This is a genomic window from Nonomuraea cypriaca (assembly GCF_015645445.1).
In the GTDB taxonomy this organism is placed as follows: domain Bacteria; phylum Actinomycetota; class Actinomycetes; order Streptosporangiales; family Streptosporangiaceae; genus Nonomuraea; species Nonomuraea cypriaca.
In genome coordinates this window covers 1-45,260 of sequence record NZ_JADOGI010000067.1, presented here as the reverse complement: position 1 = coordinate 45,260, position 45,260 = coordinate 1, and the positions used below count along the sequence as shown (strand labels likewise).

Below are 45,260 nucleotides of genomic sequence, written 5' to 3'. Positions count from 1 at the left end.
CGGCGTTCCACATCAGGGCGAGGCCGCCACCGAGCAGGCCGAGCACCGCGACGCCGCCGATCGCGAACCACAGCGGAGCGCGCGAGCGCGCGCCCTCGTCGTACGGGCTCCAGCCCATCCTGCTCTGTGCTCGTGCTCGGACCCGGGTTCCTGGCCACGCATAGGGGGAGCGTAGCGAGAGTAGCGAGATCGTTATGGCGGTATGAGCGTTCCCAGAAGCATCCGGCCTCCCGTTTGGGGGCTTAAGACAGCCAAAGCCGGTTTCTACAGCGGGCTGCCGGTCACCGACCGGTTGTCCAGGGCCTTGAACACGGTCGCCGAGGTGATGTCCTTGATGGCCTGGGTAATCCGCTTCGACCCCTTGCTGTCGGGCTTCGTGCCGTCCTTGTTCTGGAACCACACCATGATCGCGTAGTGGCCGTGCGTCGAGATCCTGGCGCCTCCGCTGCCCGAGCCGAGAAGTTTGGTGACACTGTCCTTACCCGCCAGCGGCTTCACGTAGTTGTCCGTGTCGCCGGCCTTGGCCACCTTGCTCGCGCTCTTGCTCGACGTGAGGTTGGCCACCCCGACCGTGCCGATCACCTTGCCGTCCTTGTCGCGGAAGCTGGCACGGACGAGTTGGTTGCACTTGCCGGACTTGAGCGCCTTCTCCAGCGCGTCGCCCAGGGCGCCGTCGTTGCACTTCTTGGCCTTGTTGGTGACCGTCATCTCGTACGCCCGGCCCGACACCGAGAACTTCTTCTTCGAGCCGAAGATCTCCTTGACCGTGATCGGATCGGGGTCGGTGGCGCGTTCGGCGGCGAAGCCGTACTCGCCGGGTGGGGCCGACGGCAGCGGTACGGACGTCGGGCGGGTCGCGGCGGTCGGGGCGGTGTCGGGGCCGTCGGCGTTCCACATCAGGGCGAGGCCGCCACCGAGCAGGCCGAGCACCGCGACGCCGCCGATCGCGAACCACAGCGGAGCGCGCGAGCGCGCGCCCTCGTCGTACGGGCTCCAGCCCATCCTGCTCTGCGGCGGCTTCTCGGGGCCGCCGGCGGTGGGGCCGCCGGCGGTGGGGCCACCGGTGGCGGGGCCGCCGGCGACGGCGTCGGCGGGGTCGGCGCGGTTCTTGCGGGAGCGGCGGGAAGCGCGGCCGGTCTTCTCGGGCTCGCCGCCCGCCTCCTGGGGGGCGCGTCCCATCCCGTAGGGAGCGCTGCCGCCCGTGCCGTTATCACGTTCCTCGGGGAAACCCATGGAGCGACATTACCGTTGATGTTTCCCTATTGGGTTCCGAAGTCCTGTGTCCACCATGGTCCCTTCGGACCGGAGGCGACGCCCACGCCGATGGCCTTCAGCCGGCAGTTCAGGATGTTCCTGCGCTGGTCGCGGCTGTCCAGCCACCCGCGTACGGCCTCTTCTGGGGTGGTGTAGCCGGCGCCGATGTTCTCCGCCTCGCCCCACTGGTATCCGGCGCGCTCCATCCGGTCCCACGGCGACGCGCCGTTGGGGGAGTTGTGCGTGAGTTGCCCGGTTCTGGCCATCTCCAGCGAGTGCGTACGAGCCGAGCGCGTCAGCCCCCCGTTGACCCTGAGGGGCCCGCAGCCGTGCCTGGACCTGGCGGAGTTCGTCAGGGAGACCACCTTGGAGGCCAGGCCGGGGATCACGCGTACGCCTTCCTGGTCGTCGAGGTGCACCCGGGTGGGGTCGTCCTGCGCGTCGAAGCCGGGGATCTGGCCGTCCGGGATCTTCTTGGCGGGCTTGGGGGTGGTGCCGGCGCGCGGCAGGGTCCTGGTGGTGATCTCGCGAGGGATCCGTTCGGCCTGTGGTTGCGGCTTCTTCGCCGCTTTGGGTGCGGGGTTGGCGGTGGCCGCCGCGGGCGGGGCGGTCTCGTTGAGATAGATGCGCCCCTCCGGCTCGCTGTCGTCGCTCAGCCGGCCGATCAGCACGCCCGTGAACAGGACCGCCATGAGGCAGGCCAACACACCCAGGTGACTCCGGCGCCGAACGCCCCGCTGGGTTGGCCGGGTGTGAGAGTTCTGCCACATACCGCAGCCAACGATAGGGATGTCTGGTCTTGGGAAAGAAGGGGTTCCAGGGAAACGAAACCGAACCGTTCTGCGGTCGGGTAGACTCGCACAGGGTTACCGGTCTTTTGACCTGCGCGCCTGAGGGCGGGTAACCTAATCGTTCGTTGTGTGCATAGGTCCAGCGAGACCAATGCGCGGCGCGTCCGGCGTCATCTCCCGTGCTGAGGAGACGGAAGGTCCGGGCCGTCGTGTGCCCGCACCGACCGACAAACGTAGCTGTCGCATCCGACAGCGCCGAAGACGCGAGCATAAAGAAGGCTACGACCGTGCGCACGTACTCACCGAAGCCCGCCGACGTTCAGCGTCAGTGGTACGTCATCGACGCGACCGATGTCGTGCTGGGCCGGCTGGCCAGCCACGTCGCGACCCTGCTCCGCGGCAAGCACAAGCCGATCTTCGCCAACCACGTCGACACCGGTGACTTCGTCATCGTCATCAACGCGGACAAGATCGCGCTGACTGGCAACAAGCGCGAGCAGAAGAAGGCTTACCGCCACTCGGGCTACCCGGGCGGTCTGCGTTCCATCAGCTACGGCGAGCTCATGGACAAGCGGCCCGACAAGGCGGTCGAGAAGGCCGTCAAGGGCATGCTGCCGAAGAACTCCCTCGGCCGGAAGATGGCCAGGAAGCTGAAGGTCTACGCGGGTTCTGAGCACCCGCACCAGGCCCAGCAGCCGGTGCCGTTCCAGATCACCCAGATCGCCCAGTAGTCCTGCGGGGGGTGCCCCCGCATGCCCCCAAAAGCAAAAGCCCAGGCATGTTGGGGTATTTGAGCCCCTGTTCGCGCCCCTGTCGGGGCGCCGAAAGAGTTAGAGGAGAACCGTGGCTGAGCCCACAGGTGTCGAGACGGTCGTCGAGACGGCCGAGCTGGAGGAGACGACCTCCAGCGAGGACTTCCCGTCCGAGTACACCACCGAGTCCGCCGCCAGCGCCGACGCGCCCGTGCGCAAGCCCGTCACCACGGGCAACTCGTACGGCACCGGCCGCCGTAAGGAGGCGATCGCCCGCGTGCGCATCGTCCCCGGGACCGGCAAGTGGACGATCAACGGTCGTTCGCTGGACGCGTACTTCCCGAACAAGGTCCACCAGCAGATCGTCAACGAGCCGTTCGTGGTGCTCGGTGCGGAGGAGGCGTTCGACGTCCTCGCCCGCATCGACGGCGGCGGCGTGACCGGCCAGGCAGGCGCTCTGCGCATGGGCCTGTCCCGCGCCCTGGCGGTCCTGGACGTCGAGGTCAACCGCCCACCGCTGAAGAAGGCCGGCTTCCTCACCCGTGACGCCCGCGCCACGGAGCGGAAGAAGTACGGCCTCAAGAAGGCCCGCAAGGCTCCGCAGTACAGCAAGCGCTAAATTGGCGCGCCTTTTCGGCACCGACGGGGTACGCGGGGTCGCCGGTCGCGACCTCACGGCTGAGCTGGCCATGGACCTTTCGGTCGCGGCGGCTCACGTCCTCGGCGATGCAGGCGCGTTCGCCGCTACCGGACGCCGTCCGGTAGCGGTCGTAGGCCGGGACCCGCGTGCCTCGGGAGAGTTTCTCGAGGCCGCAGTGGTCGCCGGCCTCGCGGCGTCCGGAGTGGATGTGCTGCGCCTCGGCGTGCTGCCCACCCCGGCCGTCGCCCACCTCACGGCCGCGCTCGGCGCCGATCTCGGCGTCATGCTGTCCGCGTCGCACAACGCGGCGCCGGACAACGGCATCAAGTTCCTGGCCAAGGGTGGCTTCAAGCTGTCCGACGCGGCCGAGGACGAGATCGAGCGGCGGCTGGGCGAGCAGTGGAGCTTCCCCGTCGGTTCTGGCGTGGGTCGCGTGCGCGACGCGTACGGTGAGGCCGATCGATACATCTCCCATGTGCTGACCACGATGAGCGCCGCCCTCGACGGTCTCAGCATCGTGGTCGACTGCGCGCACGGGGCCGCCCACATGGTCGCCCCGGAGGCGCTGGTGCGCGCGGGAGCCAGGGTCGAGGCCATCGGCGCCAGGCCCGACGGCCTCAACATCAACTCCGGCCACGGCTCCACTCACCTGGACAAGCTCCAGCAGGTGGTCGTGTCCCGGGGCGCCGACCTGGGCGTGGCCTACGACGGCGACGCCGACCGCTGCCTGGCGGTCGACCACACGGGCGCGATCATCGACGGCGACCACATCATGGCCGTCCTCGCCGCCGCCATGCACGGCGAGGGCCTGCTGTGCAAGGACACCGTGGTCGCGACCGTGATGTCCAACCTGGGCTTCAAGCTGGCGATGCGCGAGGCGGGCATCACCGTGGTGGAGACCTCGGTCGGCGACCGCTACGTGCTCGAACGCATGAAGTCCGACGGCTACAACCTCGGCGGTGAGCAGTCCGGCCACGTCATCATGCTCGACCACGCCACCACCGGCGACGGCCTGCTCACCTCGCTCCACCTGCTGGGCGTGGTGGCCAAGTCGGGCGTGCCGCTGAAGGAGCTGGCCGCGGTGATGACGCCGCTGCCGCAGGTCCTGATCAACGTCAAGGGCGTGGACAAGGCCAAGGCCGCCGCGCCCGAGCTCGCCGCCGCCGTGGCCGAGGCCGAGGCGGAACTGGGGGAGACGGGACGGGTCCTGATCAGGCCGAGCGGCACCGAGCCGATGATCCGGGTCATGGTGGAGGCGGCTTCTGAGGAGCACGCCAACCTGGTGGCCGGGCGCCTCGCGGACGTGGTCCGCACGGCCTGCGTCTCTTGATCGGGTACGGCACCGCGCGTGCCGTACCCGTTGGATGGCCCTCGCGGGGGGTGCGCTGTCTCACCCCCCGCGAGGGTTTTCCTGTTATTCGTCGCCGGTCAGCGAGAAGGCTCGTAGCCGCTGGCCCGCGAGGAAGACGCCGAGGACCGTGACGATGAGCAGGGCCGGTATGGCGAAGCCGAGCGTGACGTCCGACTGGAAGAAGGGGGAGTCGCTGATCTGGTCGGCTATCGACTGGCCCCAGTGCTGGATGGAGAACTTGCGGGCGCCCGGGATGAGGTTGCCCACCAGGCTCTCCCAGACCAGGGCGTAGATGATGCCGATCGTGACCGCGTGCCGGGTGACGACGCCGAGCAGCAGGAAGACGGCGGCGTACGCGATGCCGGCGACCAGCGTGCCCAGGGCGAAGCCGGCCGCGATGCCTGACTCGTCGCCGATGAGGAGCCAGCCCGACACGTACGTCGGTACGGCCGCGAACAGGGCCAGCAGCGACGTCGCCACCAGGAACTTCGTCTGGATGATGACCGGGCGGGAGATCGGCTTGGACATCAGGTGGAGGATGGTGCCGTCGTCGATCTCCGGCGCGATGACGCCGGTGCCCGCGATCAGGCCCAGCAGCGGCAGCATGGTGCCGATGGCGAAGTTCTGCAGCAGCAGCACGGCCGAGCGCTGATCACCGCCGCCGGCGAAACGGAACAACACCGCCAGGCCGATCAGGGCGAGCGGCAGCAAAAGAAGCAGGATGATCCGTCGCCGTCCCAGGAGGGCACGGTAAGTGATCCCAGCGACCACAGTGTTCATTGCCTCACTCCGTTCGGCGGGCTCGGTCGCCTCACGCCGCCGCCTTCCTCCGCTGTGGTCGCTTCGCTCCCGCCGCTCCAGGCGACGGCACTCCCTCGCGGATTCATCAGGTGCTCCTGGTGATCAGGTAGGAGAAGACGCTTTCGAGGTCTTCGTCGGCGGGGGAGACCTGGTGCAGGTGTACGCCCTCTGTTCGCGCGACCCGGGGGAGCAGGCGGGCGAAGCGGCGGAACTCGGTGGCCTGGACCTCCAGCCCGTCGGGGCGGAGTGTGATGCCGCCGGTCGACTGGTCGCGGACGAGGGCGGCGGCGAGTTTCCTGTCGTCGCTGGAACGGATCATGAACAGGTGGGGCCGATCGGTCATCAGGCGGCGGATCTCGCGGAAGTTGCCCGACGCCGCGTGCCGCCCCGACACCAGGACCTCGATGTGCTGGGCGACCCGCTCGACCTCCTCCAGGATGTGCGAGCTGAACAGGATCGTCTTGCCCGCCGTCCCCATGGCCTTGATCAGGTCCATGAGGTGGAGGCGCTGGCGGGGGTCCATGCCGTTGAACGGCTCGTCGAGCAGCAGCACCGGCGGGTCGTGGACGAGCGCGGCGGCCACCTTGACCCGCTGCCGCATGCCCTTCGAGTACGTCTCCACCCGGCGGTCCTTCGGCTCCTCCATCTCCACCGTGGCCAGGGCCTTGCGGGCGGCCTCGACGGGATCGGGCAGGTTGTGGAGCCTGGCGGCGGAGAGCACGAACTGCCAGCCCGTCAGGAACCCATACACACCCTCCCGTTCCGGAACTAGGCCGATATTTCGGTAAATATGGTGGTTCTTCCAGGCGTGTGTGCCGTCCATCGTGACCGTGCCGCCCGACGGGGCCAGGAAGCCGGCCATCATGTGCAGGAGCGTCGACTTGCCCGCCCCGTTGGGGCCGAGCAGCCCGGTGACGCCTGGGCCGATCGTCATCGTCACGTCGTTGACCGCCACCACGTTGCCGTACCAGCGGGACACCTGCGAGAGCTCGATCTTCATCGCGCGGCCGCCTTCCTGTAGCGCAGCGCCAGAGCGGCCACGCCGACGCCGATCAGCACCACCAGGACCGCCAACGAGCCGGGGCCGCTGGGGTAGCCGCCGTCGATGGAGTGCGGCGGGGTGTCGAACAACCAGGACTGTACGGAGTCGACCAGCCAGAACGGGTTCACCAGCCACGCCCACGCGGCCCCTGACTCGTTGCCCGTGGCGCGCATCGACTCGTAGATCAGCGGGACCGACGCGGACGCCAGCAGGTAGACGACGATCACCGACGCCACGCCGAGCCCGCGCCGCGGTGTGAACGACGCCAGCGCCAGGCCGAACGACGACAGCAGCACCGCCAGCACGAGCGCCATGACGATCGAGCCGAGGTATTCGCCGGTGGCCGGCGCGCCGGGCATGTCGACCACCAGCTCGCCGGTGAAGGTCAGCGTGAGCGGCACCGCGACCAGCAGGAACAGCGCCACGGTCATCGCGGCGACCTTGGCGCCGACGTACTCGGCGATGGAGATGGGACGCGAGAGGTAGAGCGGCAGCACGCGGTAGCGCAGGTCGGGCGCGACCACCGTGGGCGCCTGCGCGGCCAGGAAGATCGCCACCACGGCCTGCATGACGACCGCGAAGCCGCTGTAGGCGATGCCGCGCTGCTGGAGCAGGGCCATCATGGCGATGTTCACGACGGCCGGCAAGATCATGATGGCGGCCAGGGAGAACGGCATGATCTTGCTGCGTACCGTACGTCCGAGGCCGAAGATGCCGCGCAGGCTGTGCACGGCGAGCGCCCTGGCGGCGTAACCGCGGCCCAGCCGGGGGCCGTCGTAGTGCCGGTAGCCGATGTCGTAGATCTCAGACACCCGCGACCTCCTCCCTGAAGACGTCCTCGATGCGGTGACGTCCCTGTTCGAGGCGGATCAGGCAGAGGTCCAGGTCGACCGTGGCGTCCCGGATCGCGTCGAAGGTCTCGGGGCCCAGCACCTTGACCACCAGCATGCGGCCCTGCTGCGAGACGGTCTGGCCGTCGGCGGTCAGGCGGTCGGCCAGCGGCTCAAGGCCCTCGTCGACCTCGACCGTGACGGTCTGCGTCGCCTGGGTGTACTCGCCGATCGCGGACGAGCGCAGCAGCCGCCCGCCGTCGATGACGATGACGTGGTCGCAGATGCGCTCCAGCTCCCCGAGCAGATGGGAGGTGACCAGCACGCTGATGCCGAACTCGGTGCCGATGCGCCTGATCAGCGTCAGCATCTCGTCGCGGCCGCGCGGGTCGAGGCCGTTGGTGGGCTCGTCCAGGAAGATCAGCTTGGGATCGTGTACGAGTGCCTGAGCCAGCTTGACGCGCTGTTTCATGCCGGTGGAGTAACCCCCGACGGCACGGTAGCGCTCTTCGGCCAGGCCGACATGACGCAGGACGTCGGCGGCGCGCTCGCGGGCGGCGGTGCGCGGCAATCCGGACATCTGGGCGAGGTGGACCACCAGCTCGGTGGCGGAGACGTCGGGGGGCAGGCATTCGTGCTCCGGCATGTAGCCGACCAGCCTGCGGATCTCGGCGCCCTGCGCGGTCACGTCCAGATCGAGCACGCGGGCGGCGCCGCCGGAGGGCGGCAGCAGGCCGAGCAGCATCTTGATCAGTGTCGACTTGCCCGCGCCGTTCGCCCCTACCAGGCCGGTGACTCCGGGACCCACGGTGACGGTGAGCGCGTCGACCGCGGTGACGGTGGGGAAGCGTTTGGTCAGCCCCTCGGTGGCGAGGATGTGCATGTGCCGGACCCTACCTGGGCGGTACGCGCCGTGGCCTCGTTCAGACGGATGAACGACGTCCTACTTGAGGCCAGAATTTGCGCTGGACCAACAGCGTCGCGGTGCCCGCGACGATCATTCCGAAGATGTTGACGGCGAGCTGCGAGATCGACGGCGCGACCTCGTCCCAGTGGGCCAGCGCCAGCGCGACGGCCGCGTAGCCGGCCGCGGGCACCGTGGTGACCGAGATGAAGACACCGATCAGCGCCGACGACTTGCCCGCCGTGATCGACAGGACTCCGGCCGCGCCGGCCAGCAGCGCCACGATGAAGGACCACCGGTCGGGCTTGACGATGAACTGGACCTCCTCGTTCGTGTCGAGGCTGGTCAGCTCGATCCAGCCGAGCCAGTAGGAGACGAGCGCGCAGGCGAACGTGATGGCGATGGCCACCGTGAACCCGACGACCAGCGTTCTGAGCGCCGTGGCGATCAGGGCCCACCTGCGGCGCAGCAGCCCGAAGCAGATGGCCGCGACCGCGCCGAACTCCGGCCCGAGCACCATCGCGCCGACGATCAGGATGATCGAGTTCTGCACCACGCCGATGCCGGCGAGTTGCGTCGCGATGGCGAGGAAGGCGAGGTACGCCCACGTGATCCGGGAGTCGGCGTGCACCCGCTGCGCCAGCTCCTCCCAGATCACCGCGTCGTCGGGCTCGCCCGGCGCCTCCTCGATCGCGTCGTCCGCCGCCTTGGAGAGTGCGAGGTCCACCTGCTCGGCGGCGATGGAACCCTCGCTCTCCAGCCACTGCAGCCGGCCGATCACCTCGTTGGCCGCCTCCCTGGCCGCGTCGCAGAGGATCACGTCGCCCCTCGGCTCGCGGGCCACGCCGGGCAGGACGACGATGTTGGTGACGCCTGGGCAGTCCTCCAACACCGCCGTCGCCTCGTCCGTCCGGGCCGCCGGGCTGATCAGTCGCAGATGTAGCACGTGGCCATTGTTGTCCATCGGACGTTGACGTGGTTTTGACACGAATACGCGAGGCTGCCTCACATGATCCGCTTCTGGTGCCATGACCATGGTGAGGACTGCTGGTTCGCCGACATCGACGACCAGGAGTGTTCGGGCAGGTTCGCCCGTTACCTGTTCGAGGAGGCGTTCAGGTCCGGCGAAGCCGTACCCGCCTGACCGAGTGGTCGGCCCCCTTCTGGAGTACGAGGTCGGCCCGGCCCCTGGTGGGGGCGATGTTCTCGACCAGGTTGCGCTCGTTGATGTCACGCCAGACGTTGCGGGCGAAGCTCGTGGCCTCGTCGTCGGACAGCTCGGCGATGTGCCGGAAGTACGACTTCGGATCCTCGAAGGCGGTGCGGCGGAGCTTGTGGAAGCGCTCGACGTACCAGGTGCGGATGTCCTCGACCTTGGCGTCCACGTAGATGGAGAAGTCGAAGTAGTCGTTGACGGCGAGGGAGCTGGGCGGGGCGGGCTGGAGGACGTTGAGCCCTTCGATGATCAAGATATCCGGATTTTTCACGGTTTGTTTCGCGCCGGGCACTATGTCGTATTCGAGGTGGCTGTAGACGGGAGCCAGCGTCTCCGGTGACCCCGCCTTCACCTCCGCCACGAACCTGACCAGCGCCCGCCGGTCATAGCTCTCCGGGAAGCCCTTGCGATGCATGATGCCCTTGGCCTCCAGCACCGCGTTGGGGTGGAGGAAGCTGTCGGTGGTGATCAGCTCCACGTGCGGGTGCTCCGGCCAGCGGGCGAGCAGCGTGTGCAGCAGCCGCGCCGTCGTCGACTTGCCCACCGCGACGCTGCCCGCGATGCCCAGGATGTACGGCACCCGCCCCCCGGGATGACCGAGGAACGCGCTCAGCACGCTGCTGCGTTGCTTGGACCCGGTGAAGTGCAGGTTGAGCAGCCGGGTCAGGGGGAGGTAGATGTCGGTGACTTCGGTGAGGTCGATGGGGTCTTCCAGGCCGCGCAGCTCTTCCAGCTCGTCTGCGGTGAGAGTCAAGGGCGTGTTCTTGCGAAGTTCGCTCCACTGCTCCCTGCTCAGTTCCACGTAGCCGTTGTTCACGCTTGGCAGCGTAGCGATGTGCGCTCAGGGCGATCATGGCCGGGGCGCAGGGAGTTCGCCCGCCGGGTTTACACAGGGTGTGGACAAAGACGTGGGATTACCGAGAGTCAGTTCGGGGAGAAGGGATGGGCAAATCCGGCATGTCCGGACAGGGGGGCGGCTACTGTTGCGTGGCGGGAGGTCATGTGGACCGTCGTCGCTTCATCTCCACCGTGGCCGCCGGGATCGCCGCCCCCTTCGCCGGGGTCGCGTGCGCGGGGGTGCAAGGGGGCGCCAAGCCGGTACGCGGCGGGTACGGCCCGCTGCGGCCCGTACGCGACCTCCGTGACGGCGAGGTACGCCTGCACCTGCCCGACGGGTTCGCGTACCGGTCGTTCAGCGCCGCCGGGGACGAGTTCAGCGACGGATCGAGGGTGCCCGGCCGGCATGACGGCATGGCGGCGTTCACGGGGCAGGACGGGTCGGCCGTACTCGTACGCAATCACGAGGTCAACGGCCCGGTCGGCGCATTCGGCGACAGGGCGGACGCCTACGACCCGATGGCCGGCGGCGGCACCTCGACGCTGCGCGTCACCCGCCACGGCGAGGTGCTCAGGAGCGCCCCCTCACTGAACGGCACCATGATGAACTGCTCGGGCGGTCCCATGGCCTGGGGCGCCTGGGTGAGCTGCGAGGAGACGGTCAACGGCCCCGACGTGGGCGACGACTCCTCCGGCGGCGACAACACCAGGCTCACCATGAAGCACGGCTATCTCTTCGAGGTGCCGGTCGACGGGACCGCCACTCGCAGGCCGATCAGGTCGGCGGGCCGGTTCCCGCACGAGTCGGCGGCTTTCGACCCCGCGACGGGCGCGATCTACCTCACCGAGGACAACTTCGGCTTCCCATCCGGGTTCTACCGGTATCTGCCGCCCAAGCACCCCGTACAGGCCGGTCGGCTGCTCGACGGCGGCCGGCTGCAGATGCTCGCCGTCAAGGGCGCGAAGCGCAAGGACCTCTCGGCCGGACAACGGCCGGGCACCACGTACGCCACCAGATGGGTGGACATCGACGACCCCGACCCCGCCTTCACCGGGCGGCCCGCCAACGACGAGGCCGTCCAGGCCGTCGGCAGGCAGGGACGGGCCGAGGGGGCGGCGATCTTCTCCAGGCTCGAAGGCGCGGTCCACCACCAGGGAACCGTCTACTTCGTCTCCACCCAGGGCGGCGACACCTCGCCCGATGACCCGCCGCCTTCGGGGTTCGGCGACGGGCGGGGGCAGGTGTGGGCGTACGAGACGGGCGGCGGGCGGCTCAGGCTCGTCTACGAGTCGCCGCGCTCGTCGGTCCTCGACCTGCCAGACAACGTGACCGTCAGCGCGCGCGGCACGCTGGTGCTGTGCGAGGACGGCGACGACGGCAACTACCTGCGCGGGCTCACCGGCTCCGGGCGGATCTTCGACTTCTGCCGCCTGGAGCCCATTCCCGGCGACCCGGGCGCGGAGTTCGCCGGCTCCACGTTCGGCCCGGGCGGCCACACGCTGTACGTCAACATCCAGGCGAAACACGGCACCTCCATCGCGATCTGGGGGCCGTGGGAGCGCGGCCTGTTCTGACGACGAGCAGGCCGCCCGCCGCGAAGTACGCTGGTGCGATGATCCTGGGTATCGGCGTGGACATCGTGGACATCGCCCGCTTCGAGGCCGCGCTGGAGCGCACCCCGCGGTTGCGGGAGCGGCTGTTCACCGATGGGGAGCGGCCGCTGCCGGCGCACTCGCTGGCCGCCAGGTTCGCCGCCAAGGAGGCCGTGGCCAAGGCGCTCGGCGCGCCGAAGGGCCTGGGGCATCTGGAGGCCGAGGTGCGCTGCGACGAGTTGGGCAAGCCCGAGCTGCGGGTGAGCGGGAAGGTGGCCGAGGCGGCGTACGGGCTGGGGATCAAGCGCTGGCACGTCTCTCTGAGCCATGACGCGGGCGTCGCCGTGGCCTATGTGATCGCGGAGGGATAGCTTCGGATCATGCGCACTGCCTACACCGCCGACCAGATCAGGGGCGCCGAGCACGAGCTGATGGCACGGCTGCCCGAGGGCACGCTCATGCAGCGCGCCGCGTCCGGCCTCGCCGCCGTCTGCGCCGGCCTGCTGGGCGCGGTCTACGGCGGACGCGTCGTCCTCCTCGTCGGCAGCGGCGACAACGGCGGCGACGCGCTCTACGCCGGCCGGCTCCTGGCGCGGCGCGGGGCGCGGGTAGGTGCCGTGCTGGCCGGGTCCAGGACACACGAGGCGGGCCTGGCGGCGTTCGTGCGGGCCGGTGGGCGGGTGGTCGACCGGGCGGCGCTGGAGGAGGCCGACCTGATCGTGGACGGGCTCGTCGGCATCGGGGCTTCTGGGGCGTTGCGGGAGCCGTACAGGGAGCTGGTCGAGGAGGCGAACGCGATCGGCGCGCCGATCGTCGCGGTGGACGTGCCGAGCGGGGTCGACGCGAGCACCGGGCAGGTCGGCGGGGCGGCGGTGCACGCCACCGTCACCGTGACGATGGGCGCCTACAAGACGGGGTTGCTCGTCGACCCCGGCGCCGCCCACACGGGCGTCCTGGAGCTGGTGGACATCGGGCTCGGCTCCTACCTGCCCGACCCCGACGTCGCGGTGCTGACCCGCGGCGACCTCGATCTCATGCTGCCGCGCCCAGGGCAGGAGACGGACAAATACCGCAGAGGCGTGCTGGGCGTCGCGGCAGGGAGCGACCTCTACACCGGCGCGGCCGTGCTCGCCGTGGGCGGCGCGCTCCGGGCCGGGGCAGGCATGGTCCGCTACGCAGGCACCGAGCCGCCGGTGACGCAGGTGCGCGCGCACTGGCCCGAAGCGGTGATCACGCTGCTCGACCGGCCCTCGATCGAGAACGTCGGGCGGGTCCAGGCGTGGGTGCTCGGTCCCGGGCTCGGCACCGGCGACTGGGCACATGAGCTGGCGGCCGGCGTGCTCGCCTCCGACGTGCCCGTGCTGATCGACGCCGACGGTCTGACGCTGGTGGCCAAGGATAAGGAGCTGCTGCGGCGGTCCGCGCCCGTGCTGATCACGCCGCACGCCGGGGAGCTGGCGCGGCTGATCGGGGCCGACCGCGGCGACATCGAGGCGGCCAGGCTGAAGTACGTCCGCGCGGCGGCGGCCGAGCTGGGCGTGACCGTGCTGCTCAAGGGCTCGACCACGGTCGTGGCCGAGGACTCCAGGCCCACGCGGGTCAACGTGACGGGCACGCCCTGGCTGGCCAGCGGCGGCACCGGTGACGTACTGTCCGGCATGGCGGGCGCCCTGCTCGCGCAGGGGCTGAGCTGCTACGACGCCGCGTCCTGCGGCGCCTATCTGCACGGGCTGGCCGGGCGGCGGGCGGCTGGTGGCGCGCCCCTGGCGGCGGCCGACGTGGCGGCGGCCGTACCCGACGCCATCCGCTCCATTACGGGCGGGAGCACGACGGCCACCAGGGACGAAACTATTCGCCATGAGGACCGCCGGCGATGAAAATGGCGCTCGACCACGTGCGTGAGCTGCCACACTAGAAGGATGTACTCCCCGATGGCCACCCCCGCGCAGGCACGCGTGGACCTCGCCGCGATCAGGCACAATGTGGCTCTGCTCAAGGAGCGGGCCGACGGCGCGGAGTTGATGGGCGCCGTCAAGGCCGACGCCTACGGGCACGGTCTGGTGCCCGTGTCCGAGGCCGTGCTCGAGGGGGGTGCGAGCAGACTCGGCACCGCGTTCGTCATGGAGGCGCTGGCGCTGCGTGCGGCCGGTGTGACCGCGCCGATCCTGTCCTGGCTCGTCACCCCGGGCGAGCCGCTGGCGGAGGCCATCGAGCACGACATCGAGCTGTCGGCCTCCGACGTGCGACTGCTCGACGAGATCGCCGCCGCGGCGCGCCGTACGGGCCGGACCGTGCGGCTGCACCTGGAGGCCGACACCGGCATGAGCAGGGGCGGATGTCCGTCCGCCACCTGGCCGGAGCTGCTGTCCAGGGCGCTGGAGCTGCGGGCCGAGGGCGTCGTCGAGATCGTCGGGCTCTGGTCCCACCTGGCCTGCGCCGACATCCCCGGCCATCCGTCGATCGAGCGGCAGCTGGAGGCGTTCGACGCGGCGCTGAAGCTGGCCGAGCAGGCCGGCGCGGCCGGCTCCCACGTGATCAGGCACATCGCCAACTCCGCTGCCACCATGACGCTCCCCGCAGCCCGCTACGACCTGGTCAGGCCCGGCCTCGCGATGTACGGCCTGAGCCCCATCCCCGAGCTGGGCGACTTCGGGCTCAGGCCGGCGATGACCCTCGTGGCCAGGGCCGGGCTCGTCAAGCGGGTCCCCGAGGGCTCAGGGGTCTCCTATGGGCATCTCTACGTCACCGAGCGCGAGACCACCCTCGCGCTGGTCCCGCTCGGTTACGCCGACGGCGTGCTCAGGCACGCGACGGGCCTGGCCGAGGTGCTGGCCGGCGGCCGTCGCAGGCGGATCGCCGGCCGTGTGTGCATGGATCAGTTCATGATCGACATGGGCGACGACCCCCTGGCGGCGGGCGACGAGGTCGTGCTGTTCGGGCCTGGTGACGGGGGCGAGCCGACCGCTCAGGAGTGGGCCGATACCCTCGGCACGATTACGCATGAGATCGTGACCAGAATCGGTTCGCGGGTGCGGCGGGTCTACGAGCATAAGGGCTCAGAGTGACGAAGGGTGCTTCGCGGCGAGCATGAGCGGAGAAGGATTCGGCGAAATGACGACGACAACACGGCGCAGGGTAGGGATCGCCGGCGCGCTCGTCGGTGCGGCTTCCGCCGGTGTCGCGGCTGCGGCGCTGGCCAAGCGCTACGCGGTCGGCCGGATCAGGCTGCGCCCCGACACCGAGGCGAACGAGCCGTTCGGCGAGTTGCGTGGCAGGGAACGCACACACGTCACCACCGACGGGGTGGCGCTCCATCTTGAGCTTGACGGACCCGAGGAGCGAAGGAGCTCGGGGGGAGGGAGCGAGAGCAACGATGCCAACGAGCCCCGAAGCGGTCGCGACCATGAGCACGAGCGAAGGAGCTCGGGGGGAGAGCGCGAGAGCAACGATGCCAACGAGCCCCGAAGCGGTCGCGACCATGAGCACGAGCGAAGGAGCTCGGGGGGAGGGAGCGAGAGCAACGATGCCAACGAGCCCCGAAGCGGTCGCGACGATGAGCACGACGCGCCGCTGACGATCGTGTTCTGCCACGGCTACTGCCTAAGCCTGGAGTCCTGGCACTACCAGCGCAGAGAACTGCGCGAGAACCACCGCATGGTGTTGTGGGACCAGCGCTCCCACGGGCGCTCGCAGCGCGCCGGCGACAGCTCGATCGACCGGCTGGGCGAGGACCTCGCCGAGGTGATCGAGCGGTTCGTGCCAGGACCGTGCGTGCTGGTCGGCCACTCCATGGGTGGCATGACCATCATGGCGCTGGCCGACCGCCACCCCCAGCTGTTCGGCGACAAGATCCGCGGTGTGGCGCTCATCGCGACCTCGGCCGGCAAGCTGGCCGAGCTCACGCTGGGCATGCCCGCGCTGGTGTCCAAGGCCGTGCACAAGGTCGCCCCCTCCACGGTCTCGCTGCTCGGCAGGCGGGGCGCGCTGGTCGACAGGACCCGCAGTGTGGGGAGCGACATCGCGTTCCTGATCACCCGCTACATGGGGTTCGGCGACTCCAAGAACATCAGCCCGACCGTGGTCGACTTCGCCGAGTCCATGATCAGGGCGACGCCGACCGAGGTGGTCGCCGACTTCTATCCGGCGCTGATGAACCACGACAAGCTCTCCGCGCTCCACGTGCTCGACCCCGTGCCCACCGCGATCATGGTGGGCGATCGCGACTGGCTGACCCCGCCCGACCACAGCAGGGCCATCGCCGCGGCGCTGCCCAAGGCACACTTCACCGAGGTGCCCGACACGTCCCACCTGATCCAGCTGGAGCGTCCGGGCGTGGTCAACGACGCGCTGCGCGACCTGATCAAGAGGGTGGAGCTGCAGTGAGGGTGGCCACCGCCGAGGACATGCGCGCGTACGGCGCCCGCCTGGCCGGGCTCCTGCGCGCCGGCGACCTGCTGGTCCTGTCCGGGCCGCTCGGCGCGGGCAAGACGACGCTCGTGCAGGGCATCGCCGAGGGCCTCAAGGTACGCGGCCCGATCACCTCGCCCACGTTCGTGATCGCCAGGGTGCACCCGTCGCTGCGCCAGGGCCCGCCGCTCGTCCACGTCGACGCCTACCGGCTGGGCGGCGACCTGGAGGTCGACGACCTGGACCTGGACGCCTCGCTGGAGGAGTCCGTCACCGTCGTGGAGTGGGGTGAGGGGCTGGTCGAGGGCCTGGCCGACGACCGGCTGGAGATCCACATCGATCGCGAGGCCGGCGACGAGGCCCGGCTCGTGACCCTGCGCGGAGTGGGCCCGCGGTGGGCCGACACGCCGTCTGATCCGCTGGAAGCCTAAAATCCCGGCCATTTTCCGGCAACGCTGGCACCCTTGACGTACCGGGTCGATGATGTAAATCATGATCACTGGTCAGTGATTCGCCCAGAATTTGTGGGTATCAGGTGGGGCGACATCCACATTTCTGGTGGATGCTTGGTGGTAGGACGGCAAAGTGGGGTGCGGCCGGTGCTCAGGGTCAGGCGAGTCGCGTACGCGGGAGCCATCGTCATGGTCGGTCTGACGGGCTGTACAGCCTCGGCCGAGACCACACCCACACCAACGGGCAGCACACCGGCCCCTACCGCGCCAGGCACGGCCGCCCCGACCGGCAGCCCCCAGCCGACCACCACCCGGCAGAACATCCTCGTCCAGGTCAACCCGGACAGTGTTCCCGCCGGTGAGACCTCCAGGGTGTACGTCCTGGCCAACTGCCCCGAGCCCACCGGCGGCCCGGCGCACACCGGCACCGCGACCTCCAGGGCGTTCATCAACGGCGTCACGCTCAACCCGACCCCGGCGGCCTCGCTCACGCCGCGCCCGACCGGCACGGCAGCGGGCGGTTCGCCCTGGGTGAGCGGTGAGGCACAGGTGTCCGGCACGGTCCGGCGCGGCTCGTACCGCGTGGACGTCAAGTGCGACGGGACCAACGACATGGGGCGGACCACGCTCAGGGTGGTGGCGCCAGAGGCGGTGCCGACCGACGTGCCCACCAAGGCGCCCAGAGCCGGAGGCGGCGGCACGTTCGGGCAGGAAGCGGCCGACGAGTCGTCGATCCCGCTCGGTCCGGCAGGCATCGTGATCGGCCTGGCGCTGGTCGCGGGCGTCGGCATCGCGGTCAAGCGGCGCAACAGGGCATAGCGGATGGCCCGTCCAGGACGGGTGGTGCTGGCGGGCGCCGTGACGGGCCTGCTGCTGGTCATGTTCGGCAAGAACATGGAGATCGGCACCACCCCCGCAGCCGCGGTCGTGCCGGAGAGCATCGACATCCCCTCGATCGACCTCGAGGCCCCGTTGATGAAGCTCGGCATGGAGAAGAACGGCGAGGTCGAGCTGCCTCCGTACGAGAAGCCGAAGGTGGCCGGCTGGTTCACCGGCAGCGCGGTGCCTGGCGAGAAGGGCGCCTCGGTGATCATCGGCCACGTCGACACGAAGACCGCGCCCGCCGTGTTCTACAAGCTCAGGCAGTTACGCAAGGGCGAGACCCTCTCGGTGGAACGCAGTGACGGCAAGGTCGTGAAGTTCAGGGTCGACTCCATCGAGCAGGTGCACAAGGACAGCTTCCCGGCTCGCCGCGTCTACGTCGAGGACGGGCTCAAGCTGGTCACCTGCGGCGGCAGGTTCGACTACGCCAAGGGCGAATACATCGACAACATCATCGTCTACGCCTCCCGAGCTTGAAGTGCGGGAGCATGAGGTATGAGCGCAGAGAACCACCCGCCTGCCGCGGGTAGTCGCGTGCCGTGGCATGAGGTGCATCCCAAGGTGCGTACGGCTGTCGAGGAGTTTCTCGGTGGGCGGGTGGCCGAGGCGGTCACCCAGCCGGGCGGCTTCTCGCCGGCGGCCGCGGTGCGGATCCGTACAGAAGGGGGCGGACGGGCCTTCGTCAAGGCCGTCGGCCCCGAGCCGAACCCCGACACCCCTAGCATCTACCGCGCCGAGCTCAAGATCGCCGCCGCGCTCCCCTCGTCCGTGTGCGCGCCGAGACTGCTGATCGGCTTCGAGACCGAGGGCTGGGTGGTGCTGGTCTTCGAGGACATCGAGGGCGTGCACCCCGACCTGCCGTGGCGGCGCGACCAGCTGGACCTGGTGCTGGGCGCCGCCGATCGGATGTCGGCCGCGCTCACCCCCTCGCCGATCGACGCGCCGCCGATCGCCGAGGCGTTCGGCGGGGCCTTCCAGGGCTGGCGGCGGCTGCTCAAGGAGGACGCCGAGGGCCTCGACCCGTGGGCGCTGCGCCATCTCGGCGAGCTGGCCGAGCTGGAGTCGGGCTGGGCCGCGGCCGCAGCGGGAGACAGCCTGGTCCACGCCGACCTGCGGGCCGACAACATCCTGCTCGCCGGCGACCGCGTCTACGTCGTGGACTGGCCGTGGGCCTGCGTCGGCGCGCCGTGGTTCGACCGGCTGGCCATGCTGCCCTCCGTCGGCATGCAGGGCGGGCCGCCGCCGCACGAGCTGTGCACCGACCCCGATCCCGCCGTGACCGCGGTCGTCGCCGCGATGACCGGTTATTTCGTCTGCCAGGCCCGCAAGCCGCCCCCGCCGGGGATTCCCACGGTGCGGGAGTTTCAGCGGGCTCAGGGTGTGGTGGCGCTCGACTGGCTGCGGCGGCGTACGGGCTGGGCCTGATCCGGGTATCGGGCAGGTGAGAGCCGGCCTGCGGGTAGGCTAGACAGTCGTGCTGGTCCTGGCCTTTGATACCGCGACGCCCGCCGTCACCGCCGCGCTCCACGATGGGGGGCGGGTGCTCGCCGAGTCGACCACGATCGACGCCCGGCGCCACGGCGAGCTGCTTGTGCCCACCATCGAGCTGGTGCTGAGTGAGGCGGGCGCGGCGCTGCGCGACGTGACCGCCATCGTCGCGGGCAGCGGCCCCGGCCCCTACACCGGGCTGCGTGTCGGGCTGATGACCGCGCAGGGCCTCGCGACCACGCTGGGGGTGCCCGCGTACGGCGTGTGCACGCTCGACGCGGTCGCCCACGGCAGCGGGCTCGGCGAGCCGTTCCTGGTGGCCACCGACGCGCGGCGCAAGGAGGTGTTCTGGGCGCGTTACGCCGACCGGCGCACCAGGCGCGACGGGCCCTTCGTGGACCGGCCGGCCGACGTACCTGTGGAGGGGCTGCCGGTGGTCGGAGCCGGCGCCGCCCTTTACCCCGAAATATTGGGACACCGGGGCGATGTGCCCCCCTACCCCTACGCGGGCGCCCTGGCCGCGCTCGCGGTCGAGCGACTCGCGGAGGGCATCCCGCTCGACCCGCCACGCCCGATCTACCTGCGCAGGCCCGACGCCGTGGTGCCGGGCGCGCCGAAGCGGGTGACGGCGTGAAGCTCAGGCCGATGACCCCGGCCGACCTGCCGGCCGTCATGGAGATCGAGCGGGTCACGTTCCCGCTCGACGCGTGGAGCGAGGGCATGATGCGCGGCGAACTGGCCGAGATGCCACGCTCGCGACACTATGTGGTCGCCCTGGTGGGCGGCGAGATCGTGGCCTACGCCGGGCTCGCCGCCGCGGCCGACCAGGCCGACGTGCAGACCATCGCGGTGCTGGAGAAGCACCAGGGCACCGGCATCGGCAGCGCGATGCTGACCGAACTGCTGGCCGAGGCGGGCCGCAGGGGCGCGCGGGAGATCTTCCTCGAGGTACGCGCGGACAACCCGCGGGCGCAGGCGGTCTACCGGCATTTCGGATTCGAGGACATCGGCACCCGCCGCCGCTACTACGACGACGGCACCGACGCGATCATGATGAGAAGGAAGCTTGGTGACTGACGCACCCCTGGTCCTGGGCATCGAGACGTCCTGCGACGAGACCGGCATCGGCATCGTCAGGGGCCACACGCTGCTGGCCGACACGATCGCCTCCAGCATGGACGAGCACGCCAGATTCGGCGGCGTGGTGCCAGAGGTGGCCTCGCGCGCCCATCTGGAGGCCATGACGCCGACCGTGGAGGCCGCGCTGGCCGAGGCCGGGCTGAGGTTCGCGGACATCGACGCCATCGCCGTGACCGCGGGCCCTGGGCTGGCAGGGGCGCTGCTGGTCGGCGTGGCCGCCGCCAAGTCCTACGCGCTCGGCCTCGGCGTGCCCCTCTACGGCGTCAACCACCTCGCCGCCCACGTCGCGGTCGACCAGTTGGAGCACGGGCCGCTGCCCAAGCCGTGCGTCGCCATGCTGGTGTCGGGCGGGCACTCGTCGCTGCTGCTCGTGCCCGACGTGGCCTCCGACGTCATCTCGCTCGGCGCCACCGTCGATGACGCGGCGGGGGAGGCGTTCGACAAGGTGGCGCGGGTGCTGGGGCTGCCGTTCCCCGGCGGGCCGCACATCGACCGGGCCGCCCGCGACGGCTCGGGCACGGCGATCGCGTTCCCGCGCGGCAAGGTCGACGACGGCACGCTCGACTTCTCCTTCTCCGGGCTCAAGACGGCCGTGGCGCGCTGGGTCGAGGCCCGGGAGGCCTCGGGACAGTCCGTACACGTGCCCGACGTGGCCGCCTCGTTCCAGGAGGCCGTGGTCGACGTGCTGACCCGCAAGGCGCTGGGGGCATGCAGGAAGTACGACGTGCACGACCTGCTGATCGGCGGCGGCGTGGCGGCCAACTCCCGGCTTCGCGCGCTGGCCCAGGAGCGGTGCGACGCGGCCGGCGTACGCCTGCGGGTGCCCCGTCCCGGGTTGTGCACCGACAACGGCGCCATGGTGGCCGCCCTGGGGTCCGATCTGGTGGCGGCCGGGATCACGCCGTCGACCCTGGAGATCCCGGCGGACTCCTCGATGCCGATCACGACGGTGCACGTCTGAGCCCCTTCGCGCCAGACTCGGGTCGATAGCCGTCGCCTGGTGTGCCACGGCATCGCCCTGACGGCCCCTCAGAGCGGACGGCAGGGCCTCGCCGTCATGGTTGTCCGCCGCCGCGGAGACGACGCCGTAGAGACGACCTGACGCCCCCGCGCCCGGTGGCGATCCGGCCGGTCCTTGGTCATGGCCGGGCGCAGCAGGCCCCGGCCAGGGCCAGCGCCTTGGTCCTGGCCGGAACGTTCCCGTGACCGGTGTCGATCTGGTCAGTCCTTGGTCCTGGCCGGGCGCAGCAGGGCCTCGGCCAGGGCCAGCATGGTCTCCTCCAGGGTGGCCAGGCGCTTGGTGAGGTCGTTGGTGGCGGGCTCGACGATGCCGGTGACCGTCTCGGCGAGCTCGTCGCGGTCCGGGCGGGACCTGACGAGCTCGGTCAGCGCGTCTGCGGCGGCCGCCAGGCGCTCGCCCTGCTCGCCGGTCTGCGACTTGATCATCTCGCCGACCCGCTCGGGGATCTCCAGGGCGGCGGGGAGCTGGCCCATGCGCTGGCTGACGGCCTCGATGCGGTCGTCCACGGACTCCAGGCGCTCGCCGGCCTGCTCGGCACTGGTGGCCAGGCCGCTGAGGTGGGTGTCGAGGCCGTCGAACCGGGTGCCGAGGCCGCCGAACCGGCCGTCGATGGCGTCGAAGCGGCCGCTCAGGTGCTCCTCCGCCTCCACCAGCCGCTCGTCGATGGAATCCAGCTGGTTGTCCAGCTTGTTGAAGCGGCCCTCGTTGCGGGTGGCGCTCTCGCCGAGGTGCTGGTCAGCGGCGGTCATGCGCTCGTCGAGCGCGGTGAAGCGGGCGTCGATGCGTACGTCGAGCGCGTCGAACCGGTCGTCGTGCCGGCCCAGGTGGCCGTCCATGGTGCCCAGCCGCTTGTCCACCCCGCCGAGCCGGCTGTCCATGGACGTGAGCCGCTTGTCGACGCCGCTCATCCGGCCGTCGACGCCGTCGAGCCTGGTGTCGATGTCGGCCAGGCACTCGTCGGCGGACTCCAGGCGGCTGTCGAACCCGGTGAGCCTGGAGTCCAGGCCCACCAGCCGCCCCTCGACCCGGTCGAGCCGGGCGTCCACACCGTCGAGCCTGGCCGCCAGTCGCTGGTCGCTCTCGCCGAGCTGCACGGCGAGCTGCTGGTCGGCCTCGTCCAGGCGGGTCGCGAGGTGCTGGTCGGCCTCGTCCAGCCGCGCCGCGAGGTGCCGGTCGGCCTGGTCCAGGCGGGTCGCGAGGTGCTGGTCCGCCTCGTCCAGGCGGACGGCGAGGTGCTGGTCGGTCTCGTCGAGGCGGGTGGTGAGCCGCTGCTCGACGTCGGCGAGGTGGCTGGACAGCTGCTCGTCGGCCTCCTTGAGCCGGGCGGTCAGCCGCTCGTCCGCCTCGTCCAGCCTGCCGGACTGGCGCCGGTCGGCGTCTTCGAGCCGCGTGGCGAGGCGCAGGTCGGTCTCTTCCAGGCGCTCTGTGAGGTGCTGGTCGGTCTGGTCGAGGCGGGCCGTCAGACGCTGGTCCGACTCCTCCAGCCGGGTCGTCAGGCGCTGGCCGGTCTCGGCGAGCCGGGCGGTGAGGCGCTGCTCGGCGGCGTCTGACCTGACGGCCAGTTGCTCGGTCGCCTCGGCCAGCCGGTCGTTGACGCCTTCTGCGAGGTCGGTGACCACGCACTCCACGCGGTCGGTACGCGAGGTCAGCTCGGCCACGGACTTGTCGAGCCTGGTGAAGCGGCTGGCGGCGGCCTCCATGCTGGAGTTGAGACCGGCCAGAGTGGCGGCGAAACCGGACATGCCCTTGGTGATGCCATCAGTGGTGTCGAGCACGGCCTTCAGGCGGTTGAGCGCCTCCTCCACGCTCTCGCCCACGGTGCCGAGGTCCGCCCACAGGCTCGGCAGCTCGGCGACCGGGGTGACGCGGGCGTCCACCTGGCCGACCTTGTCCCCGACCGCGTCGACGTGGTCGCGGACCGCCTCCACGTGCTGGGCCAGGCCCTCCGCCCACATCGGTGGCTTCGCGGAGATCTCCTCCAGCCGGCCGTTGACCGACTCGAGCGTGCCGCTGAGGCCGCCGAGCTCGCGCTCGCGGACCTCGCGCAGCAGCCACTCCATGCCTTCGAGCCGCTGGCGGATCTCGTCGAGCACGGCTCCCTGGGTGCGCTGCTCGTAGACGTGGTCCTGGGCGGCACGCTGGAGCAGGTCTCGCATCCTCTCGGAGATGCCGGAATGGCCGCCTGCCTGGAGAAGGGTGGTGTGGTTGGAATTGTCCACCGAGAGCTCCTTCGCTCGCCGACGGTCTGCCGCGCAGCGGTGGGATAGGTCCGGTTTGCAGATGAAAGAGCGAGAACGCGGATAACCGCATTAGGGGGAGAACGCCCGCCCGCCCACCTTAGCCTTTCGATCAAGGTCCGTCAGGGGTGAATTGAAAGATCGCGGTTAACGGAAGAATGACCGATATGGTCGTTCAGGCAGGTGGGGGTACGTCGCAGATGAGGACAGACGGCTTATCCATGATTCTGGTCAAGATGATCACGGCCGACATGTCTCCGTTAAGCCGCAAGTCGGTGCGGAGGCGTTCGATGTCCACGGCCGATCCGCGCTTTTTGATGGTGACGTTTCCGATTTTCCGTTCGCGGAGCGTGGCGCGGAGTTTTTTCAGCGAGAACGGGAGAACGTCGGCTATTTCGTATCTGGCGGCCCATGGTGTGTCCACCGGGTCGTCGGCGGTGATGTAGGCGATCATGGGGTCGAGCAGACGGCCGTTGACCATCTCGGCCACCTCGCCCACCAGATGCGCCCGGACGGCGGCGCCGTCGGGCTCGTAGACGTAGCGCCCCACCGGGCCGGCCGTGGCCTGGACGCCGGTGGCGGCCAGCGAGTGGCCGCCGGGCAGCAGCGTGGCCCGCCGGCCGCCGCCGTCCCCGTGGCCGGTCCAGAGCGTGGCCTCCTTGACCTCCCCCTTGTACGAGACCCACTCGGCCTCGGCGTCCCCGGGGATGAACTCGTACGGGATGCCGGGCGCCACCTTGAGGCACGCCTTCGCCGCCCTGGAGACGAGGTCGAGCACCACGGGCCACGGCGGCGAGTAGGCCATGGGGTCGAACGTCCTGCCCCTGCCCGTACGCCGTGCCGGGTCGGCGAACAGCACGTCGTGGTCCTCCGGTCGTACGGTGGCAGCGTCCGCCACGCTCACCGTCACCCGTCCGGCCGGCCCAAGCGCGTGGGCGTTGGCCCTGGCCACCGCGACGGTCAGCGGATCGACGTCCACGGCCGACACGGCGCAGCCGGCGCGGGCCAGCGCGATGAGGTCGCCGCCGACGCCGCAACAGGCGTCCATGACCCGGGGGCCCAGGTGGTGGGCGGCGACGACGCGGCGGGCTCGGTGTCCCGCGACCTCCGCCCGGGTGGACTGCTCCAGGCCGTGCGGGGTGAAGTACATCTCGCCGGCGTCCGCGCCGAACTTGGCCCTGGCCCGTACGCGCAGCCCCGCCTGCGTGAGGGCGGCGGAGGTGAGGGCGGCGTCGTACGTCCTGCGCATTCTGGTGGCGGCGGCGACCGGGTCGGCGCCCGTGAGCTCCCCGGCCTCGGCGAGGGCGCGCTGCCCGCGCGGGGTCAGCAACTCGTTGAAGGCGTCGAGGTCCACGTCACACGACGTTAGCGCCATGCCGGCGCCGCGCGACCCGTCGAACGGCGTCGACGAATTCCTCGGCGGGTGCTCGGCTCGCGAACCCCGTCCCGGCCTGGCATCCTGGGCGATCCAGCCGTCGGCCACCGCCTCTGATCGCTCTCAGCAGACGCGTTCGTGTTGACTGTCAAGCCCCTCTTGCATATGTTTCCTGTTGGCACTCTCCCCTTGAGAGTGCCAACGTGCGACGAGGCAGGTCTGACACCCGCGACGGCAGGCCCAGCTGGTCGCCTCTTCTAGATCATTCAAATCTGAAGGGGAGGTCCGATCGTGACGACCGCCACCAAGGTTCCCGTTAAGCCGCTCGGCGACCGCATTGTGGTTCAGCCGCTTGAGGCCGAGCAGACCACCGCTTCCGGCCTGGTCATCCCAGACACCGCCAAGGAGAAGCCGCAGGAGGGCCGGGTCCTCGCGGTGGGCCCGGGCAACTGGGACGAGGACGGCGACAAGCGGATTCCGCTCGACGTCTCTGAGGGCGACATCGTCCTCTACAGCAAGTACGGCGGCACGGAGGTCAAGTACGGCGGCGAGGAGTACCTCGTGCTCTCCGCCCGCGATGTTCTCGCGATCATCGAGAAGTAGGCCGGTTGTGTCGAGCCCCGGGCGCTCTAAAGGCGGCCGGGGCTTTCGACGCTAGGAGAGGATTCTCAAATGGCGAAGATCCTGGAGTTCAACGAGGACGCCCGCCGCGCGCTCGAGCGTGGCGTCAACGCCCTCGCGGACGCCGTGAAGGTTACCCTCGGCCCCCGTGGCCGCAACGTCGTCATCGACAAGAAGTTCGGTGCGCCGACGATCACGAACGACGGTGTCACCATCGCTCGTGAGATCGAGCTGGAGGAGCGCTACGAGAACCTCGGCGCCCAGCTCGCCAAGGAAGTCGCCACCAAGACCAACGACATCGCGGGCGACGGCACCACCACCGCGACCGTCCTGGCCCAGGCGATGGTCCGCGAGGGCCTGCGCAACGTGGCGGCCGGCGCCTCGCCGCTGTCGCTCAAGCGCGGCATCGACAAGGCCGCCAAGGAGATCAGCGACAAGCTGCTCGCCAGCGCCCGCCCGGTCGAGGACAAGAAGGAGATCGCCAACGTCGCGACGATCTCCGCTCAGGACGCGAAGATCGGCGACCTGATCGCCGAGGCGTTCGACAAGGTGGGCAAGGACGGTGTCCTCACCGTCGAAGAGTCCAACGCCATGGGCATGGAGCTCGAGTTCACCGAGGGCATGCAGTTCGACAAGGGCTACCTGTCGGCCTACATGGTGACGGACCCCGAGCGGATGGAGTCCGTCCTCGAGGACGCCTACATCCTGCTCACCCAGGGCAAGATCGCCTCCATCGCGGACTTCCTGCCGCTGCTGGAGAAGATCGCCCAGACGAAGAAGCCGCTGCTGGTGGTCGCCGAGGACGTCGAGGGCGAGGCCCTGGCCGTCCTGGTCACCAACAAGATCCGCGGCACGTTCACCTCCGTGGCCGTCAAGGCTCCGGGCTTCGGCGACCGCCGTAAGGCGATGCTGCAGGACATGGCCATCCTCACCGGCGGCCAGGTCGTCAGCGAGGAGGTCGGCCTCAAGCTGGAGCACGTCGGCACCGAGGTGCTCGGCACCGCCCGGCGCATCGTCGTCACCAAGGACGCCACGACCATCGTCGACGGCGCCGGCGACGCGACGGCCATCGAGGACCGCGTCAAGGAGATCAAGATTGCCATCGAGCAGTCCGACTCCGACTGGGACCGCGAGAAGCTGCAGGAGCGTCTGGCCAAGCTCGCCGGCGGTGTGTGCGTGCTGCGCGTCGGCGCCGCCACCGAGGTGGAGCTGAAGGAGAAGAAGCACCGTCTCGAGGACGCCATCTCCGCGACGCGCGCCGCGATCGAGGAGGGCATCGTCGCCGGCGGTGGCGCCGCGCTGATCCACGTGGGCAAGGACCTCGACGACCTCGGCCTGACGGGCGACGAGGCCACCGGTGTCGGCGTCGTCCGCCGCGCCCTGGTGGAGCCCGCCCGCTGGATTGCCGAGAACGCCGGTCTCGAGGGCTACGTGGTGACCCACAAGGTCGCCGAGATGTCCCTCGGCCACGGCTTCAACGCGGCCACCGGCGAATACGGCAACCTCCTCGACCAGGGCGTCAGCGACCCGGTCAAGGTCACGCGGTCGGCTGTGCAGAATGCCGCGTCCATCGCCGGCATGCTGCTCACGACCGAGGCGCTCGTGGTGGACAAGCCCGAGGAGGAGGCCCCGGCCGCCGGCCAGGGCCACGGTCACGGCCACGGCCACTGACCCCGGTTCCTCCACATCACGGCCCGCACCCCGGAGAGGGTGCGGGCCGTGTGGCTTTTGTGCGCGTTTGTAGGGCGCTCTCAACCCGGGCGACCCGCGAACAGGCCACCCCGCCACCAGGGCCCGGAGGCGGGGAGGTGTCAGTGGTTTCGACCTGCGGTTTCTTGGCGGGATGGGGAGAATTGGGGGAAAAGGTGCATTAATGGAGTAAACCGAGGGTGGGTGATAAGCGTCTGGGGTCTGACAATTGTCGCGCATTCCGGGTTATAGCGTGAAATATTATGTCAGGTTATTAGCCTTAGTGTACCTACGCGATTACTCTTGGTTATCGTCGCTTCAATGTGACCAATCCGTAGCCGTTCGCCATGACGACAGGCCCGATCAGTGCGGGCATCATGCCTATCGTGAGCGAGGGAAGCGTCGCCGACGCCAAAATTGGGGTAAGGCTCGCGTCGAGACTTCCGGAACGGACGGATGACTCCGACCTTAGGGAACTGACGAGCCTCGCCGTACAGGGAGATCGCAGTGCGATCGAATCCCTGCTCGGTGAGTTGCGTCCGATGGTGGTGCGGTATTGCCGTGCCAGGCTGGGCAGGGTTTCGGGGCAATATCACATTGCCGACGACGTTGCCCAGGAGGTGTGCATCGCGGTGCTGTCCGCGTTGCCGCGATACCGGGACATGGGGCGGCCGTTCGCGTCCTTCGTGTTCGGGATCGCCTCGCACAAGGTGGCCGACGCGCTGCGCAGTTCGGTGCGCTCGGCCGTCCCGACCCAGGATCTGCCCGACGGGCCCGACGACGGACCGGGGCCCGAGGAGACCGTGGTCCGCTACATCGAGGTGGAGCACGCGCGCCGGCTGCTGGCCAGGCTGCCAGAGAACCAACGGGAGTTGCTGCTGTTGCGAGTGGTGTCGGGTCTGTCGGCTGAGGAGACCGGTAATGTACTCGGTATGTCACCAGGTGCGGTCCGCGTCGCCCAGCATCGGGCGCTGGCGAGGTTGCGGCAGATGGCCGAGCTGGAGTCGGCTTGACGCAAGAGGAAGAGGAGACCGACGCGCTGCTCGATGCGCTCGGTCGTGGTGAGATGCCCGGCTCAGCCGATCCAGCGGCGCGGTTGCTGGCCGTGCTGCTCGATGACGTGGATCAGCGGCGCTCCTCCGTGTCGATGACGCCGTCGACATAGCCTCTGGCGTACTCCCAGGTGACGTAGTCGGCGGGGTCGGGGTGAAAGGCCGGCTCGTGGACCTGTGGCTGACCCTTCTCGATCATCTGGCGTAGGTTGCCGCGCAGCAGCTCCCAGTCGAAGAAGTGCTGCTCGCCGCATTCAGGGCAGTCGAGCACGAGGCCGAGCACGCCCTGCGGTTCGAGCAGAGAGCGGAAGACCTCGACGTCGGCGAGGTCGGTGATGGCCTCGTCACGCTCGGCCGCGGTGAGTGGCTCGGCGTCGTCGAGCGCGCCCATCGCCGAGGAAGGGTCGTTCGGGTCGTCCGCGAACGGGTCGCGGGGGACGTCTTCCAGCACCTTCCCACCATATGACCGAAGAGGCCCGAGCGGTGGACATTAGCTCAGCCATCCGCGTCTCGTGGCCTCCACACCTGCGTGGAAGCGTGATTGAGCACCGAGTTCGGCGATGGCGTCGGCGAACCTCGCCCGGACCGTTCTGACCGAGACCCCCAGCTGGCGGGCTATCGACTCGTCGCACATGCCCTGGGCGGCCAGGCGGAGCACCTGCACCATGCCGCCCCCGCGGTACCACGGCAGGGGCACGGCACGGCCCCACAACTCGCCGAAGAGGGACTGGAGCACACCCACCACGACCGGAGCGCGTACGAGATGGAAGTTGTACGCGAGGTCGGGCAGGTTGCCGCCCCAGAGCGCGGGCAGACCGGCCGCCTCCGCCCCCACGGTCATGAACCAGCTCGGCACCCGGTCCATCGTGCGTACCTGGCCGCCGCTCTCGACCAGGCGCGTGAGCTGGTCGCGGACGCCGGGGAGGGGCAGGGTGTTCACCGGGACGATCGCGTGCACGGTGAGCAGCTTCCGTTCCTGCGCGTCAATCCACAGGTCCGCAAATTTCCGGACAAAGTCGGTCATGGTGCGCTCGTCTGGGACGGCGGTGAGCAACTCGAGTCCGGGGGCCTGTACGGCCATGCCGGCGACGCTCTCGTAGAGCACGTCCGCCCCGCTCACCAACTCCACCGTGAAGGGCCCGCTCTGGTAGTCGCGCCCGGCGTCGTAGTCGCGGATCAGGCCGCGGATGGAGCCGAGCGCCGAGTCGATCATGCGGCTCTCCTCGGCCAGCCGGTCGAGCCGTGCGGCGATCACCCGCCCGAGTGCGGCGGCCGGGTGCCTGGCCAGGTATTCGCCCGACTGCTCGTCGATCACCCCCAGTTTGACCAGGTCGTCGAGTTGCCGGCCGACCTTCTCGACCGGCCCGTCCATGGCCTGCGCCAGATCGCTGCGCGTCGCTCTGTGCAGGCGCAGGACCGCCGAATAGAGCGCGGTCTGTGCGGGGTCGAGGCCCAGCGTCTCGAAGGGATCGGACACGGTGCGGGGCTCGTTGGGCATGTGGGCGGCTCCGTCGGGGGGACACGGGCGTGCCGCGAGGATAACGCCGCCTCGCCCCCGTGTCCGCTCTTTCTCGCGTGTTCCTGTACACGCGTTCCACCGACCGAACGGGTGGGAAGTGCAACTTCGTGAACTTGCACGTTTTCACATTGCGATGCGCCGCTGAGTAACGCAGGCTTTACCTAGCGTCGGCATCTTCGAAGGGCGCGGTCGCGCCGCCCATCAGAACGCGGAGGGGGGTTCGGTGGTGCATTGCGCGCCACGCCCGGATGCCGGTGGCCGGGGGGTGGGACGGATCACGGTCCCATCCCCCGGCGCTCTTTCGATGCCGGGAGTACGACGGACCGTGGGGGTCATCGTGCTCCCGGCATCCGCGCGTCCGGCGACAGCCTAGGGCGACCGTGTCGCCGGCCCCACGGAGTGAGGCCATGCTTTTGCGAGGGAGCGCCGTCGTCTGGAGGAGCGTAGGGAGCGAAGCGAGCGGAGTGGGGGAAGACGGCGGCATTGGGCGGACGAGCCCGCCTCCACGGGTGGAGGCCATGAACACTGCGAGGGAGCGCCGTCGTCTGGAGGAGTGTAGGGAGCGAAGCGAGCGGAGTGGGGGAAGACGGCGGCATCGGGCGGACGAGCCCGCCGAACGAAGTGCGGCCATAAGCAGGGCCGTCAGCGCCTCTTTTGGAGCTAGGGCCTAGACTTTGGTGAATATCAGTGCACTGGCAGGAGGGGGCCGTGGCATGTCCAAGTTCACCGAGATGGGTTTGACCTTCGACGATGTGCTGCTGGTGCCCGGATACTCAGATCTCCAGCCCGGCGAGGCCGACACCCGGTCCCGTCTGTCCAGGGGGATCTCGCTGTCCATTCCGCTGGTCTCCGCGGCCATGGACACCGTCACCGAGGCCCGCATGGCGGTCGCCATGGCGCGGCAGGGCGGCATCGGCATCCTGCATCGCAACCTGTCGGTCGAGGAGCAGGCGCAGCAGGCGGACCTGGTCAAGCGGTCCGAGGCCGGCATGGTGACCAATCCCGTGACGTGCAGCCCGGACGACACGCTGGCGGACGTCGAGCGGTTGTGCGCGACGTACCGGATCTCTGGGGTGCCGGTTACCGACATGTCCGGGACGCTGGTGGGGATCGTGACAAATCGTGATATGCGGTTTGAGAGTGACCAGTCGCGGCCCGTACGCGAGGTCATGACCAAGATGCCGCTGGTCACCGCCCGGGTGGGGGTGTCGCGGGACGAGGCGTTCGCCCTGCTGCGGAAGAACAAGATCGAGAAGCTTCCCCTGGTCGACGCCGATGGCCGGCTGCGCGGCCTGATCACGGTCAAGGACTTCACCAAGAGCGAGCAGTACCCACTGTCCACCAAGGACGCCGACGGCCGCCTGCTGGTGGGCGCGGCCGTGGGCGTCGGCGGCGACGCCGAGGTGCGTGCCAAGGCGCTGATCGAGGCCGGGGTCGACGTGATCGTCGTGGACGTGGCCCACGGGCACTCCAGAGGGCTGGCCGACATGATCGCCAAGGTCAAGTCGAACAGCAAGGTCCAGGTCATCGGCGGCAACATCGCCACCAGGGCGGGCGCGCAGATGCTGGTCGACGCCGGCGTGGACGCGGTCAAGGTCGGGGTCGGGCCCGGGTCCATCTGCACCACGCGCGTGGTGGCCGGGGTCGGCGCGCCGCAGGTCACGGCCATCTACGAGGCGTCCAAGGCGTGTGCTCCCGCGGGCGTGCCGGTCATCGGGGACGGCGGCCTGCAATACTCCGGCGACATCGTCAAGGCGATCGCGGCCGGCGCCAACACGGTCATGCTGGGCTCGCTGCTCGCGGGGTGCGAGGAGTCGCCCGGTGAGTTGATCTTCATCAACGGCAAGCAGTTCAAGTCGTACCGGGGGATGGGGTCGCTCGGCGCCGTACGCAATCGTGAGCGTGGCGGCACCTCCTTCAGCAAGGACCGCTACGCGCAGGCCGAGGTCGGCGGCGAGGACAAGTACATCCCGGAGGGCATCGAGGGTCAGGTGCCCTACCGGGGTCCGGTCGCGGCCGTCGCGCACCAGCTCATCGGCGGGTTGCGCCAGGGCATGTGGTACGCGGGCTGCCGCACGATCGACCAGATGCACACCGATTGCGAGCTCATGCCGATCACCTCGGCAGGGCTCAAGGAGAGCCACCCCCACGACATCCAGATGACCGTGGAAGCTCCGAACTATCACAGAAGGTAAGTTCATGACTCAGCAGGTGGAGATCGGCCGGGGGAAGACCGGGCGGCGGGCGTATTCGCTGGACGAGATCGGCCTGGTGCCCTCGCGGCGCACCCGTGATCCGGAAGAGGTCTCGATCGCGTGGCAGATCGACGCCTACCGGTTCGAGCTGCCCGTGGTCGTCGCTCCCATGGACAGCGTGGTGTCGCCCGCCACCGCGATCGAGATCGGCCGGCTCGGCGGTCTGGCGCCGCTCGACCTCGAAGGGCTCTGGACCCGCTACGAGGACCCGTCGCCGCTGCTGGAGGAATGCGCCGTCCTGGACGTGGCGGCGGCCACCAGGCGGCTCCAGGAGATCTACGCGGCGCCGATCCAGGAGGAGCTGATCGGCCGCAGGATCGAGGAGATCCGGGCCTCCGGGGTGACGACCGCCGTACGGCTGTCGCCGCAGCGCACCGTCCAGTACCACAAGACCGTGATCGACGCGGGTGTCGACATCTTCGTCATCCGCGGCACGACCGTCTCCGCCGAGCACGTGTCCGGCCGGGCCGAGCCGCTCAACCTCAAGCAGTTCATCTACGAGCTCGACGTGCCGGTGATCGTGGGCGGCTGCGCCACCTACACCGCCGCGCTGCACCTGATGCGCACGGGCGCGGCCGGCGTGCTGGTCGGGTTCGGCGGCGGCGCCTCACACACGACGCGCAACGTGCTCGGGGTGGCGGTGCCGATGGCCACCGCGATCTCGGACGTCGCGGCGGCGCGCAGAGACTACATGGACGAGTCAGGCGGCCGCTACGTACACGTGATCGCGGACGGCGGCATGGGCACGTCCGGTGACATCGCCAAGGCCATCGCGTGCGGGGCCGACGCCGTGATGGTGGGCTCGCCGCTGGCGCGGGCGGCCGAGGCGCCCGGGCACGGCTTCCACTGGGGGTCGGAGGCGCACCACCCGGATCTGCCGCGGGGGCGGCGGGTCGGGTTCGGCACGGTCGGCACGCTGGAGCAGATCCTGCACGGTCCTTCGAGCGTGGCGGACGGGTCGATGAACCTGATGGGCGCGCTCAAGCGGACCATGGCGTCGACCGGCTACTCGGACATCAAGGAGTTCCAGCGGGTCGAGGTCGTCGTCGCCCCGATCCAGCACTGACGTCTCTTTTCGGTGGCCCGCTGTTCTACGGCGGGCCACTTTCCTATGTGGTCTAGCCTGTAACCTAGGAGTCCTAGGAAAGTGGGAGGTGGCGGATGGCCGCGCGTGCGGGGCTGACGGCCGAGCGGCTCACCCGGGCCGCGGCCGAGCTCGCCGACGAGGTCGGCTTCGACCACGTCACCGTGTCGGCGCTGGCGCGGCGGTTCGGTGTCAAGGACGCGAGCCTGTATTCGCATGTCAGGAATCTCCAGGATCTGCGTACGAGGGTGGCCATCCTGGCCGCCGGGGAGCTGATCGACCACATCGGCGCGGCCGTGGCCGGGCGTTCTGGGAAGGACGCGCTGGTCGCGTTCGCCGGGGCCTACCGCGAGTACGCGCTGCGCCACCCCGGCCGGTACGCGGCGACGCAGAGCAAACTGGATCCCGCCGAGGTCGCCGATACGACGGTCTACCGGCGTACCGGCGAGCTGACGTACGGGATGTTGCGGGGTTACGACCTGGAGGAGCCGGATCTGACCGATGCCGTCCGGCTGCTGCGCAGCACCTTCCACGGATACACCAGCCTTGAGGCCGCGGGCGGCTTCGCGCACCCCAGGGACGTGGACACGTCATGGGCGCGCGCCATCGACGCCCTGCACGTGCTGCTGGAGCACTGGCCCAGGGCGAGCGAGGAGGAGCGGAGCCGATGAGAGCAGCGATGTTGCGAGTGCCGGGGGCCCGGCTGTACCACGAGGTGCGCGGGGAGGGCCCGGTGCTGGTGGCGGTGCCGGGGGGAGGGGGTGACGCCGGGGTCTTCGACGGGATCGGTGAGGTTCTCGGCGCGCACTTCACGGTCGTCGCGGTCGATCCGCGCGGCTACTCGCGCAGCGTCCTCGACGGCCCTGCCGAGGACCAGCGGGTGCAGGTGTGGAGCGACGACCTCAGCCTGCTGATCGAGCACCTGGGCGGCAGCGCGTACGTCTTCGGCGGCAGCGACGGGGGCATCGTCGCGCTCGACCTGCTCGCGCGGCACCCGGAGCGGGTGCGCAGGGTCGTCGCGCACGAGCCGCCGTGCGTCGAGGTGCTGCCGGACGCCGCCGAGCAGCGGGCGTTCTTCGGCAAGGTCTACGACCTCTTCCTGACCGAGGGGCTCGGCGCGGCGGGGGCGCACATGATGGCCGGGATCGGCGGGACGCTGCGGGAGCTGCCCGACCCGGCGTCGCTGCCGCCGCGTGCCGCCGAGCGGGTGGCCAGGGCCCGCGCCAACATGCCGCTCTTCATGGAGCACGAGTTGCGGCAGTTCACGTCGTACGTGCCCGACATGGACGCGCTGGCGGCCGGGTCCGACCGGCTGGTGCTCGCGGCCGGGCGGGAGACGCGCGGGCACCTGCCGTACCGGCCGGCCGCCGAGCTGGCCCGCCGGCTCGGGCGCGAGCTGACGGAGTTCCCCGGCGGGCACGGCGGATACACCGAGCATCCTGAGGAGTTCGGCAAGCAGCTCGCCGAAGTGCTCCTGGAGCCCGACGCGAAGTGACATAAGGTTTCCGCCATGGAATCCGTTGAGGAGAGAATCGCCCGGTTGGAGCAACAGGTCGCGAACCTTCATCGGCATCTCGGCATCGATCCCGCGCTCGTGGACGACGAGGGGCCGTTCCTGCCGCCGGAGTTCTATCAGGCGCTGGAGGAGAAGAAGCTCATTATGGCCATCAAGATCTATCGAAAGGCGACCGGGGCCTCCCTGTTGGTGGCGAAGAACACCGTGGAGGCGATGGTACGCAGGGCCGGGCGCTAGGGGGGCGTTCGCCGATGCGCGACGTCTCCATGGTCGAGCGCGTGTTCCGTGAGGAGTACGGCCGGGCCGTGTCCGTTCTCGTGCGGGCCTTCGGGGACATCGACGTCGCCGAGGAGGCGGTGCAGGAGGCGTTCACGGTCGCGGTACGGCGGTGGCCGTCGGATGGGGCGCCGCCGAGCCCAGCGGGGTGGATCATCACCACGGCCCGCAACCGGGCCATCGACCGGCTGCGCAGGGAGGCGGCCCGGCCGGACAAGCACGCGCAGGCCGCGCTGCTGCACGCGCGCGACGAGCCGCGGGAAGAGGGGCCGGTACGCGACGACCGGCTGCGGCTGATCTTCACCTGCTGCCATCCGGCGCTCGCCACGCATGCCCAGGTCGCTCTGACGCTGCGGCTGCTCGGCGGGCTGACGACGGCGGAGATCGCCCGCGCGTTCCTGGTGCCCGAGGCGACCATGGCGCAGCGGCTGGTCAGGGCCAAGAACAAGATCCGGGACGCCGGGATCCCGTACCGGGTGCCGAAGGAGGCCGACCTGCCCGGCCGGCTGCGGGCCGTGCTGGCGGTCGTGTACCTGATCTTCAACGAGGGTTACGCGGCCAGTTCGGGGGATCGGCTGGTCCGCGAGGAGTTGTGCGCGGAGGCCATCAGGCTCGGGCGGGTGCTGGACGCGCTGATGCCGGACGAACCCGAGGTCATGGGGCTGCTGGCGCTCATGTTGCTGATCGACTCGCGGCGCGCCGCGCGTACCGCGGGGGACGGCGAGTTGGTGCTGCTGGCCGAGCAGGATCGGGGGCTGTGGGATCGGCGGCTGATCGAGGAGGGGCAGGGCATCGTACGGCGGTTCCTGCGGCTCGACCGGCCCGGGCCGTACCAGATCCAGGCCGCCGTCAACGCCGTGCACAGCGACGCGCCCAGCGTGGCTGACACCGACTGGGGGCAGATCGTGCGACTGTACGATCTGCTGCTGGCGTTCGATCCGAGTCCGGTCGTGGCCCTGCACCGCGCGGTGGCGGTGGCCGAGGTGGAGGGGCCGGAGAAGGCGCTCGCGCTGGTCGATGAGCTGGAGGTGGAGGCGTACCACCTGTTCCATGCGATACGCGCTGATCTGCTGCGGCGGCTGGGGCGCGAGGCGGAGGCGGTGCGGGCGTACGAGGCCGCGCTCGCCCGCGCGCGGAACGAGGTGGAACGCGACTTTCTCCGGCGCCGGGTTTCGAGGGGGGACGATGGCGGGTCGGGTCTGCGTGGTCACGGGGGCCAATCGGGGGATCGGGCTGGAGGTGGCCAGGCGGCTCGCGCTGACCGGTGACACCGTGCTGCTGACGGCCAGAGATCTCGGCAAGGCGGAGCGGGCCGCCGGGGATCTCGGCCTCGGCGAGGCGGTGGTGGCGTACCAGTTGGACGTGGCCGATCACGAGTCCGTGGAACGGCTCGCCCGGGGCGTACGGGAGTCGTACGGGCAGGCGCACGTGCTGGTCAACAATGCCGCCATCCACTACGACACCTGGCAGCGGGCCTCGGACGCGGATCTGACGGTGGTGCGGGAGGCGCTGGGTGGCGACGGACATGGGCGGGCCTGGCGGTCGGCCGGTCGCGGAGGGGGCCAAGAGCGTGCTGTGGGCCGTGGACCTGCCCGACGACGGGCCCAGCGGCGGGTTCTTCCGCGACGGCCGGCAACTGTCCTGGTGATCAGCCCCTAGCATGCGGGGATGCCTGATCTTCAGTACACCCACGAGCTGACCATCGAGGGCGACGTCGTCACCAAGCGGTACGTCGACACGACGCCGGGCGCCGCCGAGCGCGAGTGGCGGGCGCTGACGTTGCTCGCGGGGTATGTCCATGACCTGGTTCCGGAGCCGATCGCGTTCGAGGACGGCGTGGTGCGCATGTCGAGGCTCGGCGGGGCGCCGATGCGCGGACTCGTCAGGCGGGAGCCGCGGCACGTGACGGCCATGGCGGACGCGCTCACCGAGCTGTACGCGGCCGTCCCACAGCCTGTCCTGCGGACCGTCCCGGTACGCCCCTGGCAGCGCGAGGCGGTCGTCGAGTGGGTCGGGCGGCGGTGCGCGGCCTGGCAGCCGAGGGACCCGCAGGCGGACCGGGCGGTGAAAGAGGGCCTGCGGTGGCTGGAGAGCTGGTCGCCGGGCGAGTCGGGGGTGCGGCCGGTGTTCGGGGCCGGTGACGGCAACCTGGCGAACTTCCTGTGGGACGGCACCCGCGTCCGCATCGTCGACTTCGAGGACTCCGGCCGCAGCGACCTGGCGTTCGAGCTGGCGGAGCTGGCCGAGCACGTGTCGATGTGGGTGGACGGCGAGGTGGAGATCGCCCAGCGGTTCGAGCTGAGCGCGCCGGAGGAGCGGCGGCTGCGCGAGTGCCGCAAGGTTCAGGCGCTGATCTGGTTGTTCCTGCTCTCGCACGACAGCCCGCGCAACGCACCGGGGACCTTCGAGCGGCAGGTCCAACGCGTGCTGGCAACATTGGGTGCATGAGACTGGCGAGGGAGGCCGACAGAGCGGCCGTCGAGAAGCTCGTCCACGACGCCTACTCGCCGTGGATCGAGGTCATCGGCATGCGGCCGCTGCCGATGGAGGCCGACTACGCCGCGTTCATCGCGGCCGGTCGGGTGCACGTCACGCCCGACCTCCGAGGGCTCGTCGTGCTCGTCCCCGAGGACGGCGTCCTGCTGGTGGAGAACGTCGCGGTGGACCCCGGGAGCCAGGGCAGGGGCATCGGGCGCGGGCTGCTGGCGCACGCGGAGGAGGAGGCGCGCAGACTGGGACTCCCCGCCCTGCGCCTCTACACGAACGTCAAGATGGCCTCGAACATCTCCCTCTACTCCTCGCTCGGCTACGTCGAGACCGGTCGCGAGGGCATCGAAGGGCGCTCGGTCGTGCTGATGCGCAAGGAGCTCAGCTCGTGAGGACGCCCAGCAGGTGGGTGACCTCCCTGGCCACGGCGTCCCGGCCGGCCTTGAGGTATTTGCGGGAGTCGACGACGCGGCCGTCGTGGGTCAGGTAGTCGCGTACCGCGGCGGTGAACGCCTTGTTCAGGTGGGTCGCGATGTTGATCTTCTTCATGCCGTGCCGTACGGCCGCGCGCAGCACGTCGTCGGGCACCCCCGACGAGCCGTGCAGCACCAGGGGCACCGGCACGGCGGCCCGCAACTCGGCGATGAGGTCCAGGTCCAGGACCGCGTCCTTGGTGGTCATCGCGTGCGACGTCCCCACGGCCACGGCCAGCGCGTCCACGCCGGTCCTGGCCACGTAGCCGGCCGCCTCGTGCGGCTTCGTACGGGCGCCGGGCGCGTGTACGCCGTCCTTGCCCCCGACCTCCCCCAGTTCGGCCTCCACCCACACGCCGCGCCCGTGGCACCAGGCCGCCACCTCGGCCGTGGCGCGTACGTTGTCCTCGTCGGGCAGGGCGGAGGCGTCGTACATGACCGAGCCGAGCCCCAGCTCCACGGCCTCCTCGACGAGCGCGCGGTCGGTGGCGTGGTCGAGGTGGACGGCGACCGGCACCTCGGCGCGCCTGGCGATGGCGAGCGCGGCCAGCGCGACCGGCTCCAGGGCGCCGTGGTAGCGCACGCAGTTCTCGCTGATCTGCAGCACGACCGGCAGCCCGAGGGCCTCGGCGCCGGTCACGATCGCGGTGGCGTGCTCCAGCTGGATCACGTTGAACGCGCCCAGACCCATGGGTGACTGGCTGACGATGTCGCCGAGGGCGGCGAGGGGCATGTCGTGGCTCCTTACGTGATGACGATCAGCGGATGCACGGCGGTGTACACGTCCTGGTCGAACTCGCCCGCCACCGGCGCGGCCACGGCCGCCGCGCCCAGCGCCGCCGCCCGCCTGAGCCGGTCGGGCCACGGCTCCGGCCGGACCAGGCCCAGCGCCAGGCCCGCTACCAGCGAGTCGCCCGCGCCGGTCGGATTGCCCGCCACCGTGTACGGCATCCGCGCCCGGAACGTCCCTTCCCCGGTGACGGCCAGCAGCCCGTCCGAGCCCATGGACACCACCACGGACTCGGCTCCCCGCTCGCGCAACGCCCGCGCGCCGTCGGCGAGGGTGCCGCCGGGCACGGCCCTGGCCAGCTCCGCCGCGTTGGGCTTGACGACGGCGGGCCGGCCCTTGGGCGCGTGGCGCAGCGGCTCTCCGTCGGCGTCCACGATGGCGGGAACGTCCCGTTCGGCCGCGATCGCCGTCAGCGTGGCATAGGCGTCGATGGGGACACCCCGGGGCAGGCTGCCCGCGATGACCACCGCGTCGGCGATGGCCGCGAGCGCGGTGTAGCGCCGGATGAAGTCCGCCAGCTCGGCCGGTGTGACCTCGGGGCCTGGCTCGTTGAACAGCGCGGTCCGCGGCCCGGCCGTCTCGGAGACCGCCAGCGTGGTACGGGAGTCACCGGCGATGCCGCACAGCGCGCACTCCAGACCGGCCGCGCGCAGGTCCGCCTCGATCGCCCGCCCTGTCGGCCCGCCCGCCAGCCCCATGACGATCACTTCCTGGCCGAGCGCGGCCAGGACGCGGGCCACGTTGACGCCCTTGCCGCCGGCCCGCCGGTGCACGCCGCCCACCCGGTTGACACCGTCCCAGTCCACGCGGGGGACCTGGTAGGTCACGTCGAGCGCGAGGTTGAGCGTCACCGTGAGGATCATCGCGGCTCCGTGATCCAGCCGCCGTCCTTCATCACCCCGGCCACCTCCAGCGAGTCGGACAGCACCACCAGGTCGGCCGCCTTGCCGACGGCGATCGAGCCGATCCGGCCGGCCAGCCCGAGCACCCGCGCGGGCGTCAGCGAGGCCACCTGGACGGCGTCCGGCAGCGACATCCCCACCTCCTGGACGCTGCGCCTGAACGCGACGTCCATGGTCAGCGTGGAGCCCGCGATCGTGCTGCCGTCGACCAGCCTGGCCACGCCGTCTTCCACGCGCACCCGCATGGGACCGAGTACGTAGTCGCCGTCGCCCAGCCCGGTGGCCGAGATCGCGTCCGTGACCAGCGTGGTCCTGCCTGGCCCGGCCACCTCGTACGCCAGCCGCAGCATCGCCGGGTGCACGTGTACGCCGTCGTTGATCAGCTCGACCGTCACCCGCTCGTCGTCGAGCAGGGCCGCCACGGGACCGGGCGCGCGGTGCCCGAGCGGCGGCATCGCGTTGTAGAGGTGTGTGGCCACGCTCGCGCCCGCCTCGATGCCTTCGAGCGTCTGGTCGTAGTCGGCGTCGCTGTGGCCCAGGGCCGCGATGACGCCTTCCGCGACGGCCATCCTGATCGTGTCGAGCGCGCCGGGCAGCTCGGTCGCGATGGTGAGCATGCGTACGTGCCCGCGCCCGGCCTTGACCAGCCCCGCGAACTCCTGCGGCGACGGCTCGCGCAGCAGCGCGGGGTCGTGCGCGCCGCAGCGGCTCCGCGAGATGTAGGGGCCCTCGAAGTGGATCCCGGCCAGCAGCCCCTCGTAGCACAGCTCGGCCAGCGCCGACGCGGCCCGCGTCAGCCCGTCGAGCGAGTCGGTGACCAGGCTCGCCATCGTGGTCGTGGTGCCGTGGCGGCGGTGCAGTTCCACCGCGTCACGTGCCTTGTCCTGCTCGCCGGTCGGGAACGAGCCCCCGGCGCCGCCGTGGTTGTGGATGTCGACGAACCCAGGGACGACGTGCCGCCCGCCCAGGCTGAGGCCCGAACCGGGGGCGGATCCGCGGCCGACGTGCGTGATGCGGCCGTCTTCGATGGTCAGCCACCCCTCGTGAACTCCCTCGGGGGTCACGATCCTGGCGTCGGCGAGTGTAAGGCTCATGAGGAAAGGATCACAGATCGCGTGAGGTGCATGGGCTCGTCGGGGTCGAGCCCCCGGTCGAAGGCACGGGCGACGGCCACCCGCTGGGCGCGGATCAGCTCGGCCATCGGGTCGAGCGAGGTCTCGAAGAACGTGCCGCCGGTCTCCTCGACCTGCCCGCGCAGCCCTTCGGGCGCGGCGCCGAGCATCCAGGTGACGCGGCCGGGGGCGGCGATGCTGATCGGGCCGTGCCGGTATTCCATCGCCGGGTACGCCTCCGTCCACGAACGCGACGCCTCGCGCATCTTCAGCGCGGCCTCCTGCGCCAGGCCGACCGACCAGCCGGTGCCCAGGAAGCTGAACTGCTCGGCCCGTACCAGTTCGTCGGGCAGCGGCGCGGCCACGGCCTCCGCGGCGTCGGCGATCGCCTGGGTGAGGTCCTCCCCGAGGCCGGCGCGCAGCATGGCCAGCTGCGTGGTGGCGAACCTCGTCTGCACGACGGAACGCTCGTCCGCGTAGTCGAGGACGACGACCTCGTCGGCGGCCGACATGATCGGCGTCTTCGGGTCGGCGGTGATGGCCGTCGTCTTCGTCGTCGTGCGCGCGAGCAGCTCAAGCACCTCGGTCGTGGTGCCCGAGCGGCTCAGCGCCAGCACGCGGTCGTAGTGGCGCCCGATCGGGGCCTCGGAGGCGGCGAAGGCGTCGGTCTCGCCGTGCCCGGCCCGCTCCCGCAGCACGGCGTACGCCATCGCGATGAACCACGACGTCCCGCAGCCGACGACGGCGACCCGCTCACCCCGGCGCGGCAGGGCGCCGGCGGGAACGCTCTCGACGGCGCGCTGCCAGCACGACGGCTGGGACGCGATCTCGGCCTCGGTGTGGGTGGTCACCACGTGCCTCCGGAGGTTGATTGTTTCTGCTTCGTGTATATCAAGAAAGTGCAGTAACGGACACTGGCTCTGGGGCCCCTGACTGTGCCACGCTTGCTGCTGACCCCATTCCTGAGGAGTGCTCCGTGTCCCGCTACGACCGCTGGAACGCCGTCCTGGAGCTGCTGGCCCAGGAGGGCAGGCTCTCGGTGGAGGAGGCGGCGCGGTCGCTCGACGTCTCCACGGCGACCATCAGGCGGGACTTCGACCAGCTGGCCCAGCAGCAGATGCTCATGCGCACGCGGGGCGGCGCGGTCGCGCAGAGCGTGAGCTACGACCTCCCGCTGCGCTACAAGACGGCCAGGCACGCCGACGAGAAGCACCGCATCGCCGCCGCGGCCGCCGAACTGGTCACGCCTGGCGCCGTGGTCGGGCTCAACGGCGGCACCACCACCTCCGAGCTCGCGCGCACGCTGGCCACGCTCTCGACGCTGGAGAGCGGCTTCACGATCGTCACGAACGCGCTCAACATCGCCAACGAGCTCACCGTGCGCAGACACGTCAAGATCGTGGTCACCGGCGGGGTGGCCAGGCAGCAGTCGTACGAGCTGATCGGGCCGCTGGCCTCGGGCGTGCTTGAGCAGGTGACGCTGGACGTGGCCTTCCTCGGGGTGGACGGGCTCGACGTGGAGCTCGGCGCGTCGGCCCACCACGAGGGCGAGGCGAGCGTCAACCACCTGCTGATCAGCCGCGCCCAGCAGGTCGTGGTGGTGGCGGACTCGTCGAAGGTGGGCAGGAGGGCGTTCTCGCGGATCTGCCCGATCGGTCAGATCGACACGCTGGTGACCGACGTACACCTCTCCGACGCCCTCGCGGGGCAGCTCACCGACGCGGGAGTGAAGGTCGTACGCGCTTGACCGAGCGCGGAGTTACAGCATGTGTCCCTTAAGGGTAGGTATGGACCGCAAGCTATCGTCCCAGGGGGCAGCATGGCGTCGGGAAGGAGCGTGGCTCGGCTCGGGCCCGCCGAACGGGTGGCGGCACTGGAGAGCATGGCCGCGCAGGAGCTCGACGTGGTCGTGGTCGGCGGCGGCGTCGTCGGGGCGGGGATCGCGCTGGACGCCACCACGCGGGGGCTCGACGTGGGCCTGCTCGAGGCGCGCGACTTCGCCTCCGGCACGTCGTCGCGCTCGTCCAAGCTGATCCACGGCGGCCTGCGCTACCTGGAGCAGCTCAACTTCGAGCTGGTACGCGAGGCGCTGCGGGAACGGTCGTTGCTGCTCCAGCGGATCGCGCCCCACCTGGTCCGGCCGGTGCCGTTCCTGTTCCCGATGACCCACTACGCGTGGGAACGCCCCTACGTCGGCGCGGGTGTGGCGCTCTACGACACGCTCGGCCACACGTCCGGGCTCGCCCGCGGCGTCCCAGGGCACCGGCACCTGTCCAGGTCGCGGGCGCTGCGGCTGGCCCCGGCGCTGAAGAAGAGCGCGTTCACGGGCGCCATCCAGTACTGGGACGCGCAGGTGGACGACGCGCGTTACGTCATGACCATGCTGCGCACCGCGGCCACGTACGACGCCCGCATCGCGCTGCGGGCCCAGGTCGTGGGGTTCCTGCGGGAGGGCGAGCGGGTCACCGGCGTACGCGTACGCGACCTGGAGTGCGGCGACGAGCTGGAGGTGCGTGCCAGGCAGGTCGTGAACGCCACCGGGGTGTGGACCGACGACATCCAGGAGCTGGTCGGCGGGCGCGGCCAGATCCACGTACGCGCCTCCAAGGGCATCCACCTCGTGGTGCCGCGCGACCGCATCCAGTCGCGGACCGGCATCATCCTGCGTACGGAGAAGTCGGTGCTGTTCGTGATCCCCTGGGGCCGCCACTGGATCATCGGCACCACCGACACCGAGTGGACGCTCGACAAGAGCCACCCGGCCGCCTCCCGGGCGGACATCGACTACCTGCTCGACCACGTCAACGCGGTCCTGTCCGTGCCGCTGTCCAGGGACGACGTCGAGGGCGTGTACGCGGGCCTGCGGCCGCTGCTGTACGGCGAGTCCGACGAGACGTCCAAGCTCTCCAGGGAACACGTGGTGGCGCACCCCGTGCCCGGCCTCGTCATGATCGCCGGTGGGAAGTACACGACCTACCGGGTCATGGCCGAGGACGCCGTGAACGCCGTGGCGCACGGGCTCGACCAGCGGGTGCCGCGCTCGTGCACCGACCGCGTCCCGCTCGTCGGCGCCGAGGGCTACCAGGCGCTGTGGAACTCCAGGCACCGGATCGCCCAGTCGTCCGGGCTGCACGTGGCCAGGATCGAGCACCTGCTCCAGCGGTACGGCTCCCTGATCGACGAGGTCCTCGACCTGATCGACGGCGACCCGTCGCTGGCCAGGCCGCTGTCCGGGGCCGACGACTACCTCCGGGCCGAGATCGTCTACGCCGCCACCCACGAGGGCGCCCGGCATCTCAACGACGTCCTGACCCGGCGCACACGCATCTCCATCGAGACCTTCCACCGCGGGCTGGCCGTGGCGCAGGAGGCGGCTGAGCTGATGGCGGGACCGCTCGACTGGGACGGCGAGCAGGTCAAGAGGGAGGTGGAATACTACTCGAAGCGCGTCGAGGCCGAGCGTCGCTCCCAGGAACAGGACACCGACCAGGACGCCGACGCGATCAGGCTCGGCGCGCCGGAGATCGTCCCCGTCGTCGCACCGGAGCAGCCATGAGTAGGGGTCAGGTGGATGGGATCCAGGCGCGTTCGGCGAGGGTGGTGGCGTCGTTGACCTGGACGCCCGCGTAGGAGACCGTCCAGATCTCCTCGCCGATCACCATCGAGCGCTGGATGCCGGGCTGGTAGGTGTGTTCCCGCAGGTCCTGTGACGGGTGCGTGATCATGCCGAGCTTCGAGACGCCGGAGTCGTCGATCCGCAGGACGATCGCCCCCGACTCCTGCTCGCTCTCCGCGTACGTGCTCAGCGGGATCACCGACAGACCCGTCCTGGGCCAGTAGAGGAACGCGTGCGGATCCCACTCCGCCTCCGAGCCCGATTCCTTCTGGAACAGCTGCGACAGCCGGCGCGGGTTCGCGGGATCGCTGACGTCGAAGAGGGAGATCTGCGTGCCGAGCGTCCTGCCCTGCTCACTGGCCTCCTGTCCGATGCCGATCAGCCGGCCCTCGCTGCCGGGATGCAGGTACGCCGAGTAGCCGGTGATCTTCAGCTCGCCGGTGACCCTGGGCGCCGACGGGTCGCGCAGGTCGAGCGTGTAGAGCGGGTCGACCTGCTTGAACGTGACGCAGTAGCCCACCGGGCCGATGAACCTGACCGAGTAGATCCGCTCACCGTTGCCCAGGCCGCCGACCTCGCCCGACTTGGCCAGGGTGTCGGCCCTGAGCACGTGGACGGTGCTGGAGCTGTTGTCGCCGTCCGCCGAGTCGAGTGTGGTGGCGACGCGGAGGTGGCCGTCGTACTCGGAGAGGGAGTACTGGTTCAGCAGCCGTCCCGGGACCTGGCCCGAGGCGACGTAGGCGGGTGCGCCGGGTGAGCGGATGTCGAAGCGGTGGATCTCGGTCTCTTCCGGCGGGACCGTGGGGGTCGGGCGTGGCTTGGGGGAGTTCGTGAGGGTCCGGCGTGGTTCGGGGG

47 protein-coding genes are annotated in these 45,260 nt (G+C 70.3%); 30 read left to right on the top strand and 17 right to left on the bottom strand.

The genetic code is table 11. The features are described from left to right. Positions 1-264 precede the first annotated feature (264 nt). The gene (locus ITP53_RS22740) at positions 265-1,233 is read right to left on the bottom strand and encodes a hypothetical protein (RefSeq protein ID WP_195897441.1); all 969 of its coding nucleotides are present in this window, start codon (positions 1,231-1,233) and stop codon (positions 265-267) included. Positions 1,234-1,259: 26 nt separating this feature from the next. Then, positions 1,260-1,946, bottom strand: coding sequence for a CAP domain-containing protein (locus ITP53_RS22735; RefSeq protein WP_195897440.1), 687 nt, complete (start codon positions 1,944-1,946; stop codon positions 1,260-1,262). Positions 1,947-2,332: 386 nt separating this feature from the next. On the opposite strand from ITP53_RS22735, the gene rplM reads away from it, so the two are divergent. The 3 genes from rplM (at position 2,333) to glmM (ending at position 4,767) form a co-directional block, all read left to right on the top strand. Continuing rightward, on the top strand, positions 2,333-2,776 hold the full coding sequence (gene rplM / locus ITP53_RS22730) for a 50S ribosomal protein L13 (protein ID WP_195897439.1): 444 nt from the start codon (positions 2,333-2,335) through the stop codon (positions 2,774-2,776). A 112-nt stretch (positions 2,777-2,888) separates the two neighbouring features. Next, a complete protein-coding gene (gene rpsI, locus ITP53_RS22725; RefSeq protein ID WP_195897438.1) occupies positions 2,889-3,416 on the top strand; it encodes a 30S ribosomal protein S9 in 528 nt (175 codons plus the stop codon). 1 nt (position 3,417) lies between these two features. Continuing rightward, positions 3,418-4,767 carry a phosphoglucosamine mutase gene (glmM, locus tag ITP53_RS22720; RefSeq protein ID WP_195897437.1) on the top strand — a complete coding sequence of 450 codons (1,350 nt, stop codon included), beginning with the start codon at positions 3,418-3,420 and terminating at the stop codon, positions 4,765-4,767. Positions 4,768-4,851: 84 nt separating this feature from the next. On the opposite strand, the gene ITP53_RS22715 is transcribed toward glmM, so the two are convergent. The 5 genes from ITP53_RS22715 to ITP53_RS22695 all read right to left on the bottom strand — a co-directional run bounded on the left by ITP53_RS22715 (position 4,852) and on the right by ITP53_RS22695 (position 9,311). Next, complete coding sequence (locus tag ITP53_RS22715; RefSeq protein ID WP_195897436.1) at positions 4,852-5,568, bottom strand: ABC transporter permease subunit; 717 nt, start codon at positions 5,566-5,568, stop codon at positions 4,852-4,854. A gap of 106 nt (positions 5,569-5,674) precedes the next feature. Next, a complete protein-coding gene (locus tag ITP53_RS22710) occupies positions 5,675-6,589 on the bottom strand; it encodes an ABC transporter ATP-binding protein (protein ID WP_195897435.1) in 915 nt (304 codons plus the stop codon). After that, positions 6,586-7,443, bottom strand: a complete 858-nt coding sequence (locus ITP53_RS22705) for an ABC transporter permease (protein ID WP_195897434.1) — start codon at positions 7,441-7,443, stop codon at positions 6,586-6,588. The genes ITP53_RS22710 and ITP53_RS22705 overlap by 4 nt, the downstream gene beginning before the upstream one ends. Then, a complete protein-coding gene (locus ITP53_RS22700) occupies positions 7,436-8,344 on the bottom strand; it encodes an ABC transporter ATP-binding protein (protein WP_195897433.1) in 909 nt (302 codons plus the stop codon). The genes ITP53_RS22705 and ITP53_RS22700 overlap by 8 nt, the downstream gene beginning before the upstream one ends. 40 nt (positions 8,345-8,384) lie before the next feature. Beyond that, positions 8,385-9,311: a DUF389 domain-containing protein gene (locus ITP53_RS22695; RefSeq protein WP_195897432.1), complete on the bottom strand. Its 927-nt coding sequence runs from the start codon at positions 9,309-9,311 to the stop codon at positions 8,385-8,387. A gap of 63 nt (positions 9,312-9,374) precedes the next feature. On the opposite strand from ITP53_RS22695, the gene ITP53_RS59375 reads away from it, so the two are divergent. Continuing rightward, positions 9,375-9,509 carry a hypothetical protein gene (locus ITP53_RS59375; RefSeq protein WP_268961108.1) on the top strand — a complete coding sequence of 45 codons (135 nt, stop codon included), beginning with the start codon at positions 9,375-9,377 and terminating at the stop codon, positions 9,507-9,509. Here ITP53_RS59375 and coaA read toward each other — a convergent pair. Next, positions 9,481-10,383, bottom strand: coding sequence for a type I pantothenate kinase (gene coaA / locus ITP53_RS22690; RefSeq protein ID WP_195897445.1), 903 nt, complete (start codon positions 10,381-10,383; stop codon positions 9,481-9,483). The genes ITP53_RS59375 and coaA overlap by 29 nt on opposite strands. A 200-nt stretch (positions 10,384-10,583) precedes the next feature. Between coaA and ITP53_RS22685 the strand changes: the two genes are divergently transcribed. The 12 genes from ITP53_RS22685 (at position 10,584) to tsaD (ending at position 21,341) form a co-directional block, all read left to right on the top strand. Next, positions 10,584-11,993, top strand: coding sequence for a PhoX family protein (locus ITP53_RS22685; RefSeq protein ID WP_195897431.1), 1,410 nt, complete (start codon positions 10,584-10,586; stop codon positions 11,991-11,993). 38 nt (positions 11,994-12,031) lie between these two features. Further along, positions 12,032-12,382, top strand: coding sequence for a holo-ACP synthase (locus ITP53_RS22680; RefSeq protein ID WP_195897430.1), 351 nt, complete (start codon positions 12,032-12,034; stop codon positions 12,380-12,382). Between the two features lie 9 nt (positions 12,383-12,391). After that, positions 12,392-13,888 carry an NAD(P)H-hydrate dehydratase gene (locus ITP53_RS22675; protein WP_195897429.1) on the top strand — a complete coding sequence of 499 codons (1,497 nt, stop codon included), beginning with the start codon at positions 12,392-12,394 and terminating at the stop codon, positions 13,886-13,888. Between the two features lie 54 nt (positions 13,889-13,942). Then, positions 13,943-15,076: an alanine racemase gene (gene alr / locus ITP53_RS22670; protein WP_195897444.1), complete on the top strand. Its 1,134-nt coding sequence runs from the start codon at positions 13,943-13,945 to the stop codon at positions 15,074-15,076. Between the two features lie 46 nt (positions 15,077-15,122). Then, positions 15,123-16,394 (top strand): alpha/beta fold hydrolase, encoded by a 1,272-nt coding sequence (locus ITP53_RS57795; RefSeq protein ID WP_236051088.1) that lies wholly within the window; start codon positions 15,123-15,125, stop codon positions 16,392-16,394. Further along, positions 16,391-16,849 (top strand): tRNA (adenosine(37)-N6)-threonylcarbamoyltransferase complex ATPase subunit type 1 TsaE, encoded by a 459-nt coding sequence (tsaE, locus tag ITP53_RS22655; RefSeq protein ID WP_195897428.1) that lies wholly within the window; start codon positions 16,391-16,393, stop codon positions 16,847-16,849. Before ITP53_RS57795 ends, tsaE begins: the two co-directional genes overlap by 4 nt. Before the next feature lie 168 nt (positions 16,850-17,017). Beyond that, the gene (locus tag ITP53_RS22650; protein ID WP_195897427.1) at positions 17,018-17,689 is read left to right on the top strand and encodes a hypothetical protein; all 672 of its coding nucleotides are present in this window, start codon (positions 17,018-17,020) and stop codon (positions 17,687-17,689) included. A gap of 3 nt (positions 17,690-17,692) precedes the next feature. After that, entirely contained in the window at positions 17,693-18,229 is a 537-nt protein-coding gene (locus ITP53_RS22645) for a class F sortase (RefSeq protein WP_195897426.1), read from the top strand. 18 nt (positions 18,230-18,247) lie between these two features. Then, entirely contained in the window at positions 18,248-19,177 is a 930-nt protein-coding gene (locus ITP53_RS22640; protein WP_195897425.1) for an aminoglycoside phosphotransferase family protein, read from the top strand. A gap of 49 nt (positions 19,178-19,226) precedes the next feature. Next, the gene (gene tsaB / locus ITP53_RS22635; RefSeq protein ID WP_195897424.1) at positions 19,227-19,874 is read left to right on the top strand and encodes a tRNA (adenosine(37)-N6)-threonylcarbamoyltransferase complex dimerization subunit type 1 TsaB; all 648 of its coding nucleotides are present in this window, start codon (positions 19,227-19,229) and stop codon (positions 19,872-19,874) included. An 11-nt stretch (positions 19,875-19,885) separates the two neighbouring features. Then, positions 19,886-20,317, top strand: coding sequence for a ribosomal protein S18-alanine N-acetyltransferase (gene rimI / locus ITP53_RS22630; protein WP_195897443.1), 432 nt, complete (start codon positions 19,886-19,888; stop codon positions 20,315-20,317). Next, on the top strand, positions 20,310-21,341 hold the full coding sequence (gene tsaD, locus ITP53_RS22625) for a tRNA (adenosine(37)-N6)-threonylcarbamoyltransferase complex transferase subunit TsaD (RefSeq protein ID WP_195897423.1): 1,032 nt from the start codon (positions 20,310-20,312) through the stop codon (positions 21,339-21,341). The genes rimI and tsaD overlap by 8 nt, the downstream gene beginning before the upstream one ends. A 260-nt stretch (positions 21,342-21,601) precedes the next feature. On the opposite strand, the gene ITP53_RS22620 is transcribed toward tsaD, so the two are convergent. Continuing rightward, a complete protein-coding gene (locus tag ITP53_RS22620) occupies positions 21,602-23,620 on the bottom strand; it encodes an apolipoprotein A1/A4/E domain-containing protein (protein WP_195897422.1) in 2,019 nt (672 codons plus the stop codon). Positions 23,621-23,813: 193 nt separating this feature from the next. Further along, a complete protein-coding gene (locus tag ITP53_RS22615) occupies positions 23,814-24,992 on the bottom strand; it encodes a class I SAM-dependent methyltransferase (RefSeq protein ID WP_328815406.1) in 1,179 nt (392 codons plus the stop codon). A 312-nt stretch (positions 24,993-25,304) separates the two neighbouring features. Here ITP53_RS22615 and groES point away from each other — a divergent pair, with 312 nt between their 5' ends. The 3 genes from groES to ITP53_RS22600 all read left to right on the top strand — a co-directional run bounded on the left by groES (position 25,305) and on the right by ITP53_RS22600 (position 28,336). Beyond that, entirely contained in the window at positions 25,305-25,616 is a 312-nt protein-coding gene (groES, locus tag ITP53_RS22610) for a co-chaperone GroES (protein ID WP_113700125.1), read from the top strand. A 69-nt stretch (positions 25,617-25,685) separates the two neighbouring features. Next, a complete protein-coding gene (gene groL / locus ITP53_RS22605) occupies positions 25,686-27,305 on the top strand; it encodes a chaperonin GroEL (RefSeq protein ID WP_195897420.1) in 1,620 nt (539 codons plus the stop codon). 395 nt (positions 27,306-27,700) lie between these two features. Further along, entirely contained in the window at positions 27,701-28,336 is a 636-nt protein-coding gene (locus ITP53_RS22600; protein WP_195897442.1) for a sigma-70 family RNA polymerase sigma factor, read from the top strand. Between the two features lie 112 nt (positions 28,337-28,448). On the opposite strand, the gene ITP53_RS22595 is transcribed toward ITP53_RS22600, so the two are convergent. Both ITP53_RS22595 and ITP53_RS22590 read right to left on the bottom strand, forming a co-directional pair. Then, positions 28,449-28,826 carry a DUF5319 domain-containing protein gene (locus ITP53_RS22595; protein ID WP_132640005.1) on the bottom strand — a complete coding sequence of 126 codons (378 nt, stop codon included), beginning with the start codon at positions 28,824-28,826 and terminating at the stop codon, positions 28,449-28,451. 39 nt (positions 28,827-28,865) lie between these two features. Beyond that, entirely contained in the window at positions 28,866-29,873 is a 1,008-nt protein-coding gene (locus tag ITP53_RS22590) for a helix-turn-helix transcriptional regulator (protein ID WP_195897419.1), read from the bottom strand. 734 nt (positions 29,874-30,607) lie between these two features. On the opposite strand from ITP53_RS22590, the gene guaB reads away from it, so the two are divergent. From guaB to ITP53_RS22545, 9 genes are all read left to right on the top strand, one after another. Then, positions 30,608-32,089: an IMP dehydrogenase gene (guaB, locus tag ITP53_RS22585; protein ID WP_195897418.1), complete on the top strand. Its 1,482-nt coding sequence runs from the start codon at positions 30,608-30,610 to the stop codon at positions 32,087-32,089. 4 nt (positions 32,090-32,093) lie between these two features. Beyond that, positions 32,094-33,215 (top strand): GuaB3 family IMP dehydrogenase-related protein, encoded by a 1,122-nt coding sequence (locus ITP53_RS22580; protein WP_195897417.1) that lies wholly within the window; start codon positions 32,094-32,096, stop codon positions 33,213-33,215. 95 nt (positions 33,216-33,310) lie between these two features. Then, positions 33,311-33,904 carry a TetR/AcrR family transcriptional regulator gene (locus ITP53_RS22575; RefSeq protein ID WP_195897416.1) on the top strand — a complete coding sequence of 198 codons (594 nt, stop codon included), beginning with the start codon at positions 33,311-33,313 and terminating at the stop codon, positions 33,902-33,904. After that, a complete protein-coding gene (locus tag ITP53_RS22570) occupies positions 33,901-34,728 on the top strand; it encodes an alpha/beta fold hydrolase (RefSeq protein WP_195897415.1) in 828 nt (275 codons plus the stop codon). The genes ITP53_RS22575 and ITP53_RS22570 overlap by 4 nt, the downstream gene beginning before the upstream one ends. Positions 34,729-34,743: 15 nt before the next feature. Next, positions 34,744-34,986: a hypothetical protein gene (locus ITP53_RS22565; RefSeq protein ID WP_195897414.1), complete on the top strand. Its 243-nt coding sequence runs from the start codon at positions 34,744-34,746 to the stop codon at positions 34,984-34,986. Between the two features lie 14 nt (positions 34,987-35,000). Then, positions 35,001-36,293, top strand: a complete 1,293-nt coding sequence (locus ITP53_RS22560; RefSeq protein ID WP_195897413.1) for an RNA polymerase sigma factor — start codon at positions 35,001-35,003, stop codon at positions 36,291-36,293. Continuing rightward, the gene (locus ITP53_RS22555; RefSeq protein WP_328815399.1) at positions 36,265-36,684 is read left to right on the top strand and encodes an SDR family NAD(P)-dependent oxidoreductase; all 420 of its coding nucleotides are present in this window, start codon (positions 36,265-36,267) and stop codon (positions 36,682-36,684) included. Before ITP53_RS22560 ends, ITP53_RS22555 begins: the two co-directional genes overlap by 29 nt. 9 nt (positions 36,685-36,693) lie before the next feature. Beyond that, complete coding sequence (locus ITP53_RS22550; RefSeq protein WP_195897412.1) at positions 36,694-37,473, top strand: phosphotransferase family protein; 780 nt, start codon at positions 36,694-36,696, stop codon at positions 37,471-37,473. Further along, positions 37,470-37,904, top strand: coding sequence for a GNAT family N-acetyltransferase (locus ITP53_RS22545; protein WP_195897411.1), 435 nt, complete (start codon positions 37,470-37,472; stop codon positions 37,902-37,904). The genes ITP53_RS22550 and ITP53_RS22545 overlap by 4 nt, the downstream gene beginning before the upstream one ends. On the opposite strand, the gene ITP53_RS22540 is transcribed toward ITP53_RS22545, so the two are convergent. The 4 genes from ITP53_RS22540 to ITP53_RS22525 are packed head-to-tail and all read right to left on the bottom strand — an operon-like array spanning position 37,894 to position 41,640. Next, positions 37,894-38,718 (bottom strand): class II fructose-bisphosphate aldolase, encoded by an 825-nt coding sequence (locus ITP53_RS22540; RefSeq protein WP_195897410.1) that lies wholly within the window; start codon positions 38,716-38,718, stop codon positions 37,894-37,896. The genes ITP53_RS22545 and ITP53_RS22540 overlap by 11 nt on opposite strands. Positions 38,719-38,729: 11 nt before the next feature. Then, the gene (locus ITP53_RS22535; RefSeq protein WP_195897409.1) at positions 38,730-39,638 is read right to left on the bottom strand and encodes a 1-phosphofructokinase family hexose kinase; all 909 of its coding nucleotides are present in this window, start codon (positions 39,636-39,638) and stop codon (positions 38,730-38,732) included. After that, positions 39,635-40,771, bottom strand: coding sequence for an N-acetylglucosamine-6-phosphate deacetylase (gene nagA, locus ITP53_RS22530; RefSeq protein WP_195897408.1), 1,137 nt, complete (start codon positions 40,769-40,771; stop codon positions 39,635-39,637). Before nagA ends, ITP53_RS22535 begins: the two co-directional genes overlap by 4 nt. Then, a complete protein-coding gene (locus ITP53_RS22525) occupies positions 40,768-41,640 on the bottom strand; it encodes an SIS domain-containing protein (protein ID WP_195897407.1) in 873 nt (290 codons plus the stop codon). The genes nagA and ITP53_RS22525 overlap by 4 nt, the downstream gene beginning before the upstream one ends. 125 nt (positions 41,641-41,765) lie before the next feature. Between ITP53_RS22525 and ITP53_RS22520 the strand changes: the two genes are divergently transcribed. Together ITP53_RS22520 and ITP53_RS22515 are read left to right on the top strand one after the other, a co-directional pair. After that, positions 41,766-42,536: a DeoR/GlpR family DNA-binding transcription regulator gene (locus tag ITP53_RS22520; RefSeq protein ID WP_195897406.1), complete on the top strand. Its 771-nt coding sequence runs from the start codon at positions 41,766-41,768 to the stop codon at positions 42,534-42,536. Between the two features lie 72 nt (positions 42,537-42,608). Next, on the top strand, positions 42,609-44,345 hold the full coding sequence (locus tag ITP53_RS22515; RefSeq protein WP_195897405.1) for a glycerol-3-phosphate dehydrogenase/oxidase: 1,737 nt from the start codon (positions 42,609-42,611) through the stop codon (positions 44,343-44,345). 7 nt (positions 44,346-44,352) lie between these two features. Here ITP53_RS22515 and ITP53_RS22510 read toward each other — a convergent pair. Beyond that, positions 44,353-45,260: beta-propeller domain-containing protein (locus ITP53_RS22510; RefSeq protein WP_195897404.1), on the bottom strand; the 908-nt coding region annotated here is incomplete at its 5' end.

Excerpts from the sequence above, each read along its gene's own strand:
- groL (WP_195897420.1), top strand. The coding sequence starts at position 25,686 with ATGGCGAAGATCCTGGAGTTCAACGAGGACGCCCGCCGCGCGCTCGAG.
- ITP53_RS22570 (WP_195897415.1), top strand. The coding sequence starts at position 33,901 with ATGAGAGCAGCGATGTTGCGAGTGCCGGGGGCCCGGCTGTACCACGAG.
- ITP53_RS22565 (WP_195897414.1), top strand. The coding sequence starts at position 34,744 with ATGGAATCCGTTGAGGAGAGAATCGCCCGGTTGGAGCAACAGGTCGCG.
- ITP53_RS22515 (WP_195897405.1), top strand. The coding sequence starts at position 42,609 with ATGGCGTCGGGAAGGAGCGTGGCTCGGCTCGGGCCCGCCGAACGGGTG.
- ITP53_RS22710 (WP_195897435.1), bottom strand. The coding sequence starts at position 6,589 with ATGAAGATCGAGCTCTCGCAGGTGTCCCGCTGGTACGGCAACGTGGTG.
- alr (WP_195897444.1), top strand. The coding sequence starts at position 13,943 with ATGGCCACCCCCGCGCAGGCACGCGTGGACCTCGCCGCGATCAGGCAC.
- ITP53_RS22740 (WP_195897441.1), bottom strand. The coding sequence starts at position 1,233 with ATGGGTTTCCCCGAGGAACGTGATAACGGCACGGGCGGCAGCGCTCCC.
- ITP53_RS22560 (WP_195897413.1), top strand. The coding sequence starts at position 35,001 with ATGCGCGACGTCTCCATGGTCGAGCGCGTGTTCCGTGAGGAGTACGGC.
- ITP53_RS22540 (WP_195897410.1), bottom strand. The coding sequence starts at position 38,718 with ATGCCCCTCGCCGCCCTCGGCGACATCGTCAGCCAGTCACCCATGGGT.
- ITP53_RS22580 (WP_195897417.1), top strand. The coding sequence starts at position 32,094 with ATGACTCAGCAGGTGGAGATCGGCCGGGGGAAGACCGGGCGGCGGGCG.
- ITP53_RS22550 (WP_195897412.1), top strand. The coding sequence starts at position 36,694 with ATGCCTGATCTTCAGTACACCCACGAGCTGACCATCGAGGGCGACGTC.
- ITP53_RS22715 (WP_195897436.1), bottom strand. The coding sequence starts at position 5,568 with ATGAACACTGTGGTCGCTGGGATCACTTACCGTGCCCTCCTGGGACGG.
- ITP53_RS22590 (WP_195897419.1), bottom strand. The coding sequence starts at position 29,873 with ATGCCCAACGAGCCCCGCACCGTGTCCGATCCCTTCGAGACGCTGGGC.
- ITP53_RS22640 (WP_195897425.1), top strand. The coding sequence starts at position 18,248 with ATGAGCGCAGAGAACCACCCGCCTGCCGCGGGTAGTCGCGTGCCGTGG.
- ITP53_RS22735 (WP_195897440.1), bottom strand. The coding sequence starts at position 1,946 with ATGGCGGTCCTGTTCACGGGCGTGCTGATCGGCCGGCTGAGCGACGAC.
- rimI (WP_195897443.1), top strand. The coding sequence starts at position 19,886 with ATGACCCCGGCCGACCTGCCGGCCGTCATGGAGATCGAGCGGGTCACG.
- ITP53_RS22535 (WP_195897409.1), bottom strand. The coding sequence starts at position 39,638 with ATGATCCTCACGGTGACGCTCAACCTCGCGCTCGACGTGACCTACCAG.
- ITP53_RS57795 (WP_236051088.1), top strand. The coding sequence starts at position 15,123 with ATGACGACGACAACACGGCGCAGGGTAGGGATCGCCGGCGCGCTCGTC.
- ITP53_RS59375 (WP_268961108.1), top strand. The coding sequence starts at position 9,375 with ATGATCCGCTTCTGGTGCCATGACCATGGTGAGGACTGCTGGTTCGCC.
- ITP53_RS22675 (WP_195897429.1), top strand. The coding sequence starts at position 12,392 with ATGCGCACTGCCTACACCGCCGACCAGATCAGGGGCGCCGAGCACGAG.
- ITP53_RS22645 (WP_195897426.1), top strand. The coding sequence starts at position 17,693 with ATGGCCCGTCCAGGACGGGTGGTGCTGGCGGGCGCCGTGACGGGCCTG.
- guaB (WP_195897418.1), top strand. The coding sequence starts at position 30,608 with ATGTCCAAGTTCACCGAGATGGGTTTGACCTTCGACGATGTGCTGCTG.
- ITP53_RS22680 (WP_195897430.1), top strand. The coding sequence starts at position 12,032 with ATGATCCTGGGTATCGGCGTGGACATCGTGGACATCGCCCGCTTCGAG.
- nagA (WP_195897408.1), bottom strand. The coding sequence starts at position 40,771 with ATGAGCCTTACACTCGCCGACGCCAGGATCGTGACCCCCGAGGGAGTT.
- ITP53_RS22545 (WP_195897411.1), top strand. The coding sequence starts at position 37,470 with ATGAGACTGGCGAGGGAGGCCGACAGAGCGGCCGTCGAGAAGCTCGTC.
- ITP53_RS22700 (WP_195897433.1), bottom strand. The coding sequence starts at position 8,344 with ATGCACATCCTCGCCACCGAGGGGCTGACCAAACGCTTCCCCACCGTC.
- ITP53_RS22575 (WP_195897416.1), top strand. The coding sequence starts at position 33,311 with ATGGCCGCGCGTGCGGGGCTGACGGCCGAGCGGCTCACCCGGGCCGCG.
- ITP53_RS22600 (WP_195897442.1), top strand. The coding sequence starts at position 27,701 with ATGCCTATCGTGAGCGAGGGAAGCGTCGCCGACGCCAAAATTGGGGTA.